Here is a 57,341-nt window from a genome sequence, read left to right on the forward strand (position 1 = left end):
GCTTGAAGCGATGCAGTCACTAAAAACGGGCGAAGTATTGGAAGTGATCACCGATTGCTCGCAGTCGATTAACAACATTCCTAATGACGCAAAGAACCATGGCTATGAAGTTTTAGACATTAGCCAACAGGGCGTCATGCTACGTTATTTGCTTAAGAAATAAGTTAAAAGCTAATTGAAAAAGTAGTTTTTCGTCGATTTAAGAGCAATAAAAAAGGCACTCAATGAGTGCCTTTTTTGCTGACTAGCGTTTCGCGAGTCATTAAAACGTTACTGTGGAAGTTCTGCGTTGTGGTAAACGTTCTGTACGTCGTCACAATCTTCAAGTGCAGCAAGGAACTTCTCAAACTGCTCAATCTCTTCTGGATCGGTGATAGCAGTCATAGTCTGCGGCACGAAAGTAATCTCTTCCATTACATAGTCAGTGTCTTCCGGTAGCTCAGCCGCTAATGCAGTTTTTACTTTGAAGAACTCTGTGTGTGGTGCATAGACACTGATCATACCATCTTCAAGCTCAACGTCTGTTACATCAACGTCAGCCATCATTAGCATTTCAAGGATGGCATCTTCGTCATCGCCAGCAAATACGAATACGGCTTGATGATCGAACATGTGGCCAACAGTGCCTGGGCCACCTAATTTGGCATCGTTTTTAACGAATGCTTGACGAACTTCGGTAAAAGTACGCTTGCCGTTGTCTGTTAGACAGTCAGCAATCACCATACAACCGCCAGGACCAAAACCTTCATAACGTGCAGTTTCGTAGTCTTCGCCACCACCGCCTTTGGCTTTATCAATTGCGCGCTCAATAACATGTGCTGGCACTTGATCTTTCTTAGCCTTGTTAATCATTTGACGAAGTGCAAGGTTGCCATCGGGATCGAAACCACCATTCTTGGCACAAACATAGATCTCTTTTCCGTATCTAGAATAGAGTCTCGTTTTTTGCCCAGCAGTTTTCGCCATGGATTCTTTGCGGTTTTGGTATGCTCTGCCCATCTTGATCTTTCTCACTAAGCTTCAAAAATTGCCAGCAATGTTAGCAGCTTTATCAAAACAAATCAGGTACAGGCCTTTAAAAATGCTAAACGCTGCTAATAATTTCGCTTTATAGCAGTAACTATGTAGCTTAAAGCAGGTTAGTTTAGTGCTTTATCTCGTCTTAGCCGCTGTAGTGCGCTATTGATTAAAGGATTCTATAAGGGTCTCTATAGTTTGCTTGATAAGTAGTGGCGGAGTGCGACCAAAATCATGGAGGGCATAAACAGCATTGAGTGGGCATTGGTGTGTCGGCATCAGTTCAACTAGCGATGATTCTTGCTCAAACACAAAGTCAGGTAATAAGGCTACACCTAAGCCGGCTTTAGCCAGCGAAAGTACCGCAGAGGAAGTGTCAGCATAGCGATTGGCGGTAAAATTTAACTTTAGTGTATTGGTCGCTAGCGTATCGAGTTTGGGCTGCAGGTTATGTTCGATATTTTGCCCTTGCCAAGAATTAGCTATGTAGTCTAGGGCCTGCCATTGCCCATCGGCCAATTGTTGCTTGTATTGCTCAATAAAGGCAGGAGTTGCGCATAACACATCTCGGAATTGGCCAATTTTTCGCTGTATTAAGTTGCTCGAAGTGAGCTTTCCTACTCGAACGGCAATATCAACATCTTGGCCTAACAGGTCGATGCGGCGGTCTTGTACTTGAATGCTTGGCCTTATCATTGGGTTTCCATGACACAATGTAGCGATAGCGGGAGCAATGATGCCATCGACTAAGGCGTGGGGAGAGCTGATTTTTATCGGGCCTGCCAGCTTGTCTGCCGTTTCTCTGGCTTCTTGCCAAGCGAGGGTTGAGATATCCCCTAACTCACGGCAGCGCAGATAGAAATCTTTACCAGCAGGTGTGAGTTGTTGTCTGCGAGTCGTTCTGTGGAGTAGTTGGACGCCAACAGCAAGCTCTAATGCTTTTAGATGATGACTGATAACCGATTTAGACAGTTCGAGCCGATCGGCTGCTGCACTGATAGAGCCACTATCGACTATTTGTTTAAAGATGGCCATATGTCGTAGATGATCCATAGTATTTTACCTGAGCGAGCCTTCTCTATTGTTCTGTTATATTGAACAGTCTTTATGTTTTTGGCTAGGTTATCAATGCTAATTATCGCTGTAAACTGCTTGTCTAGTTTGAATTTAACCTATCACGAAGTGGAGTAAAACAGATGTCACAGCAATTGATTGAAGCGGTAAAACTTGCAAGCGATTTATGGAAAAAAGGCTTTAATACTCAGGATGCTGCTTTGTGCGCTGCGCAATACACTGCCAATGCGCCGATGCTTGCCCGTCCTTTTGGTAAGTTTATAGGCACTGAAGCTATTCAAGCGTTTTGGCAAAACCTTATCGACCAAGGTTATCGCGATGTAGAATATATAGATCCAAAGTTTGATGTTATCGATGAAAAATCTGTCTTGCTGACAACGGCTTGGAAGATGAATAAGGCTCATGGCGTTGTCCATAAAGAGCTGTGGGTATTGCAAGATGATGGCTGTGCTAAGTTAGTTGATGATGAATTTGAAGTGTTAGGTTAGCTGTTACATTTATTATAAATTTACTATCGAATATTTATTAGTGTGGGTCTAGTTCACTTTTGCAACTGACTCACACTTAATTTATTGTCGTTTTCCCAATTTATTTCAAGCAACCCCCTTTTTACCGTATGACACCTGCTTAATTAATCCTTAATCGCAGGCTGTTACTTGTTGTTACTCTTGGTTTTTAATTATTTTATTTTCAATGCTTGCTTTTGTTTTTATTGGTTTTTAATTTGACTTCTGACTTTTTTCTTGATTAATTAAATATTAATTTTTTTATGTATTATTTATGTTTGTTTATTTATTTAATGATTGGGCTTAAATAAATTAATTGTTGGGGAATTAATCACAAAAATAATCAACTACTACTAATAAGGTATTTACGGGGGAGTAAAAGATCACGACTTAATTATAGTTATGGAGTGATGATGAGAAATTTTAATAAATGCAAAGCGGCGCTTATCGTCGCCGCAGCTTTTGGCCTCGCCGCCTGTAGTGACGGTAAAGATGGTAGTGATGGCGAAGATGGTACTAGCCCATTACCACCAGTAGTCGAAGCGACTGAAATCACCAATGTTGAAATGCTGAGCCACACCCTAGAAGAGGGCGCGGTACGTTTTGAGTTTGAAGTTACTAATGAAGAAGGTCTGCTTGTCAGCGGGCTAGAAAAAGTGAGCGCCGAGGTTGCGGAGCTGACAGATAAAGGCATTGCCCGTAGTCGACCTGATTTTGAGGGAACCATTGCTGGTGGCAGTGCCAATGAGGCTACCGAAGGCGCAAGTCTTACCATGACGGAAAGTGGTCGTTATGAGTTTTTAGCACCAATGCCAGCAGTTAATGCGGGGACTGAAGGGATCATTCGAATCGCTGTTGGTGGTGGTGAGAATATCGCTAAATCAAATTATATCGTCGTTGATAAGTCTGAAGGGTTGCACACTACCTCTACCGCAACCTGTCACGGTTGCCACGTCGACTATGCGGCGTCTAAATTAAAACATCCAAGTTACACAGCGATTAATACCGATGGCGAGACTGATCTTGTCGCAGGCTGTATGGTCTGTCACGGCAACGTCGTGCGTGACGATGGCGGCTATGCTCGTAACTCGATGCAGAAGATTGGCCATATTAACCATCAGAAGTTTGAGAAAGATTTCGAGCCCGCTAACTGTTACACCTGTCATGCCGAGCCTATCACTAAGGTCAATAGCATGAGTACCTGTACTGACTGTCACGATGCCGCAGGTGTCGGTTCAACTGCAGTTGCCATGACCTATAGCAGCTTCGATGAATCTGATGATGTGCGCCTATTCCATAAGAAGGTGATGGAAAAAGCTCAAGTTCGAGATGAACACACATCAACTGTATCAGCACCATATATGAACGCTGATAATAGTTATTGTACCGACATCAGTTTATTTAAAGGTGAAGAACAGCTTAACCTTGAGACCCTATTATCTGATGGCACAATCTCTTATGTAGGTGCTTACTTACATGGTTACGACAAGGCTTCGATTGTTGGTCGCGCTGCAAGAACCAGCACCACAAGCTTCGATGCTAACGGTACCGCTGCTATCTGTTTTGCTAGCTTAGATGCAATATTCCCAGAGTTGATGGCAAGTTCCCGCATTACCTTTAACTTTGGCGATGATGCTGGCTACGATGGGGTAACGCTTCACGGGTACTCAGACATGATGTCTGGTGAGTTGTATGAGCGTCGCCATAGCGTCACGGTTGATAGCTGTTCGACTTGTCACAATAACGAAAGCAACTATCACAAGAACGGCAGTTACAGTGATGGTGGTTTAGGTTGTGTGGCATGTCATAACAATGGTCAAGATCGTAGTTCGAAGAACTCTGCACCGGGCTTTGGCCCTATGGTCCACAGCATGCACTGGGGCGTAGGAAGCTCTGCCATTACTGGTGAGCCAAACTCTGCCACTAAGCTTAATGCTGAGAACTGTGTGGCTTGTCACGCCGACGGTATAGATTTAAACGCTATCCCTAACCAGTACATGTTGTCGAAAGCCTTTAACGCTGGGGTTGATGGCGTCGCTTCTAGTCCAATTACCGCTAACTGTTTTGCCTGTCATGACAGTGACCAAGCACTTAACCATATGATTTCAAATGGCGGAGAGCTAAATATACAAGTAGATAAGACAGGTGATTGGTATACCCAAGGCACATCTGAGTCTTGTGCAACGTGTCATGCAGAGGGGCGCTCATACGGAATTGAGAAGTACCACGTGTTTGACCGTAAGGAATAAAAAGTAAGGGCTAGCTTCTCCCTGCAACTAGTTAGCCCATGACTTTTTTGGGCGTGATTTAAGCGCTATTCGAGATAGTTTTCCGCTGATTTTGAATAGCGTTTATCTAACGCCTTTTTTTGTTGTTAATCACTGTTGAATTTAGGACGCTCGATAAAATCAGGTACATCCAACACCTTATCTTGCCAGTTATTGAATAACGCCTGATAGAGAAACTCGATAAATACTCGATAACGCCGGGGTAGGTACACTCGCTGTGGCATACTCATAGTGACTAGGCTTTGTTTCATCGGAAAGTCATTCAGTACTGTTACTAGCTCACCCTTCTCTAGGGCATTGTGAGCAATCACTAATGGTATCGCTGCGATCCCCAAGCCCTCAATCGCCGCCTCTCGCATCAGAGTAATATTGTTGGTTTCGAGTCTCGATTCCGGCTCTATAGTCACCCATTCTTTGCCATTAAACAGCATCCAGTTGCCGTCAATATGGGGAGAACTAATACGGATACATTGATGCTGTCGTAACTGCTCTGGGGTGGTGGGCTCGCCAAATTTATCGAGATAATCTGGGCTGGCCATCAGAATTTTTGGAGTATTGATCAGGGCATAGGTTTGTAATCTATCATCGGTTTCTGCGGTGATCTGAAACAATAGATCAACCCCTTCAGTTATCACATCGACCTGACGATTAGTCAGCTCCGCTTCGATCGTAATATCGGGGTAGAGCGCTAGAAACTGGGCGAAGATCCGCCCAAAATAGAGCTGCCCCATCTCGATAGGACAGACAATTTTTAGGTGACCTTTAATCGTCTGTTGCCTCGCACTGAGCTGATCTTCGGCATTCTTAAGATCCGTTAAGATCCGATTCACACGATGAAAGTAGTCGGCTCCGGCCTCGGTGAGCTTAAGTGCGCGAGTGGTTCTATGCAGTAGTTGTACTCCCGCATCGGCCTCCAGTTCGGCCACCTTACGGCTCACGGTAGCCTTTGTCAGACCTAAGACGTTGGCAGCCCGAGTAAAACTACCTTGCTCGACGACTTGGGCAAACATTTGAATGCGATTGAGATCTATCATTGTTACACCTGTGAAACAGTGGGTAATTTTTTAGCTATCTAATAAATATACAGAGACAGTAGTAAACTATGACTCACTAATCAAGGAGTCATTCATGTCTAAAACTAAGTTATTTTTCGGGATTCCTGTTCTTATTATTGCGTTATTAACCGGCGGTTATTATTGGTGGACCCAAGTACGTAATTTTGAGTCGACAGATAATGCCTATGTCGAATCCGACATCTCTCATATCAGCGTTAAAGTTCCTGGCTATGTGACAGCCACCTTTGTTACCGATAATCAGCATGTCAAAAAAGGCCAATTATTGGCCCAATTGGAAGATAGTCAATACAGGGCTAAGGTCGCGCAAAACCAAGCCGTGCTAGCCAGTGCTAAGGCTAAGCTGCAGACACTCAATGCGCAAGTTGATCTACAACAGGCGCTTATTACTCAGGCGCAAGCTAGTGTGGTTGCGGCAGAAGCCGAGCGAGTGCGTAGTCAGCAGCAACTGACTCGAGCCTCAAAACTGAAGGCGAAGAATTACAGCTCTCAAGACGCAGTGGATGAAGCCCAAGCGGCCTTCGAGTCGGCGACGGCCCATGTAGATGAAATGCATGCGGCATTAGTGGCGAAGCAAAGAGAGCTTAAAGTCTATAACGCACAGTTAGTTGAGGCAGATTCGAGTGTTGAGCAGGCTAGAGCTGGCTTACAGTTAGCACAAATTCAACTGGCAGATACCCAAATTACCGCTCCGTTTACAGGGGTCGTCGGTAAGCGTGGTGCGCAGCAGGGCCAATATGTGCAGCCTGGACAAGCGATTTACAGTCTAGTGCCTGATGAAGCTGTGTGGATCACCGCCAATTTTAAAGAGACCCAAATTGCTAAGATGCATGCAGGGCAGAAGGTAGCGATTGAGTTAGATGCGTTTTCGGGAAAGACATTTTCTGGGGTGATTGACAGCCTCTCTCCAGCTTCGGGAGCTAAATTTAGCCTACTGCCAGCGGAAAATGCCACGGGTAACTTTACTAAGATCGTGCAGCGGATCCCTGTGAGAATTCGCCTAGATGACAATGCCGCCCAAAAGCTTGAGCAGGGCAGGATTGTGCCTGGCCTGAGTGCATTGGTGAAAGTCGATACCGCAAGCGATAGCTTAGAGTCGGCTATTGTAGCCAATAGAGTGCAACTGTAATGTCAGCTAGCCAAGTAGGGAGCGCGATACAGAATCTTGCTATGAGTCAACAGGTTGAGCCCGGTAGTCGCAGAGCTTGGATTGCGGTATTTGGCGGCTTGATTGGCGCCTTTATGGCGATCTTGGATATTCAGATCACCAATGCGTCGATGAAAGAGATCCAAGGCGGTTTAGGTGCCACGCTGGAGGAGGGCTCTTGGATCGCCACTGCCTATTTAGTGGCAGAGATGATCGCTATTCCGCTATCAGGTTGGCTCAGTAAAGGCTTAGACATACGCCGCTATATGCTGTGGAACAGCGCTATTTTCATCTTAGCATCGCTACTTTGCTCGATTGCTTGGAATTTAGAATCGATGATCGTCTTCAGGGCGATGCAGGGGTTCTTTGGTGGCGCTTTAATCCCGATGGCCTTCAGGTTGATTCTAGAATATCTTCCCGACAGCAAACGGGCGGTAGGTATGGCGCTTTTTGGCCTTACCGCCACGTTTGCCCCTTCAATTGGCCCAACTTTAGGTGGCTGGCTTACCGAGCAATTTAGTTGGCACTATCTGTTTTATATCAATGTGCCACCGGGGCTTGTGGTGATGTCGATGCTTGCCTATGGTCTGGTGAAAAAACCAATTAATTGGCCTGAACTCAAGAATGTCGATGTCAGTAGTATTATCACCATGGCATTGGGGATGGGCTGTTTAGAGGTGGTGCTAGAGGAGGGAAATCGTGAGGACTGGTTTGGTTCAGAGTTTATACGTAACCTTGCTATCGTCGCGGCGGTGAATATTGCGCTCTTTGTCTACCTGCAGTTAAAAAGAAAGGCGCCACTGGTTAATTTAAGGCTGCTGGCTAATCGTGATTTTAGCATCTCAACTATCGCTTATTTCTTGTTAGGCTTAGCACTGTTTTCATCCATCTATATGGTGCCGCTATATCTGTCACAGATCCAGGATTACAACTCGTTAGAGATAGGTGAGGTTCTGATGTGGCTGGGCTTTCCACAGCTGCTGATTTTGCCATTCATGCCGATGTTGATGCAGCGTTTCGATAATCGTTATCTCGCGGCATTTGGCTTTTTCATGTTCGGGGTAAGTTATTATATGAACAGCCATATGACTGCCGACTTTGCCGGCCCTCAGCTAATCGCCTCTATGGTGGTACGTGCTATCGGCCAACCATTTATCATGGTGCCAATTGGCATGTTGGCTACGGCTAGGCTGCAAAAGCATGAGAATGCCTCTGCATCGACGGTGTTAAACGTGGTGCGAAACCTAGGTGGCGCGGTGGGAATTGCCATGGTATCGACCCTGATCGATAACTTAGGTCGAGTTCATCTAGCCCAGATGAAAGAAACGTTGCCTGCGGTCAGTCCACTGGCAAATGATTACTTAAGCAGTACAGCAGCGATGTTGCAAGCGGCGGGGTCGAACTCGGTTACCGCGAGTCAGCAAGCATCGGCACTGCTTGGGCAGACCATGCAGCAGCAGGCGATGGTACAAGCCTATAATGACGTGTTCTTCATCATGGCGGGACTACTCATGGTGGCCGTCATTGCAGTGTTGTCGATCCGTAAGCCGATACCACAGCAGGTATAGAAAACTAGTTTCTACCCTTACTTTAATCTATGCAACCGCTGCTTTATGCGGCAGTGGTTGATTTTACGCGACTTTGGCGTAGTTATTCGCTCGGTTTAAATGCTAGACTGCGGCTCTATTGCGTTGTTTTGGAGAGCTTCCTATGCTTTGGAAATCTTTATCTTTTTCTGAACTATCACTAAATGAACTGTACGATCTGCTTAAGCTTAGGGTGGACGTATTTGTTGTTGAGCAAAACTGTGCTTATCCAGAGCTAGACGATAAAGACCGCCATAGCCAAACTCAACATCTACTTGGGCTCAATGAACAGGGGGTGATTCAGGCTTATGCGAGGGTCTTGGCCCCAGGGGTTAGCTATCCTGATGCCAGCGTTGGCCGTGTCATTGTTGCTGAGTCTGCGCGAGGTGGTGGGGTTGCTCATGTATTAATGCAAAAAGCGATAGCGATTTCTACTAAGAAATGGCCTGAGCACAATATTCAGCTAGGTGGTCAGGAACATCTGAAAGGCTTCTACCAGCAGTTAGGTTTTGAACCCGTTTCAGAGATGTATCTTGAGGATGGGATCCCCCATATCGATATGTTGCTAACTTTAAAGAGCTAGCATCGAATAACCGATACAAAAAAAGCGCACTTGAGTGCGCTTTTTTGTTGCTCAATATTTTACTTGCGGAAGTTTCAAGTAAATTATGCCCTTAACTTCACATCGGGTGAGTAGTCAACGTCACCATTTTTACTGATCACAGCCAGAGTCTTATTCTGCATAATAAAGGCTTGCGGTCCTGATGGCAGCTGGCGGACAAACAGCAAGCGGAAGCCAAACTTATGTAGATCATATAGGGCAATCTTCTGCTCAGCACTCATGGCGTCCCAATGAACGTCATGATGGCGTGGAGCCTTTCGCTTCTCTTTAGATTGTAATGCAATTAGCATATTCTTCTCTCTATAGGCAGCGTGTTAATCCAGTAGTGATTAAGTATACAACCGCCGGCTAATATGACTAGTTTTTATCCGGTAAATAATGAGCCAGTTCAATAAACATCTATTTTTGTGAGAAAAAGTGTTCAACTTTTTTTCGTGTGGTTAACGTATTAAGGAGAATGCGGTGCTCAACTATATCGAACCAGTATTTCGTCCGCCATCGGAGTGGAAATCTCTTATTCTGCAGGTAACCAACGGCTGTAGCTGGAATCAGTGTAGCTTTTGCGACATGTATACCCAGCCCCAGAAACGATTTCGAGCACAGAAAGCGGACAAGATAGAGCAAGATCTTATTGAGGTTGCTAACTCGAGTGCACATATATCACGAGTGTTTTTAGCCGATGGCGATGCCATGACACTCCCCTTTGCACGTCTTGAGGCGATCTGCCTATTGATAAAAAAGTATCTGCCCAACGTGACTCGAATAAGCAGTTATTGCCTGCCACGTAACATCAATAATAAGTCCCCTGAGCAGTTGCAACGTTTAAGAGAGCTAGGCCTAAGCTTGCTTTATATTGGCTGTGAGAGTGGCGATGATGAGGTGTTGGGGCGGATCCAAAAAGGGGAGACCTATGCTTCGTCATTAGCAGCACTACAGAAAATAAAAGCCGCTGGCATTAAAGCCTCAGTGATGATCTTAAATGGGTTAGGTGGAGTAGAACTGTCCAAGCAGCATGCCAAGAACTCTGCCAAGCTGATGAATGCCGCGCAGCCTGAATATCTATCGACCTTAGTGGTTACCTTGCCACTCGGGACGCAGAGAATGGACGAGGCTTTTGATGGCGGTTTTCAGCTGCCGGATCAGGCACAACTGTTTGAAGAGATGCATATTTTACTGAGCGAGCTTGAGCTGAATAAAACCGTATTTCGCTCCGATCATGCCTCTAATTACTTGGTGCTAAAAGGCGTACTGGGTAAAGACAAGCAAGCTCTGATTGCTCAGGTAGAAGCAGCAATGAACACGCCGGAGCAAATTCAGTTACGGCAGGAGTGGCAAAGAGGGCTTTAATTGCTGAGAGTTATCTGCGGCGATGACTCTTTTTTTTGCAGGCTAACAATATCCAAGCATTGATCTTTAAACCACTGGATTAATGGGTCTTTGTGTACTCTTGCGTGCCAGTAGAGGGTGCTGTCTAGCTGAGGTAACTCGGTGAGCACAACTCCCTTTAATTGTGCTTGCCACCTAGCAGAATTAAGAACGCGTTGAGGCAAAAAGCCAACGTGCTTTCCTGCAAGCAGTCCTTGTAGCAGCACTAGAAATGAGCCTGTAGCAAAGGTGATTTTACGCTGTAGTTGGTGTTGTAATGCTAGTTGAGTGACCTCGAACTCGACTAAGTTGGAGGCGGAGTACTCCGCTGTATCATAAGCGAAAATGTCTGCCAACGTTGGCTGGGCAATTTGGGCTAAGGGATGCTTGAGGCTATAAGCAGCGCAGTAATTGTCGGTACTGATATGGCGGCCATGAATATTTGCTGGTGGGGTGTCTGTACCTGCGCCAGCGATATCAATATCGCCAGATTCTAGGAGTGAAAAGACATCTCTGGGCTTGTGCACAAACTCAAGCTCTACATTGGGCGCAAAAGCGAGGATCCTGTCTAGCATCATTGGGATCATAGTCTGGGTGAGATCATCCATAAATGCGATGCGGATAACCCCGTGGCTTTCCATTGGATCGAAGGCCGTCTGCGAGATCAGTCGGTCACTCATCTGCAGCCATTCGGTGAGTGAGCGATATAATCTCAGCGCCTTGCTGGTGGCACGAATACCTTGCCCCTGCTTTACAAACAGCGGGTCATCGAACATATTACGCAGCTTTTTTAAGTTTTGGCTCATAGCTGGCTGTGATATGTCGAGTCTGTCTGCACTCTTAGATACGCTTTGCTCTTCAATCAGAATAGCTAGACTCAGTAATAAGTTGAGATCGCACTGTTGAATAATCTTTAAGTCTGTTGGATTCATAAGGCTTGTGCTAAAGGAAAGTGTTTATGAAAAAGCGTGACTAACTGACTTCTAAACCACTGCTGTAGCTCTGGCGCTCGCTGGTGGCGATCCCAGCAAATTTTAAGTTCTAGATTGATGGGCGAGCCGAGCCATTCAAAACCTTTCGTCTCATGCTCTGGTAAAATCTCCATGGCGAAATGAGGCAGTAAGGTAACGGTGTTATTGGTTTGCAGTGCATAAAGCAGCGTGCTTAAAGAGTTAGTTGTCAAAGCGTATGCCGCATCGAGTATATCGAGGTGCTTAAGTGCTTCAATTGACTGTAGCTGATTATGCTCTTGAAATTGATAGCGTAATAGCTTGATAGCATCTTTATGGGCGTGAAGATTTTGTTTGTTGGTCACTTTGTGGGTGACCATTTGCCATGGGGCTATACCTATGGGTTCACTGACAATTGGGCTTGGCACATTATCGTAGAAGCCGATAACTGCATCAACTTGTCCTCGTCTGAGTAACTGAAAACCATTGGCGTTTTGTGAAATATACTCCAGCTCTATTCCAGGCGCTTTTTCGCTCATCAGCTCGATTAACGGGGTGATAATTAGCTGAGCCGTCACATCACTCATAATAAAGCGTATTCTCCCCTGAGCTGTTTTGGGGCTGAAGTGTTCGGCTTCTAAGATGCGAGCGGTTTTATCGAGCAGAGGCGTTAATTCTAATGCAATGGCTTGAGCCTTGTTGGTTAAGGTCATACCGTTGTTGCTCTTAAGCAGTAGGGGATCGTTAAACATAAGGCGTAAGCGTTTTAGCATCTGGCTCATCGCCGATTGTGACAGCCCGAGCTGCTTAGCGGCATTGGAAACATGGGCCTCATTAAGCAGTACCGCAAGGGCCAGCAATAGGTTTAAATCGCAATTTTTCAGTCGTTCAAGATTGAGCTGAGTTAGCATTATGTTACCTAGCCTCCATTAACATGACTATAAATGATAAAAATCAGCTTGAATAGGCTATGTTTACATGAATCAGTGTAAAGCGAGGGGGGAAAGCCATCCTTGGCTTTTTCTATCCCTGTGGTCACCCTTAGTTAAGGGCGACAGATCCTGTGTATGTCCTTAGTGTGAGTAGCAATGACGGTCCTTGCCAGAGCTACTCTCAGCCCCTTAAATCGGTAAGATTTATATGGGATCCTAGCGTATCGTTTCGCCATCCTAGCGGTGTCGGGTCCTTAATAGTGATACAAAACTTTGTTACTGGGCGACTAGCACTTTTTCTTGGCTAGTTAGCGTCACGACGACGCGGCGCTCTAAAGCACGATCTTTACGTAAATTAGCGTGAGCATCTTGCTCGCCAACGGCTTGAGTGTCGATCTTCTTCACTTCTACACCGTGTGAAACTAAGTAAGCTTCTACATGCTGTACGCGTTTTTCAGATAGCTTAAGGTTGTATTGGCTATCACCTTGGTTATCAGATTGACCGTTTAGCAAGATAACGTCTTGCTCTTTGCTCTTTGAAAGCTGAATAACCTGATCTAGCTTAGCCTTGGCAGTGCTAGTTAGCTCTGATGAGTCGAAGCCAAATAGAACGGCTACACTGCTTTTTTCGGTATGAATTTCATACTTAGGCTCAGGCTTTGGCTCTGGACGAGGCATAGGCTTAGTCTGCTTTTCAATAACGGCTGGTAGCACAACGGCTGTCGCTGTCGCAGGCTTCACACCGAAACGGTAAGTTAGCTGTAGACCCACTGTCTGTGCATCCATGTTTGCCGTGTTCCATGCGGTTTCATCGATACCGGCAAAGCGGCGGTACTTAGCTGAGATCGCTAAAGAGTCAGTGATGTTGTAGCCCACACCTGCGCCAAAGTATGCGGCGGTATCGGTAGCACTAACATATTTATTCGCACTCATCTGGTGCGCTAGGTGGTATTGATAAGCACCCGCTTCACCAGTTAAGAACCACTTTTCATTTAGAGGTAGTGTACCCACAGCACCCAGTGTAAATCCGTCGACATCGATAGATTGGCTACCGTCTAGGCCGCCCCACATGTGAGTGTCGTCGTTGGTGCCGAGATCTTGCCAACCCGCTTCGAAGGCCAAGTATTTGTTTAGTTGATAACCCACTAGGGCATTCCAAGCTAAATCGCTGTCATCGCCTAGGTGGCTAGCGGCGTCAACTGACTCATAGTTGCTTTGACCGGCACCAGCACCTATGTACCAAGTGTTATCGATATCGGCTGCATTGGCGTAACCACATGTACTCATTAATGCGAGTGCAATTAGTGTCTTGTTCATCATGTTATCTCCAGTGAGTTTTAATTCGTCTCTCATTTCAATGGAGCGCATTTTGAGGGATTGGCTAAATTAGAGCGATAGAGTAAATGCAATAATGATTATTTGATTTGCTTATGGGTAAGCCGTGACTAAAGGCTGAAAATCACAAAAATACGGGTGTGGTGACTTTTCCCATAAGTAATTTGGATGATGAAAAATAGCAATAGATAGCGGCGCATATGACACCGCTATAGGATTTATTAACTTAAGGCTGCTGAATATGTATCTGCTTAACAGGGCAAGGGATCTCGATATCGGCCTCTTTAAGGGCTTTAAAGAGCGCAGCGTTAGTTTGGTATTTGTCTTGGTAATAACTTTGGGTCGCCACCCAATAGCGAACACCTATCTCAATACCAATACTGTTAAAGTCATTTACGCCCACTTGGGCCTTATCACCCTGATAAACGACTGAGCTGTCACTCAAGACTTTAGCGAGTAAGGTTATGACCTGCTGGGGATCGGCCTGATAACTGATATTTAATTTGGTTTCGACCAGCTTATTGGCAAAAGAGTTATGTAAGATCTCACCGACAATATGTTTATTGGGAATGTTGATCTCTTCACCCTCTTCGTTGGTTAACACCGTCATACCAAGATGAATGTCTTTAACTAAGCCGCCGACACCTTTAACTTCGATGGTATTACCTACTATAAAGGGACGAGTCACAATAATGGTAATTCCGGCAGCATAGTTAGATAGCATTCCCTGCAAGGCTAAACCAGCACCAAGAGAGGCTGCACCGATTGCGGCAACCATAGGAGTGACACTAATACCTAACTTGCCTAAGGCTATCACTGCCACCATCAGTATGATTAAGATACGGACGAAGTTACTGGTAAAATTACTTAGGGTGATATCGATTTCATGCTTTTCGAAAATTCGAGTGACTAGGTTGGCGGCTTTAGAGGCTAGCCACAAACCAATTAAGAAGATGATGATGGCACCAAGAATACTAAAGCTATACTGCACCAAAAATTCAGTTATTGCGGTATAGGCGTTTTGCAGCTGCGCGATCTCTTGGTCTAATCCTTGCTCATTCATTTTTGTATCCTTCTGGCAACCTTTACCGATTAGCTTACTGAAAATACACTAGTTTGTAACTTATATTTTATATGTGTATTGCTAGAGAAGGGGTTTGTTTTGGTGTGCAGACGCTTTGCGTGAAGAGGATCATGATTTGCCGCGAAGTTTACTGTTGGTCTTTAAAGAATAGGTTACTCTTTTTGTTAATACTAATTAGCCGAGTCCAATTATGAGAGCCGTTATTTTTGTTTTATCTAGCCTATTTGCCACGTCGGTTTGGGCAAGCACCTATCAAGTTGGCGACCAAATTATTGATATTAAGTTGCAGGATCAACATGAAGCGCAATATCAGGTCGATAGCAGCACAACTCGGGTTTTATTTAGTCGTAGTATGGACGGCGGAACCGTTATCCAAGAGGCGCTAGAGGCTGAGCCTGAATTGGTGAAAGATAGCGGTCTGATTTATGTGGCGGACATCAGTGGCATGCCATCTTTGATTGCACGTTTTGTCGCTTTACCTCAGTTTAAAAAGTTTCCATATAGAGTGGCGCTGGATAACGAAGGTGAATTAACTAAGCCTTTGCCTGCGCAAAAGGATCAAGCGACCTTGGTTGAGCTTAATAATAACCAGATAACTAAGATTGCCTTCTATGAGACAGCCGATGCGCTGTTAGCAGACTTAAAATAGCATCACCTGCTCTATGAGTGTATAAACACATTTAGAAGATAAAAAAGGGCGCTCAGCGCCCTTTTTATCTTCTAACTGCTTTAAGCCGAGTGCCTCTTCAAAATATCGTAGATCTCTTCTTTTAAATGTAGCTTCTTTAGCTTGAGTTCATGCAGCTCTGAGGTGTAGTCGCTAGCGATGTTTTTCTCCAGATTCTTTATCTCCTCATCGAGTTCGTTATGCTTGTGAAACTTCTTCTGAAAATGGCTATCAGATGTTTTTAGTTGGCTGATAAGTTCTCTGTATTCTGGAAACATGCAGGCGTCCTTTTTAGCGGTTTTTTTGCGGATAGTTCATTTGGTACAGTTTTAAACTACCGCGATTACTCCCTGCTAAATGTGATATCGATCAAATTGTGAGCGATTAGAAATGCACGTTGGAGCAGGAGATGTTTTTGCCGTGATGTCCCATAAATAAGCTTCAGCAATAAGCCCTGAAAACTTGTGTTCCTAGCGCAACGGCTTTGCTTGAGGGAGCTAGCTAAACTGTTGCTAATCTGTAACTTATTTCTTGTCAGCTAGAGTCTAGGAACTTAGTGTTATTGTTGATCAAACCTCACCTTTCATGGCTGGCAGTATGCCTAGTAACTGCTATATTCTAGCTCAGAGTCTAAGTTGATTTAGTAACTAGATTACGACAAATCATTTACTCTTGGCGGGTAAAGTGTGATCGACTTAACCTTTTTAGCGCCAAGACTAGGTTAAAGTCGCTTCAATTAGATTTATAAATTCAAAAATGAAAGGGGTTTTCACGATGTCTGATGTATTTCATTTAGGCTTAACTAAAGAGATGTTAGATGGTGCTAGTTTAGCGATCGTGCCAGGCGATCCTGAGCGCGTTAAGCGTATTGCCGAGTTGATGGAGAATGCGACATTTTTAGCGAGTCACCGTGAATATACCAGCTACTTGGCATATATCGAGGGTAAGCCTGTTGTCGTTTGTTCAACGGGTATTGGTGGTCCATCGACATCGATCGCCATTGAGGAGCTAGCCCAGCTTGGTGTACGTACTTTCCTCCGAGTCGGTACCACTGGTGCGATTCAGTCACATGTGAATGTGGGCGATGTGATTGTGACTCAAGCGTCGGTGCGTTTAGATGGAGCAAGCCTGCACTTTGCGCCGATGGAGTACCCAGCGGTAGCAAACTTTGAATGTACAACGGCTATGGTTGAGGCGAGCCGCGAAGCGGGTCTTGAGCCACATATTGGTATTACAGCTTCATCAGATACCTTCTACCCAGGCCAAGAGCGGTACGATACCGTTTCGGGTCGTGTCACCCGTCAGTTCAAGGGCTCAATGCAAGAGTGGCAAGACTTAGGTGTGCTTAACTACGAGATGGAGTCTTCGACGCTCTTTACCATGTGTGCTTCACAGGGATGGCGCGCAGCATGCGTTGCCGGCGTGATTGTTAATCGTACTCAACAAGAGATCCCAGATGAAGCGACAATGAAGAAAACCGAAGTCAGTGCGGTTTCTATCGTTGTGGCAGCGGCTAAAAAGTTACTTGTATAAACGTTATTTAGGATGGGTCACAATCCCAATAAAAAAGGCGCCGATGGCGCCTTTTTTGTTTACTGTGACCTGTGCTAGAAGTGGTACTTAGCGATCACCGAGTAAGTGTTCTGATCGATACCATCGACACCGTATTTGTTTTTCCAGTAATCATATTCGATACCGACAAATAGCTTGTTTTTCTGATGCTCGCCTAGTACCACCGCACCTAAGTCATACTTAAGTTGTGGGTTGAAGTGGAAGTTAGTCTCGTAAGCTGCGTCATCAGCTGCAAATACCCAGTCAATGAAACCGTCGAAGACGATATTCGAGTTACCGACAGGGAAATCCATTCTAAATGCGGGCGTTAACTGCCAACCATCACTGATGTTATCGCTGCTGATTGCGTGTCGACGATAGGTATTAAGCTGGAAGTAGCTAAAGTATGGGATCTTGATATCCATACCGACACCGTACAGGAAGCTCTTTACTGGGCCTTCACCCTCTTCAAGTGTGAGTGCTAGCGATAGATCGGTTACAGGGCCAAAACCTACTGTTTTACCTAAAATTTTACCAGCACTAAAGCGAGTAGAGATCTCACCATAGGTGGTGTTGTCTTTGCTGACATTTGAGCCGTTAAAGTAAGTCACGTCTTGGAAGGCAAACCAGTCGCCATATTTCCAATCACCAGCGGTTTCAAAGGTTAAGGTTGTCTGTTTTTCTGAAGGCGCGAGGTCGTAGTTTTCACCATATAGCGCAGTGACACTCACATCCCACCAGTTAACCATATTGTCAGCCATTGCCGTTGGGCTGACTAGCAAAGCCAAACAAAGTAATTTTTTGTTCATCGTAAAACCTTTTATTTTTATAGGAGCTTAGGGCGCAGTAAGTTATTAAATAATAAACGTGAGTTTTGCTGGCGGGGAATATAGGCGGAAAGTGAACAATGTTCAAAGGTTTTGTCATTCTTTTTTAGCTTGATAGTATAGGGCGCTTATAAGTTGTTGATAGTTTATCTGTTAGTCTTGGGGCGTGGTGGTTCGCAATTGTTTTTAAATGCGAATTTACCTGCAGATGTGGCGCATTTTTATCGTCGGGAAATTGATGCTCACCCCGTCAAGCTAACAATTCTATTATGTGTAGGGCTCGTTATCTTAACTATTGGTTGACATAATATGTCGCATAAAACCTGTGCAACTGATATAGTCATCTGAGGCTCTTTCATTTCAGGGGGAAATATGGAGTTTTCAAATCCGATAATAATTTGGGCATGTATTGGGGTTATCCTCATGCTGGCGGAGATCATTTTACCGGGTGGTATTGTGATCCTTTTAGGCACAGCTTGCCTTGTTGTTGCAGGTGCCTTGGCTATCGGTTTAGTGGAAGGCATAGTACAAAGCTTAACACTCTGGTTTATTGCCTCAATGGTGTTACTGTTACTCTTTCGTCAAGTCACACAAAAGTTGGTCGGCGGTGATGCTCATGTCGGTAATACCGATGAAGAACTCGACATTTACGGTCAACTAGCAGTCGTCAAACAAACCATAGGTCCGGCGCAAAAGATGGGACGGATTGAATTTCAAGGCTGTGAATGGTCGGCATTGGGAGATGGTAGCGAGATTGCTGCAGGATCTCAGGTTAGGATTATCTGCAGAGATAATATTGCGTTAGTGGTTGAGCCTATCAAGGCTGAAGAGCACTTCGTAGAAAAGTAATTGGTTTAAGTAAGGAAGGGATCTCTATGTTCGCATTTACACTCTTTGTTCTATTTGTCTTTTTTATCCTCTATAAGTTGCTGCTAATTGTGCCTATGCGTGAGGTCAACGTGATTGAACGCTTAGGTAAGTTTCGCACCGTGCTTCAGCCTGGATTTCACTTTTTGATCCCGTTTTTTGATCGGGTAGCCTATAAGCATGAAATTCGTGAGCAGGTGCTCGACGTACCGCCACAAAGCTGTATCTCGAAAGATAATACCCAGCTAGAAGTCGATGGCTTAGTTTACCTCAAGGTCATGGATGGCAAGCTTGCCAGCTACGGTATTGAAGATTATCGCCGCGCGGCGGTAAACCTAGCACAAACCACCATGCGTTCAGAGATAGGTAAGTTAAGTCTAAGTCAGACATTCTCAGAGCGAGATAGCCTCAACGAGTCGATAGTACGAGAAATTGATAAAGCATCGGACCCCTGGGGGATCAAGGTGCTGCGTTATGAGATAAAAAATATCACACCGTCACGTAAGGTGATCCATACCCTAGAGAAGCAGATGGAAGCGGAGCGCAGTAAGCGCGCCGAGATCACGCTGGCCAATGCAGAAAAAGCCGCGATGATTAATCTGTCAGAAGGTGAGCGCCAAGAAGCGATTAATCTCTCTGAAGGTGAGAAACAGCGCCGTATTAACGAGGCGAAAGGTACAGCGCAAGAGATCGCTATTATCGCCCGTGCTAAGGCCGAAGGCATGGAGCTTGTCTCTGCTGCGCTTGCAAAAGAGGGCGGGCATGATGCGATGAATATGCAGCTTAAAGAGCAGTTTATTGCTCAGGTTGGCAAGATCCTCGGTGAGGCGGATGTGTCTGTCGTACCGGCTGAGCTAGCTAAGATTGAAGGTTTCTTTGAAGGTATGGAGCAGGTCTCTCATGCCGTGTCTGCCAATTCAGTGAAGGGAGCACGCTAATGAACATCTCAGGAATCGATACCGACTTAATTGTAATGGCTATCTGGGGCCTAATTTTTGCCATCTTTGTGATTAAGCTGTTTCAGTCTATTCGATTAGTGCCGACAAAATCGGCCTATATCGTTGAACGCTTAGGTAAATATCATTCAACTTTAGACGCGGGCTTTCATGCCTTAGTGCCTTTTGTCGATAAAGTGGCTTATATTCACGATCTCAAAGAGGAGACAATTGATGTCCCTCCACAGGAGTGTTTCTCTTGCGATGAAGTGAATGTTGAAGTCGATGGGGTTATCTATATCTCGGTGGTTGATCCTGTAAAAGCCAGTTACGGCGTTACTGATTACCGCTATGCCGCGATTCAGTTGGCACAAACCACGACACGTAGCGTGATAGGAACCCTAGATCTGGACCGCACCTTCGAAGAGCGCGATGTAATTAGTGCTAAAGTGGTTGAGGTACTAGATCAAGCTGGTGCCTTGTGGGGTATTCGTGTCCATCGCTATGAGATTAAAAATATTACCCCACCGGAAACCGTAAAAAATGCCATGGAGATGCAGGTGAATGCTGAGCGTGAGCGTCGTGCGTTATTGGCAAAGAGTGAGGGTGATAAGCAAAGTAAGATTAATCGCTCTGAGGGTATAAAAGCGGAGACCATCAATCACTCGGAAGGTGAGATGCAGCGCCGAATCAATGAAGCGGAAGGTAAGGGCGAGGAGATCTTAACTATTGCACGAGCCACAGCAGAGTCGATCGAGCGTATGGCCACCGTTATTGCTGCTCCGGGTGGTAAAAACGTGGTGCGCATGCAACTCGGGGCACAGTACCTTAAGCAGCTTGACGGTGTCAGCTCTGGACAGAGTAAGGTGATTCTGCCTGGTAATATGATGGACTTCGATCACTGGATGAATAGCATCGGCTTAGAAGAAGATAAGCAGTAGTCGGTTCGGACAAAGGTGACTCATTATGATGCTAGACCCTTCTTTAGGGTCTAGCATTTTTATAATACCAATCAGTATAAGAAGTTGAGCTGCTTAGAACGTTTTTGGCAAACTAATTCAAGGCGAATAACTGAAAGAATGGCCGCTCCCTTGTGAAGTTGTTCAACGCAGAAGTAGGCTGCCAAAACGCTCCAGAATGGCGAATGTGAGCACTTAATTCTTGTTAGCTTAGGAGGGGCTCGATGGCATTCGATGATAAGTTTAGACTCAGTAGTCACGCAGTTATCTTAAAACAAAGAGTGAGCGAGCCCAGTGTTTTATTACTTAAGGCTAGCTATGGTGACTGTCGCTGGGGGCTACCCGGCGGGGCTTTAGAGCCTGGAGAGACTATTCACGAGGCACTTTTGCGAGAATGCCAAGAGGAGCTAGGTGTGGCCGTTAAGGTGAAATACCTAAGCGGGGTCTATTATCACCGAGCGTACGATTCACAGGCCTTTATCTTTCGGTGTGAACTTAGTGACCAAGACAGTATTAGGCTCAGTGATGAACACAGTGAGTACCGTTTCATGCCGTTATCCGAGCTCCCAAATGTTCAGAAGCAGAGAGTTATCGATTGCTTAGACTACAACGGCGCCGTGGTCAGCCGTAAATTCTAATTGCAGCTTCTGCATGCCTCACATGGCCGTCAGGGGAATAGGGTTGTCTTGAGTCGCAAGATTTTCGTGGATCTCCTTATAGTGAGTGCCAATTTCGAGTAACTCTTCGAAGGGCACAGGCTTACTGATTAGAAAGCCTTGAGCATAATCACACATCATAAAGCTAAGCTCATCTAACTGTTCTTGAGTCTCGACCCCTTCGGCAATCACCCTGATCCCTAGAGCGTGAGCCATCTCGATGGTGGCGATGATCAACTCGTTACTCTTACCGTCTTTGTTCATATCGTTAATAAAGCTGCGATCAATTTTTAGGATCTCAAATGGATAGGTTCTTAGATAGCTTAGTGAGGAATAACCGGTACCAAAGTCATCCATGGAGATACAAAAACCCGCATCACTCAGCTGTTTTAAGGCATCTAAGGTATAGGCGTGACCGCTTAGTAGCACCCCCTCGGTTATTTCAAGCTCCAGATCCTCAGGGCGCATGCCGAATGTGTGCACCAAGTCTGTGATGCTTTGTACTAGGTTTGGATTTCTAAATTGCCTTGGGGAAAGGTTAATGGCGACTCGAAAGTCGTCATTAAACTTGTTTTGCCAAGTGGATGCCGCCTCTAACGCACATTTAAGAATAAAGTCGCCCATCAGTTCAATGACTCCAGTCTGCTCGGCAATAGGAATGAACTCGGCGGGTGATACGTTACCTAGAGTCGGATTATTCCAGCGCAGCAGGGCTTCGGCACCCATGATGCTACCATCTCTGATATCGAGTTGAATTTGAAAGTGAGCCCGGAGTTCACCCCGTTCGAGAGCGCCGTGTATCTGTTCCTCAATTGCTAGGCGGCGTGACACTTCTTTATTCATCGCATGGGTGAAGTAAGAGTAGGTATTTCTACCTATGCTTTTGGTGTGATACATGGCCGAGTCGGCATTTCGTAACAGTTCCGATGGCGTTTCACCATCATTAGGGTAGATGGCGATACCTATGCTGGCGGTCAGTACTAATTGTCGGTTATCGATATAGAAAGGCTTTCTAAACCCGCCAATGAGGTTCTCTGCTAGGGGTTGTGCATCACTGGCACTTGATAGGCCATCTAGCAATATGATGAACTCATCTCCTCCCAAACGGCCAACGGTATCTTCGGCTCTCGTGACATTAAGTAAGCGTTTCGATGCGCTGATAAGGAGCTGATCGCCCGCCTCATGGCCTAAGGAATCATTGATTTTCTTAAAGTCATCGAGATCGAGAAAGATAACCGCTAGCATCTGGCCATTTCTTTCACTGGCTTCGACTAACTGCTCGAGTCTCTTGAGTGCTAAAAAACGGTTGGGTAGGTCGGTTAGGCTATCGTAATGGGCTTGATGGCGAATAAGCGCTTCTGCCTCTCTGCGTTCGCTATTGTCATAAAAAGAGATCACCGCACCAGTTTTGTTGTCCTTTAGTGCTAGAGGTTGTGATTTGTAATCCACAGGAAAGCTACTACCATCGGCTCGCCAAAAAATATCTTCTTTAACCTCTCCATTACCGAGTTGCAGCGTCAATTCAGTAGAAGCGCTGCTTTGATAGATCAGCTCATGTATGTTGAAGCTTAGTAGTTGTTCAGGGCTGGAATATCCGAGTAATTGAGCGCATAGAGGATTGGCAAAAATACACTTTCCTTTATCGTCTATGGCATAAATCGCGACTGCTGCCGACTCAAGCACAGCCTCAAGAAGTGGCTCACTTGTTTGTTCCTCTTTTTGAATCAGGTCTCGTTCGGCTGTGACCCTTCTGTTTTTGCAGAGTTGTTTACGCTTTGCTTTTAATTCGTTTAATGAATGGAGCTTAGTGACATTGGACTGAGTCTTAGGGAGCTGTTCCATATCAAGCGAACTGTCGTCATTCGACAGAGATGGCTGCTGCTGAAAATGCAGCCAAAGACCGCCGAGTAGGGCGATATTTGCCGATAAGAGTAAGGGGATAATAATCTGGATTATAGGGCTTTGTGATGCGGAGCTAAATATCCAAAGCATGCCTAGGATAACGGTCAAAATTGTCATGAGAAGGCAAAGCAGCCATGGATTTATTGTCAATTTATTACTAATTTGCATACATCACATCCAGAGTTTGATAATGAAACTTTATCTCTTTCGACTGAATCGAGTAGGATTAAGGTCGCTGATAAGAGCAGGCTGTTTGTGAGGTTAACTGACAAGGTTTAGGTCTTGGTGCGTAAGCTACGCTGAAGAAAGCTTGTAGGGCTATTTGCTGGGTTATTTGTTGCTTTATTGGATAAGTCATATTTAGTCCTTTAAAAGTTCAGAAATCACATCCATTGATTAACTGCTGGCTATAAGTATAGGACCTAAATTTAAAAATGGTAAATACGCCAAATGTAACAAAACATCAGTTTGAATTATCGCTACTTTTCATTAGTAAATTGGGGTTGGCCTAGAAAACCTTAATTGAAAATGACTGTAATTATGAATGAATAATCGAGTGAAAGATCTAAATATGACTATTGAAAGAATTGAAACTGCTACCCGTATGAGCCGCATTGTTAAGCATAACGGAACCATCTATCTATGCGGTCAGGTGGCTAAGGATGCTGAGCAAGGTATTGCGGAGCAGACCCGTACCATGTTGGAAAAGGTTGATAGCCTACTCGAGCAAGCAGGTAGTGATAGAGAGCATATCCTGTCGGCAACAATTTACATCAAAGATATGCAATATTTTGCCCAGATGAATGAAGTGTGGGATGCATGGGTACCTGCTGGACATGCACCTGCTCGCGCCTGTGTAGAAGCCAAGATGGCTCGTGATGCGCTACTGGTTGAGATCTCTGTGGTTGCAGCAGAAAAAGCTTAACCAAAGTCTTCACTAGACTTCATTACCGAAGTGAAAGCTCACTTCGGTAATGGAGCTTCTCTCTTCTCGCTCTCCCCATTGTGGGAATCCTATCCCCGAGTTAGTCGATTCTGTTATACTGCCCGCCTGATTTTTTGGAGGCAATAATGGACGTATCTTCTTTACTAGACGGCCTAAACGACAAGCAGCGTGAAGCTGTTGGAGCACCACAATCCAGTATGCTGGTTTTAGCGGGTGCAGGTAGCGGCAAAACGCGGGTGTTAACCCATAGAATTGCCTGGTTGATGCAGGTTGAACAGCAAAGCCCTTATGCCATTTTGGCGGTAACCTTTACCAACAAAGCGGCAAAAGAGATGCGTGAGCGTGTAGAAAAAGTGGCTGGTGGCAATATGAGCCGTATGTGGATAGGTACTTTCCACGGTTTAGCACACCGTTTACTACGCACCCATTATAAAGATGCAAATCTGCCTGAAAGCTTCCAGATCTTAGACTCAGACGATCAACTGCGTCTGATCAAACGCATTTTAAAGAGCCTTAACTTGGATGAGAAACAGTATCCTCCAAGACAAGCCCAAGGCTATATCAACGGTAAGAAAGACCTAGGTCTACGCCCATCGCATATCGATGCGGGCGGTTTTCCGATTGAGCAAAATTTACTGAAGATCTACCAGATCTATCAAGACTCCTGCGATCGCGCTGGTCTAGTCGATTTTGCTGAGATCTTACTTAGAGCTCATGAACTATGGCTCAACAAGCCCCATATTTTGGATCACTACCAAGATAGGTTTAAGCACATCTTAGTGGACGAGTTCCAAGATACCAACGCCATCCAATATGCTTGGATCCGCGTGCTTGCAGGCTCAACGGCTAACGTGATGATAGTTGGTGATGACGATCAGTCAATCTACGGCTGGCGCGGCGCTCAGGTGGAGAACCTGCATAAGTTTTTAGCCGATTTCCCAGCTGCGCAAACCATTCGTTTGGAGCAGAACTATCGCTCGAGCGGTAACATTTTGAACGCATCGAACGAGCTGATCGCCAATAACCCAGATCGTATGGGCAAGAAGCTGTGGACCGATGATAAAGACGGTGAACCGATTGGCCTTTACTGTGCCTTCAATGAGATGGATGAGGCGCGCTTTATCGTAGGCCGCATCACCGATTGGCAAGATGAAGGGGGTAAGCTAGAGGACTGCGCTATTCTTTATCGCTCTAACGCCCAGTCACGGGTGTTGGAAGAGGCTTTGCTACATAAAGGTATCGCCTACCGTATATACGGTGGCCTACGCTTCTTCGAACGCCAAGAGATTAAAGACGCCATGGGTTACCTGCGGCTAATCAACAACAAGAATGACGATGCAGCCTTTGAGCGTGTGGTAAATACCCCAACCCGAGGTATTGGCGACCGAACCTTAGAAATTATCCGCACCACTGCGCGCCAGCAGGAGATGACGCTCTGGGAAGCGAGTCTTCGTTTACTTGAGGAGAAGGTCCTTGCTGGACGCGCTGCGAACGCTGTGCGTGGCTTTATGGATTTGATTGTGGCGATGCGTATGGATACCGATGAGCAGTCACTGCATCGCATGACAGACCACGTGATTCAAACCTCTGGCCTAAAAGCCATGTATGAAGCGGAGAAAAGTGAAAAAGCGCGTGCTCGTGTAGAAAACTTAGAAGAGTTGGTAACAGCAGCCCGAAGCTTTGTGATGCCTGAAGATCTAGAAGATATGGGCGAACTCAATGCATTTTTGTCTCATGCAGCATTAGAAGCCGGTGAGGGACAGGCTGACGAGTTTACTGACGCAGTGCAACTAATGACGCTGCACTCGGCTAAAGGTCTTGAATTCCCGATGGTATTTATGGCTGGTGTTGAGGAGGGGTTATTCCCAAGCCAGATGGCAATTGATGAAGGTGACCGCCTCGATGAGGAACGTCGTCTCTGCTATGTGGGTATGACCCGAGCCATGCAAAAGCTGTATATCACCTATGCTGAATCACGTCGTATTTATGGTCGTGAAAGTTTTGCAAGGCCATCGCGTTTTGTTAAGGAGATCCCTGAGCAATATGTGCAAGAGATCCGCATGCGCACTCAAGTTTCAGCGCCAGCAGTAAGCAGTCGCTTTAGTAAGCAAGATGATAGCTTTAATGATTCAGGCTTTAAGATTGGTCAACGTGTTATGCACCCTAAATTTGGTGAGGGCACGGTGACTAACTATGAAGGTAGTGGCGCACAGGCACGTATTCAGGTTAACTTTTTCGATGTGGGCAGTAAGTGGTTAGTGATCGCTTACGCACGCCTGGAGTCGTTATAGCCGTTACGGTTTACTATGGCTGAGCTAAGACTCAGCCTTATTTTTAGCCGATAAAACCTGCACTGATTTTATTTATCTCAATACTGGTTGAATACTGTTACAGCTCAGTCATAATGCGGTTACAAAATTAAAGGCCGAAGACGTTGTAGGAGAGCCTAATATATGAATTTTAGGGATAAACTTGACGTTTATATGCGACTCGCGCGTATGGACCGTCCCATTGGTACCTTGTTGCTATTATGGCCTTGTTTGATGGCCTTAACCTTTGCTGCAGCTGGCTTACCGGATCTTAAAGTCTTTATCATCTTTGTTGTCGGAGTGGTGGTGATGCGAGCCTGTGGCTGCATCATCAATGACTATGCCGATAGGGATCTCGACTCCCATGTAGAGCGTACTAAAGCTAGGCCGTTAGCCAGTGGTGAGATCTCCAGTAAAGAAGCCTTACTGCTATTTGTCGTTATGGCGCTATTTGCCTTTGGCCTAGTGCTGCTGCTTAACCCACTGGTCGTTAAACTCTCTGTTGTTGGGATCATTCTTACCATTATCTACCCTTTCACCAAGCGCTATACCAATATGCCACAGATGTTTCTCGGCACGGTATGGAGTTGGTCTATCCCTATGGCTTACGCGGCACAAACGGGGACGGTTCCAGCTGAGGCGTGGTGGTTATTTGCCGCTAACTGGTGTTGGACGGTGGCTTACGACACCATGTATGCCATGGTAGACAGAGACGATGACCTAAAAGTTGGCATCAAGTCGACCGCTATTCTGTTTGGTCGTTATGACAGACATATCATCGGGGCTTTTCAACTTGCGGCACTGAGCTGTTTTATTATCGCGGGGCTGGTGGCTGGTCGAGGCGAGATCTACGCCTTAGGTATTGCGGCCTTTATAGGCTTTGGCCTGTACCAACAAAAGCTGATCCATGGGCGGGAACGTGCGCCATGTTTTACTGCTTTTCTTAATAATAACTGGGCTGGCATGGTGTTATTTGCCGCACTGACGCTGGATTATTTAGTGTTAGCTTAGTCCCTCTGCTTAACACAAGAAACGCCTCTCACTAGAGGCGTTTTTTTATGCTTGATATCCATAGATATTCAATCTGCCAGTATCCTATCTGCGCTCAAGCGTACTTTCGTATACCTGCGCACCGAAGATCTCTGACTATACTTATCACTAAGACTTTAAAGGTTCACAGCAGGACATTAAGTATCTGCGATGCTCGGATAACTAAGCTGAGACAGAGGCCGTTAATCTGAGCTTATTGAGCTGAGACCGTTACGCTTAACTGTCTCAATTAGTGCCGTTAGGAGCATTCCTTCGGTCATGCTATCTAAAGTCACAAATGGATTTGATGACGATGGAGGGAATAATGTCGACTTGGGTGACTGCTTATGAGGCCGGACAGTGGGCGGAATATGAATTAGGCTTACTGCTTATTGCGGTTTTTATCTTACTTATTTGGTTGCTGGTTTGTCGCTTTAAGTCGCAAGGCCTTTTACGTTGGAGTCTGGCCATCGTTAGCAGTGTTACGTTAATGGGCTTATGTTTAACCAGTCGAGTCGATGCCCTGCAAATCAGCTCCTTACTGACGACGGGAAAGAATATTGAGGTGCTTAATGGTGAGTACCGCTATGGCGAGTATCACTTTCCCCATAGCTCTCGCTATGGCATTGATTTTCGCGAAATCCATATCGGAGAGCGGATCCTAAAGCTCTATCACAGCGGGTACTTGAAGCACAGTCGTTGCTATCGCAATTTCTATAATAGCAATCAATTTAGTGACAACATTGAGCTGCGGCTATATATCTATTGGTACGAGTATGAGCTGAGCCATAAGAGTGCGAGAGTTCGGCTCAAGACACCCTGTATCCTAAAGATTGAGCAGCGCAATATCGGTTAAATATGGCCTACTGGCTAACCCCCAGCTCGTGATTAAACAACCAGTCAATACCATGAATGGCCGAAGTAGCGAAGGCGGTAGCGTGATGAGCCTCATTAATAATTAGTAGTTTGCTGTTTAAATCGGGGTTATTCACTTCAAGATTGTTCAGTAACGCCTTAAAGTGCTGGGCATCGGCCACCATATCGTGATCTGAGTCCCCGCCTTCGCCGTTATGCTCTAGTGCACCGATGCCGATAAAGACATTGGCATCGATCTCCTTAAGTGAATTGATATTTTTTGCAAACTGGGTCAGAAAGTGTCGCTCTTGCCACCAAAGAGAGGGGCTGCCTAACAGATAGTTGCGGAACAGCTCGGGTTGCTTTAGCAGGATGTAAGCGCCAAACAGGCCGCCTAAAGAGTTACCGACATAGGTTCGTTGGCTGGGATCAACGCGAAAGTTCTGCTCCATATAGGGGATGATTCCATCTCGCAAGAAGCGCATGTGTCGTTCGGCACCACCTGTGACCTTCTTCCAGCTGCTATCTACACTAGGCGTATAGTCTCTAACGCGGCTGTGATCACTCCTAAGGCCAAGCTCCCAAGAGATCCCGACTATGATAGCTGGCTGCATCTGTTTTGAGTTCATAGGGAAACGAGTGACACCGGACATGATCTGGAAGGTATACATGGCATCGGTGAGGTAGATGACCGGATATTGCCTGTCTCTATTCTCTGAGGCTTTATAGCCTTTAGGCAGCTTGATATAGAGCTTATAGGTGCGCTCTTTATCATTAATTTGCACTGTATGACTACGGGGAATGCTAAAAGGGGTGGTTAAGTGTGCCGTGGCTTCAATGCTACGGTTATTCGCGTATGCAGGTATTGTGGCGAGCAGTACCAAGCTGGTTAGCAGTAAGCCAAGAAGTAGGGTCTTATTACGTAAGGTGAACATCTCAGTCTGCCAAATGTGAGTCATGACCTCAGTTTAGCGTTTTTTTTGTACAAAAGCTGCTGAAATAGATGGCTATTATGATGATTATTGGTGTAAGCCGAGCGGCATATCTGCAAGTTAGATCGGGTAAAGAGAAGCAGAGCACATCGACTCTGCTTATTTTGGCTAAAGCTTAGGCTTTGACTAGTTTCTCAAGATCCGCTGGGCGGTAGTAAACCGACTTGAGCACCTTGCCTTGGCGAACCACTTTACCTGCCATCTCAACGTCTTTAGCGCACTTAGCTATGATGAAGTCGCCCTTGGTGCTACCGACAATTTCTACTCCTTGTTTGGCGTAAAAGGCGATGGTTTCTTCAAGTTCTTGCTCATTACGACACACCTTACTCATGTTACTCGAGTGGACTTCATCCCAACAGGTAACGAAGTCAATTTCACGGTTCTTGGCAACGTGCAGCAGTAGATCGATAACATAGCTGATCTCAAGTCTATCGCTGACTTGCGTTGCACCCAGATGAACCAAGCGTCCCATCAATACGTACACAGAGTCGACGATGGCATCGGCCTGTTCTACACGACTGTCAGCTTCGGCTAGTTCAGTGAGTTCTTCGATAGCGAGCGATGTGTGCAGTGTATCGGCTTTATCATCCAGCGTGCTGATATCCTCAATCGGCAGATCGAAAGTCATGCGGAACTCTCGAATGTCGCGATAGAGGTGATCGTATAGTGGCTGATCTAAAGCTGATAATTTCATCGGTAATATGCCTTTGCTGCTAATGTGAATAATCAGGCGACATATTAAAGAAGTGATTGCTTAAATGAAAGCATATGGAGGCTAGTTATAAGCTCTTACAAGCAGGAAAATAGAGTTAAGTTGCAAGGCCTGAGTTAATCAATGCTGGATTGCGTGGTGCTACGTAGATGTAAAGCTACTTCGTCTTGGAGCCCTTGGATGAGTTCCTGTGTGTGCTGGTGAGGCACATCTAACTCAAGCCAGCCGTCAGTCCCCATGATTGAAAATTGATTGATAGCGATTATTTGGCCTTGGCGGATCTCTCCTTCGAGCTTAATGATACCAATGCTGGTGTTTAACCTACTGATGCTAAATTTTTGCATAAAGAGTTGTCGCTCACTTATTTCTCTCATTAAACCTATCTGTATCTGTTTTTAATTAATTTTGCAAAATTGTTGGTTTTTTAACTTGTTGTTCATCTTGCGGTGAATTTTTATTAATCCCAATCATGTTCCTTAAAAATGTTATTTCTCTGCATGCTTAACCGTTATACGCCGTTTTTGTTGAATTGCTAGGCTTGCTTGTCACATTTGTATCTGCTGTTGGCTCTTCATCACGGGGCTCTGCGCTAGACGGTGTTGTTAATTTTATGTAAGGATGTGGTTCCAGCCTAAGCACGTTAGCTTATTTTTTTAGAGATAAAACGATTTTGTTTTAGAGAGTTAATTTTAGAAAGAGTGCTTAGGTCATAAGAATAAGAAAAGGATGTAATATGAGCTCAAATAATGATCTTCAACAGTCAGAATCCGTGACAATGGATCCGCTACGAGACAACAAGCATTCCGCTCCCACTTTGCTCGATGCACTCTTACCTATTGTCGCCTTGGTGATAATGCTCACCGCCGCCGTTTATCTATTTTCCTCCGACAGTTCCTATGGCGCTAACCAAATAGCCTTGATTATGGCTGGCTGTATAGGCCTATTGATAGGTTGGAAAAATGGTTATAGCTGGGCGGAGATGGAGCAGGGCATAGTGCGCAGCATAGGAGTTGCCACCGGGGCGTTACTGATTCTATTTACCGTCGGTTCACTTATTGGAACTTGGATCCTGGCTGGTACAGTGCCGACCATGATCTATTACGGTATGTTGGTGTTAAACCCCGAATACTTTTACGCGGCATGTTGCCTGCTGTGCGCTGTTGTTGCCATCAGTATCGGTAGTTCGTGGACCGTTGCGGGCACCTTAGGTATCGCCTTAGTTGGTGTGGCATCTGCGATGGGGCTCAGCGTGGAGATCACCGCCGGTGCGATTATTAGTGGTGCCTATTTTGGTGACAAGATGTCGCCCATGTCAGATACCACCAACTTGGCTCCAGCCGTTGCCGGAACCGATATTTTTAGCCACATTCGCCATATGGTTTGGACTACCACACCCAGTATCATCATCGCGATGATCTGCTTTTTGCTATTAGGTTTTAATGCTCAGGCAGGCATAGAGAGTAATGACTTTGAGATGACACTCTCTTTGATCCAGACTCAATTTAACCCCGGTATTCATCTGTTGTTACCGCTACTGGTGGTGTTCATTTTAGCTTGGCGAAAAGTCCCCGCATTTCCCACCGTCATCATTGGTACTATCGCGGGTGCGGTTTGTGCGGCGTTATTCCAGTTTGATAATGTGGTCAAGTTTGCCAGTGACGATACCTTAATGCCGGTCGTCGCATTGGTAAAAGGTATTTGGGTGGCGATGTTTAATGGCTATAGCGCCAGTACCGGTGATGAGGTGTTAGACAGTCTGCTGAGTCGTGGCGGAATGAGCAGTATGATCAACACTGTGTGGCTGATCCTTTGTGCCATGACATTTGGTGGCATCATGGAGGTCACAGGATTATTAAAACGTATTTTGCAGAGTGTTTTGGGATTGGTGAAGTCTAGCGGTAGCCTGATGATCACCACTATAGCCAGCTGCATCGGTGCCAACCTCATCACCGCCGATCAATTTATCGCAATTGTGCTGCCAGGGCGTATGCTTAAGGTGGAGTATGCTAAGCGTGGGTTAGCGCCAGTTAACTTAAGCCGTACCCTAGAGGATTCGGCGACTATCACCAGCCCACTTATACCATGGAACACCTGTGGCGCGTATATGGCCAGTACCTTAGGGGTTGCGACAGTCGCTTACCTGCCATACGCCTTCTTCAACTTAGTGTGTCCGCTGATCAGCGCAGCTTATGCTCATTACGACTTTAAGATAGAGCGATTGACCCCAGAGGCGGAGCAAGCTCTGGCTTAATTGTTGTCTATCGGCCAAAAAAAGCGCCTTGTCGTTTGGGATACGACAAGGCGATGGCATAGCCTAAGATCACCATGGAGAGGTGAAGTTACCCACCGAGGTGGGCGTTTAGCGAGGAAAACAATGTTCAAATCACTTTAGGATCTAGAGCCTAGAGCACTCGCATACTCGTTTCGAGGACGCTTCGCGGCTAGAACGGACTCCGTCATGCTATACAGTCAAAAGACGGCATAAATGCCGACCTACACAGGGCTTTGCTCCTGCCTTTCCGTCTCAGCCCCTATCGGCAGTATCGTCTTAGCTTGATCCTAGGAGCTAAAACCTAGAACCTAGAACCTAGAACCTAGGCTTAACGATGCGCATACTTAGCTGTGAGCTTCTCAAGATACGGCTGCACTTCTTTGTCACCCCAATCAAGGTAACCACGTAGGAAGCCAACTAGGTTGCCTGAGCCGTCAAATACGTAGGTGGCTGGTACCACATCTGCTGGCATCACCTGATCGATAGTTTTCTTTGGATCTAACCAAGTTTGGTAATGACCAAGCTCATGGCGCTCTAGAAAGGCCTGCACCTTGTCACTCTCTTCATCGATAGAGATAGGCACAACAACCAAGTCGTTATTTTTGTTCACCTGACGGATATTTTCCATCTGTGGGATCTCTTTAATACAAGGTGCACACCAAGTCGCCCACAGGTTCACCAATACTAATTTGCCCTTAAATTGCTTGAGGTTTATCTGGCCACCTTGAGTGTCGGTAAAGGTCACATCAGGCACTTCGCGAGCGGACTGCATCTCGATAAATCGCGACATGATCAGCGGCTTTTCAATCGCTTTACCTGTGTTGTAGACCTTTTTCGTGACCACTTGGGCTTGTGCTGGCATAAGTAAAGACGAGAAAACCAGTAAGCAGCTGAGTAAATGTGTTTTATTCATAGGTATTACCATTAGTATCTTGATGTTTACGTTGTTCTCGGATCAATACGGCTGCGATGGCAACAATACCGAGAAGCAGAAGAATGGGGCCAAACCATAGCAGGGCGGTAGCTGCCGAAAAGCTAGGTTGATATCTGATTTTTTCGCCATAGCGCTGCACCAGAAAATCGATGATCTCAGCCTTAGACTCACCTTGCTCTAGCATCAAAAAGATCTGTCCTTTTAGCTCACTGGCGATAGGCGCGCCTGAGTCAAATAGGTTCTGATTGACCGACATTGGGCAGCGTAGCTCATGGGCAATCTCAAAACCCAAGTCACGAATTTGATCTGGGGTGTAATGGATTTTATCTGATGCCGCCTGTGCAGAGATACTGATACAAAGCAAGATGGCTAGGCCTGCCAGTAAGCCTGCTAGCGTAGATGTGTATGCTTTGCTCATGCTAGCTCCTTAGCGTCGAGTGTATTGACTGTATCTGTGTACTGCATTGCTTGCGAGCTCGCCTGTGTACGGCCTAGGCTATAAAGACCCGAGAAAGCGGCGATACTGCCACCGAACATCATCATTAAGCCACCAATCCAGATCCAGCAAGCTAAAGGTTTGTGACTAATCCGCACTAGGTACTCAGTCTCGCTAAGCTGCTGACCGCTAGAGACATACAGATCGCGGAGCAAATTACGCATGATACCCGCTTGAGTCGTCTCCATAGCGTTAGTCTTAAAGGTTTGGCGCTGGGGCGTGATATAGCCGATGAAGTTGTCATTACTATCGGTGACACGAATATTGGCCTGAATAGCGGTATAACTAGTGGCATCAACATCGACGGTATCTTCATAGACAAAGGTGTAGCCTGCCACGACCTTACCTTGACCGGGCCCCATTCTAAGCAGCTCTTGAGACTCAAAGTTAGACACAGCGGTCGCACCAATAATACTTATCGCTACACCTAAATGAGCTATCAGCATGGCTCCTTTCTTAGCAATCTTCGTAGTGCCTTGCGAACGTAAGCTAAACACTAAGTAGCCAAGGGTGAGGAATATCCAGCTTGCAGCCGTGGCACCAATAAATACCCAAGGGTTAAAACCGTCGCGGGTTTGCAGCGCAAAGAGAATACCTATAGCGGCTGCGGCGGCAAATAGAAACAGTAAGGGCTTTAGCGACTTAAGTGATTGCTTCCGCCATTTGAGTAAAGGGGCGGCACCCATTAATAACACGGCGATAAAGGTTAACGGCACAAACATACTATTAAAGTAAGGTGCACCAACTGAAAGCGTCCCAAGATTTAATAGCTCGAATAGCAAGGGGTAAAAGGTGCCCAGTAGCACCGAAATCGCCGCCACTACTAATACGATATTACCTAGCAGAATCAAGCTGTCGCGGGAGACGAGCGCAAAGTCTGACTTTGATTTGATTAAGTTCGCTTTGAGGGCAAACAGGGTCAGTGCCCCACAAACAAAGACGCCTAAAAGGAACAGAATTGACATACCGCGAGTCGGGTCAGACGCAAAGGCGTGCACCGACTGCACAATGCCAGAACGCACCAAGAAGGTACCTAACAAGCTTAAGGAGAAGGCTAGCAGGCATAGCAATAACGTGGTGACTTTAAAGCTGCTGCGATGCTGGCTGAGTACCACGCTGTGCAGCAGTGCCGTTGCCACTAGCCAAGGGATAAATGAGGCGTTTTCAACGGGATCCCAGAACCACCATCCACCCCAGCCAAGTTCGTTATAGGCCCACCATGAACCAAAGGCATTACCACCGGTTAGAAATACCCACGCCATCAATACCCAAGGGCGTAGATAGCTAGCATGTTGCTGGGTAAACTTGCCGCCAAGCAGCGCGGCAATGGCTGCCGCGAAGGTGATCGTCAAGCCGACGTAGCCGAGGAACAACATAGGCGGATGGAAGATAAGACCTATGTCTTGCAAAATAGGGTTAAGGTCGCGCCCTTCAATGGGGAAGTTGGGCAGCAAGCGGGCAAATGGATTCGAGGTAAACAGCATGAACAGGTTAAAGCCGGCAATCACAAACGCCAATATAGCAATCATGCGTCCAATAAATAACGGATCCTGATAGCGTGATGAGAATACAATTAAGCAGCCCCAAATCGCGATTGCGACCACCCAAAATAGCATAGAGCCTTCATGGCTGCCCCAGACCGCCGCTACCTTATACAAAGTGGCTAACTGAGTGTTGGAGTGGTTGGCAACATAAGCCACCGAGAAGTCGTTGACAAGAAACGATATCAATAGACATAAAATAGCGGCACTAATGGTGACCGTCATTAACGCAGTGAGCGGCTTTACATAGCTAAACAGATAACTATTTTTAGTATAAGAAGCATAGAGCGGAATAAATGACAGCATTAAGGCTGCCACCGTACTAATAATTAGAAAAATAAGTCCGAGTTCTGGAATCATCTTATTAAATTCTCTATGTTCTAAGAAAATGTTGTGTAAATATAATTTACTTTTAAACCTTGGTGATTATTTGGCTTTATAAATAACTGCGCATTAAGTGATCGGTCAATAAAGTTGTTATCAATTAACACTCTTTTAAATTATCTTTATTTTTAGCCATTCTATTTAAGCCGAGTCTTACTCGTTTGGCTTAGGGTAGGTTATATTAGTGAAGTGTTTTGTGACCTCTCTAGCCTTTATCAAACCCCATCTCTAATCTGATATTTTTTCATATGTAAACAGCGTTTTTTTAGAAGCTTTTAGATATCAAAAAAAACAATTACAAGTGAAAAACCTGTGCTGTACACTGTTGTAAGTTTTTGTTTTAGCTTTATTTTTAGCGATTTTTTACTATCTGTATTTTCCTAGATCTCATTTTTTGCGGTGACGCATATTTTTCGCAAAAAAGATGTGGAAAATAGCCTCAACTCAATTGTTAAGTGGTTCAGCTAAACAAGAGAGTGCCTTAGTTGAATGATGATGAAAATACTATAACTAGGTTATAACTAGGAGTGATGATGAAAAGTTGGAAACTTAAAGCAGCCGCAAGTGTGCTGTTTTGTTTCGGCGCTGTTGGTGCTGCAAATGCCGCTGGTGGCAAGTACAATAGCGTTCCTGAAATGGGTGAGTCTGCTAAAAATGCAATTGCAAACTATGCAGGTACTGAAAGAGTGACAGGTGTTAAATCACTGCACGATTATATTGTTCAAGAAGATGAGCTATTTGATTTCTTATTTCAAAACCATCCAATGTTCAAATATCAAGAGGAAGGCAACTTAATTGGTGATTACCATATTAGTGACCGTGGTGAAGAATATTTAGATACTGGCGGAAGCCAGGCATACAGTAAGCGTGTGGGTCGCCCAAGCGCGGTTCAGTACCGTTTAGGTGCTAAATCGACATTGGATTTCCCAAACAACTTCGTAGGTCCAGAGAAGTGTGGTGAGTGTCACGCGACTCAGTTCGAGAAATGGCAACGTTCGCGTCACGCAAACGTAGTTCGTTTCCCAAGCGAAATTACAGATAAAGAAGTTCCAAACGGCGACTTGAACGCAAAACTATACGGTAGTGATGCTTCTATGCTACCAGATGGTATTCGTGCTAACGACGTATACGCAATCATCGGTACGCCACGTACTAAGTATGGTTTCTTAGACTCATGGCTAGTTCGTGGTACTTACCACGTGCGTGACGGTCTACTATCTGAAGGCACAGGTAAGATGGTTGCCGGTGCTAACCAGTTCTCTCGTGGTTGGGCTGAATGGCTAACACCAGAGATGGCTAAGAAGATTAACAAGGCTATCCCTGAGTTCCCAACAACGCTAGAAGAATTTGGCGGTACAGGTTCTCACCAGTGGGGTATGACCTCATACGGTGCTAAGTACGAGAAAGAGATGCTATTCCAACCTGGTAGCTCTTACTGTGAAATGTGTCATACCTACAAGTTTGACTTCCAAAACAAGCAAGAGTTCTTCGATGCACTTGGCGATGCTAAGAAGCTTCAAGAGCACACTATCTCTAAGGGTATCTCTTGTGAAGAGTGTCATGGCGCGGGCGGTCACTTAGATGGCGGTACTGGCGGCATGCAGTCTAACTGTGAACGTTGTCACCAGCGCTTCTTCTTCGTTGATGAGCTAGCAGATACTGAACAGGCACAAGAGAAGATGGAATACGCATTCGGCGTATACATGAAGTCTGCTTGTCCATCTTGTGGTACTGAAGGTTCACAGATGTTTGCTTCTGCTCACTACGAGAAAGGCATGCGTTGTACTACCTGTCACGATCCACACGAAGTGACTGATGGCGACTTCCTATCTGGTTTCTCTAAGCCAATGTTGAAGAAAGACTGTGTTGACTGTCACGAAGCGCAAGCAATGATCGCTGACAACACGGACACGCACAGCAACCAAACTTGTCAAAGCTGTCACATGCCTAACATGGGTAGCTGTGAAAACTTCGCTGCGATTCAGTTCCCAGACAACGCAGGTTTCGATGCCGTACGTCGTTCACACATGTGGAAGATCGATATCGACCCAGAGCGTAAGACTCTGAACCCACCTGCTGGTCAGCCACGTGATTCAGGCGTTAAAGGCTGGACTGTTGCTAAGAACGAAGAAGGTCACAACTACTTAGACTTAATGTGGTCATGTGCTCGTACAGCTATCTCTGACAAAGACGTTGTGGATAACAAGGGTTGTCACAGCCCATTCCAGTCTGAACTAGAAACTGGCATGCACTACAACGACCAGCTAGAGATCTACGGCGAAGTGATGAAGATGCAAACACCAGTTAAAGAGGTGTACGCACAAGTTGAACAAGCTCTTGAGCGCATCGATACGCTACTAGAAGTGACTAAGCTGTCTACTGCAGACAAGACTGAAGTCCTAATGCTAGCTGAGAAAGCACAAGAAACTATCGATCTAATCAAGAAAGATGGTTCATGGGGTGTTCATGGCTTCCGTTACAGCCAGAAGCGTCTAGACGCAGCCCTAACTTATGTTACCCAAGCTCAGAACATTCTAGACGGTGTTGGTTACAGCGCTAAAAAGATGTAATTGAGTTAATACCTGCCTCAACCTAGGTGCGCTTAGGTTGAGGTAACTAAGAGAGAAACTATGAATAGAGTACTGGGAAGTGTCGTTTTCACCGTCTTTTTGTCAATGCTATCGGCGGGGAGTTATGCCGGTGGTGGTCAAGAGATGGGCCCTGCTAAATATTATGATGAGCCGTTAAATACAATCACCATGATGGAAGCAGAAACCTTAGTGGGCAAAGAGGGAGTCTACTTCTTCGATGTCAACACATTGGAATTATGGGCAGAAGGATTCATTCCAGGCGCTGTTTATTTCAACGTAAAAAATTGGAAAGACTTGCTGCCGAAAAACAAAGACGCACAGATGATTTTCTACTGCGCAAACCGTCTTTGTAATGCCAGTGAAATTGCTGCTCGACACGTGATGAAGCTGGGGTATACCCAAGTTCGTCAGATGCCTGATGGGATCTATGGATGGCGTTTATCGAATCGAGTAACAGAAAAGCCATAACGGATTATGTAAATTTATTTTTTAGTGAGATTGATTGTATGAAAAAGCTTAAAAAGAGTGTATTGGCCGTTGTGTCTTGTCTAACCATGTCAGTATCAGTGGCGTGTTTTGCTAATAGCGACCTGACTACTGACGTTGAAAAGGAATCGTACAGTATTGGTGCTTCATTTGGTCATCATATTTCTAGTCAGATTTATGGCCAAACTCAGCTAGGCGCTGAAGTGAATATGGATGTGCTGGTTGGTGGTTTGCTCGATGCTTTAAAGGACGAAACCAAAATGTCTAAAGAAGAGATCGTGACCTACCTGAACCAACGTGCTGAAACGCTAAATGCGGCTAGGCAGGTCAAGTTAGATGCACTGACAGCTAAAAACTTAGCTGCAGGTGAAGCTTTCATGGCTGAAAACCGCAAAAACAGTCAAGTAAAGCAGACGGAGTCTGGTTTGCAATATGAAGTGCTAACTATGGGTGAAGGCAAGATGCCACAGGGCAATGATGTTGTCACCGTGCACTACAAAGGCAGCTTGATTGATGGCACAGAGTTTGACAGCACTTACGACCGTAACGAACCGAACCGTTTCTCATTAGTTACCGTTATTGAAGGCTGGCAAGAAGGTCTTGCCTTAATGCCGGAAGGGTCAAAATTTAAGTTAACAGTTCCGCCTGCACTTGCATACGGTGAACGTGTTGTTGGCATGATTCAACCTCAATCTACTTTGGTATTTGAAGTGGAATTGGTCAAAGTTGAAGAGCCTGGTGAGAACTCTCACGGCATGGGTCTAAGTGGCATGGGTATGGGCGGCATGATGGGCGGCATGATGGGCGCCAATCCACACAAATAAATTTGATATTAATTATTGATATAGAGTCAAAATGAATACCTTGCTTATAAGTATCTCAATTATTTTATTTTGTTCGTCGGCATTTCTTTTTTGCCATCATTTTAGATATGGCACCAAGATCCAAGACTTGCAGAATGAGATTGGGAACAGTTTTGACTCTAATAGTTGCATCGCCGCAAATGATGTGAACTCAAACAATAATTACCCTTTTGGATTCATTAGCTTATTTCTAATTAGCGTTTCTGTTTTTCTCTATCTGACGTTAGGCAGATATCAAGACTTGGACTCGGCCATGGCTGACTACAATGTCGATTATCTGCTGGTTGCCGATATAAACAAGGGGCAGAAACTCGCCGAAAAGAATCCTGATGATCCACTGGTGTTATTAGGCTTAGCCCAATCGTATATCGATGGTGGCTTATATAAAGATGCGATCGAAACCTTAGATCAATTGCTGGTGATTAACAGCGAGAACACTGAGGCCTTAGGGTTAAAAGCATCATCCATGTACTACCGAGATGGTCGGGTAATCAACATGGACACCTCTTTAGTGATCGCGAGGGCGCTAACTCTGCATCACGAAGAGCTCAATACCCGCTTACTCATCGCCAATGATGCATACCTCAATGGTAACTACCAGAAGGCGATAGATAACTGGAATATTGTGTTAACCAATAAGGTTCAAGTGTTTAATCGTGACGCTATTAATTTTGCAATTGAAAAGTCTAAGCAAAAACTCACGCAAGTTGGTTTCGACTAACTCATTAACGCCTAAATAGACGCTAGAAAAATATTAAATTAAAAAAATAACGTGTCGGTTTAATACCGATAATCGGAGGATGCTGTGAGTGAAAATATAGAGAGACGGAGGTTCCTTAAAGGTCTAGGAGCCAGCTCTTTGATATTGGCACCGCTTGGGTGTAGCTCGGTCAAAGACAAGGAAGATACCAACAAGCCGCACTATGTAATGGTTTTCGACCAAAACAAATGTGTTGGTTGTGGCGAGTGTAAGGAGGCCTGTAACAAGGCTAACCACTTGCCAGAAGGTAAATCTCGCCTGTTAATGGAAGAGCAATCAAGCGCCGTTGAAGGTCAACCTTGTCCACACTGCGGTAAAACAACTGACTGTGGTTGTCAGCGTAAGTTTGTGCGTGTTTCATGTCAGCAATGTAAGAATGCTCCTTGCGTAACAGTTTGCCCAACAGGCGCTGCACATCGCGATGAGAAGACTGGCATTGTGACTATGGATGCTGCGAAATGTGCTGGTTGTAAATACTGTATCGGTGCTTGCCCTTACGATGCACGTTTTATCAATAAAGAAACTGACGTAGCCGACAACTGTGACTTCTGCCTAAACAGCAAGCTTGCTATTGGCGAGTTACCAGCTTGTGTTCAGCAGTGCCGTTACGACGCGTTGATCTTTGGCGATGCAAACGATCCAACTTCATATGTGAGTAAGCTATTAGCAGTTAAGGACTCGGTACGTATTAAGCCGGGCTTCGGTACTGAACCTAGCCTGCGTTACATCCCTATTGTGAAGCTAGGAGTATAGTCATGGACGGTAATATTGAATTTACAATGGGCCTTTCACAAGGCATCGCTTGGCCTTGGCCGATTGCGGTTTACCTGTTCTTTGCTGGTATCTCTGGTGGTGCACTAGCGGTAGCGCTGTTCATTCGTTTTTATAAAAAGCAAACTGAAAACACGCCTTTCCTTAAGGCGGCGTCTTTAGTTTCATTAGTGACGATTGCACTGGGTATGATCTGTCTAGTTCTAGACTTAACAAACCCACTGTTCTTCTGGCGAATCTTGGTGTTCTACAACCTAAACTCAGTGATGTCTGTGGGTGTTATCGCCCTGTCTGCATACATTCCTTTGGTAGCGTTGGTGACACTGTTCGCACTAGAAGAAGAGATCAAAGCATACAAGTCGTTGCATTTCTTGTTGCCAATTATCGACAAGTTACGCGGTATTCGCTCGCCATCTGAAAAGCTAGTACTGGTACTTGCTATGTCAGTGTGTGCTTACACCGGCTTCTTGATCTCTGCGTTAATTCGCTTCCCTATTATCAATACCTCAGTATTGCCTGCGCTATTTGTTGCGTCAGGTTTATCTGCCGGTGCTGCAGCTGCAAAAATGATTGCAGTATCAGTATTTAAAGAAGACCTACACAGCAAAGATATGCATACATTACACGGCCTAGAGTGGCCAGTAATGGCGGCAGAAGCCCTGTTCCTATTCATGATTATCATGTCTTTGGCAACAGGCAATGCAGGTGCACAAGCTGCATTCGCTGGGTTCCATACCGGTGTTTGGGCCAATGTGTTCTGGATAGGTGTTGTGGGTATTGGTTTTGTTGGTCCACTACTGCTTAACTTCGCCACCGGTAAAGCGTTCAGCCATTCGGCTAAAGCGTTTTTCATGTCTGGTATGTGTGCAGTAGTTGGCATGATGTGCCTGCGTTTATTCATCATTTACGCTGGTCAGTTAAATGCCATCTAGTTGGAGTTATCGATAAGCTATTAACGCCCCCTAAGTTAACAGAACTGTCGATTAGTCCAATGTGTAAAAGTAGTGAGTCTGCGGTGACTCCTCCCCAATCGCTGAGGTTATGCCTTAGCGGTGGAGTGACCAAAGACTCAATACTAATAGTGCTAGCAAGGTTTAATTGTGGTGTTGAGGCATAGGTTCGTTAAGGGCTTTCCCTATGGGCGCTTGATGAACTATTCGCTTTAGCTTTATAGCAATTAATTGCGCTAGCTGTGAGTAAGCTTGCCCTTCGAGTGTCGCCCCTGCAAGGCTATCGAAGGGCTAGCCTGAAAGCATAGTGGAACTTGGAGAGAAAATGAAAAAGCTAATCTGTTTGTTATTCCTTTTACCTTTGCTCGGAGCATGCGGCGACAGCAATACCGATGCCAAGCAATACACGGCTGAGGCCATTCATGAACATGACCGTTGCCACCTGTGCGGCATGATGATCACCAAGTATCCAGGTCCTAAAGGGCAAGTACACCTAAAAGGGCAGAGTGTCGTGCCTAAGTTCTGCTCGACTCGCGACATGTTTAACTTCGCGCTGCAGCCAGAAAACAAACGTCAAATTGAGGCGCTATTTGTCCATGACGTCGCTGCGACAGATTGGGAGCATCCAAAAGATGAAGCTTTCACCGAGGCCACTCAGGCTTGGTATGTCTACGGTACGATTAAAAAAGCCGTGATGGGGCCTGCGGTTGCTAGCTTTAAGAATCAAGAAGATGCGGTTAAATTTGCCGAAGAGTTTGGCGGCGCCGTATTACCTTATGAAAAGATTGATATTGCCCTGTTAGCAGGTGAACAGTAAGTCGTTACTTACTTTTGTCGCATACTAAAGTATGAAGAAACTCATGATTAATCTTAGTTCAGAGCAGGTGCAGAACAGTTTGATAAAGGCGGCGAAACAGCTCTGTCTTAGCACTTGCTTCTGTCTGTTTATTTGCCCGATTGCCATCGCTGAGAGCTACTCGGTGGCTAACGCTGAAGGCCTTAAGCAGCAACTTAAGAGCGTAAAAGCGGGTGATACACTCACCTTGAAAGCGGGAGTATATTCGGGCCATTTTGCCATCCATCAGCCTATTACCCTAACGGGGGAAAAAGGCGCGATTATTGATGCAGGCGGTATCGGGAGCGCGATTACCGTTTATGTATCAGATGTGACCATTTCTAAGCTACAGATCCAAAACTGGGGTGGCGACCTCTATGAACTTGACTCCGGCATATTGTTGCAAGATAAGGCAGACCGAGTGCGTATTGAGTCTAGCCGTCTTAGTGGTAGTGGCTTTGGTATTTATGCAGAGAATTCAAGCCATATCAGGGTTGTAAACAATATTATCTCAGGTAATCCAGAGCTGTATAAGCTTGATCGGGGAGACGGTGTTTACCTTAAAGGCGTTGACGCCCCTGTTGTGCACGACAACCAAATTTCACATGTTAGAGATGGTGTTTATCTTGAAACTAGCACCAACAGTCTCGTGTTTGATAACCGCTTTCACTCTGCACAGTATGGTATTCACTACATGTATACCAAGCACGATGAAGCCTATGGCAATCAGGTGGATAACGTCGATGGTGGTTACGCCATCATGAGCTCAGAGTTTGTCAATCTTCATCAAAATCAGGCTTCCAATACCTTAGATTTTGGCGTGCTACTTAATATCAGTAACCACTGTATCGTCAGTAATAACCGCCTGTCGCTGGGCCATAATCCTCAGGGAACCGCAGAGCTCGGCAATGAGGGCAAAGGGATTTTTATCTACGGCGCCCGCGATAATGAAGTGAGTTATAACCTGTTTGCTACTAGTGATATCGGCATCTACATGGCCATGGGCGGTGAGAAGAATAAGATTTACGGCAATCAGTTTGTTAATAACAAGACCCAAGTGAAATACGTGGGCGACTCTCTTTTGGAGTGGAGTCATCAAGGCCGTGGCAATTACTGGAGCGGCCATATGGGTTGGGATGCAAACCATGACGGTATCGCCGATAAACCTTATCGACCTAACGATAACCTAGATAAACTTTTTTGGCTCTATCCCGAGGCACGCTTCTTGATGAACAGCCCTGTGGTTGCGCTGCTTCGTTGGGTGCAAGGACAGTTTGAATTCGGTCCCGCTACCGGGATTGTCGATAGCTTTCCGCTGCTAAGCATGGACAGCGTCGATGGGGGGCGCCTTCGATGAACGCTGCGACCCAAATCCCTGGGGGTAATCATGAGAATACAATGTCAGAACTCGCAATACAGCTAACCGATGTTAGCCTTAAATATAACGATTTTACCGCACTCGATGGTGTCAGCTTTGACGTTGAGGCGGGTCAGACATTAGCCTTGCTCGGTCACAATGGTGCCGGCAAGTCTAGCCTGATTAAAATCATCTTAGGTTTGATCCAGCCAACAAGGGGCTCGGTGAATATATTGGGGCAGAACGCTCAGGCCAGTCAGGCTCGCAATAGTGTGTGTCTCGGTTACCTGCCTGAAGATGCAAGTTTCTACGACAAGCTGACAGGGTATGAAGTGTTACGCTATTTTGCGGCGTTGAAAGGCGTGAGCCAGCAGCGTGTCGCGTCACTTATCGAAGAGTTTGGTCTCGAATATGCCCAGCATCGACAGCTAAAAACCTATTCTAAAGGGATGAAGCAGCGACTAGGGGTGGCCCAAGCGATTTTGTCAGAGCCTAAGGTGCTGTTACTTGATGAGCCTACCGTCGGGCTAGATCCTCAGGCATCTCAGTTCCTCTACGGTAAAATTAATCAGTTAAAGCAGGCGGGCTGCGCTGTGGTGATCTCAACTCATGAGCTGTCTCTGGCTGAGTCCCATCTGGATCGCGCCTTGATCATGGCTAAAGGTAAGCGTCTCGCCCTAGGCTCCTGCGCTGAGTTGAGAAGTGCCTGCACGCTTAAGACCTGTATCGATTTCAGTGAACTTAGTGAGCGGGTGAAGAGCAATGCTTATCTGCAACAGTTTTACCAAGATGGCTTGTTACAGATCGCTACCTCACAAAAGAGTGAAGTGGTTCAGCACCTAGTTACTCAATGCCAAGTATTTGATTTTGAAATTAAAGAGCCAAGGCTCGAAGATATTTACCACGATTTAATGGGGCAAACTTTACGCTCCTCGGTTGAGCAGTCATAGAATGCAGATGAATAGACTTAAATCCCCGATTTTGATTATTGCCTATAAAGAGATCTGTGATAGCTCTCGTAATCGTTGGCTTACCTTTATGGGAAGTATTTTTCTACTGCTCTCTTTGAGTGTTAGCTTCGCCGGCAGTGCGGTGACGGGTAGCCTGTATCTACCAGAGCTTGATAGTCTAATGAGCAGCCTATCCACCATCTCGGTGTTTATCATTCCGCTGGCGGCGATTTTGCTGTGCTACGACAGTTTTGTAGGCGAGGAAGAAGCGGGCACCTTACTGTTACTACTGTCGTACCCATTGACGCGATCACAGATTATCTTCGGTAAGCTACTCGGCCACATCACTGTGATGTTAACCGCAACAGGTGTAGCCTTTGGATTGACGGCGGCGCTACTGCTACTCGTTGGGGAGCAGTACGATGGTGGCGAATTAGTGGCGGCATTTATGCAGTTCGTGCTTAGCAGTAACTTGTTGGCTCTTACCTTTATTCTGTTGAGTTACATTGTCAGCTTAAAATGCACCGAGAAAGCTAAGGCGATCGGTTGTTTATTGCTGCTGTGGTTTCTGTTTGTGCTGATCTATGATCTGTTGCTTCTGACCTTGTTGGTATCAGATTTCTCCTTCGCCAATCAATTCTTGATTAATATTCTGATCGCCATGAGTCCGACGGATCTCTATCGTGCGATCAATCTAGTGGCAATAGAGGGAGAAGGGGCCACAGGCAGCTTGGCGATGATAGCGACCACAGATTGGGGCTTATCGGCGATGTACGGCTTATTCCTATTATGGATAACCTCTTTGACGTTTATCTCACATCGAATTTTTAAGCGTAAGCCGCTTTGAACCAGCCGAGATAAACTCGTTACGAGGGCTGAAAATGTTCTACAACTAAATGAGTAATATCACTAAATTCTAAATCTGTGAACACTGGCGATGATTGGCCGCGCAATGGCGGCCGTTTTGGGCCAATAATCACATTCTACTTAAGCACTTAGTTGTAAAATTTAAACATTCATAAACCAGTTGCGCATAATAAGTAGTCGAGGTTAGTTGTGTTAAAAATCACTCCTTATTTGGAGTTAGATACAGAAGCTCACCAGTTGGTTGATCATGTGAGTGGTAAGAAGGTGGTGTTAACCTTCTCCGAGTCGGCAGTACTGCATCGTCTTCTGCTATCTTCTAAGCCGGTTTGCTCCAAAGAGGAGCTACTTAGTGCAGGATGGCCCGATCGCGTTGTTGCTGTGACCTCACTCACTCAGTGCATTAGCACCTTGCGTAAGAAGCTTGACGCTTACCGTGAGGTACAACTAAAAACCATCGCTCGCCGTGGTTATCAGTTGCATATCTCGACTCAATCCCATGTAAAGATGTTAGCGGTTAATGACGCCGAATCGATGCGCGCCGCGATTGTCGATGTATCACTGTTGGTTAAAATTTCCGGTATCGTCATCGCATTGATGCTAATCGTACTCGCTTGGTATTGCAGTGATTACCATAAGGCTAAACAGAACCTCGCGCGTTGGGATAGCAATGAGCAATTTGAACTACAAGTTGGCGGTTTAAAGGGCGATGCTCAACTGCTGTATAAGGACGATGCCCCGCACCTACACCCCTTTATGTGGGAAAAGCATCTTATACCGGATACTAGCTTCTTAAGTTGCCATGATGATTTCAATGCCTTTGCTGCAACCGATGGTGTTAACTACTCGATGGCGCTTTGCCCTGGTACAGATAAACAGCAATGTGCGGGTAAGGGATTGATTAACTTGACCTCGGTGGATTCAGAACCTGCAGAGCTTAATCTGCAAGAGTTTGTCGATCTTTCCAGTGCCATGGAGCAGCGCATTCGTTATAACCGAGTGATGCTGCCAGAGAGTACTAATACCAATGGCGAATTGCTTGAGCACAATTATCAGGCTGATGTGTATTTCCCTGTAAAGGGTGAACTGCTGATCCGTGCCGATATCAACATGTCGCTGATCTATGACTCGTCAGACACCGGTGAATTTCATTCATCGACCTGTATTACCGACCAAGACTGTCTAACTACACCGATTAAGTACAAGACCCGGGGTAAGTTCAAGCAGTACTCGGGGACGATAGGCGGTTTAGAAGCGGATATTTTTAAAGTGAATATTGAGCAGAAAGACTTGATTAAGCCGGATAAGCTCAATGACTCGGCGGTACGTTTTTATCGTGATTTACGCAAGCGTGATATTCAAGATGAAGAAGTGTATTACATTCGAATTCACCAAGATCACAAAACTGCGGTTTGGATTACCCCGCTTTTTGGGCAAGTTACGGCTTGGTACCATTATGAGAGGTTCGATATTTAGGTCGATATCTGGGCTCATATCGAGCTGAGCTGAGTTGTTAGACTGCGTCTAACGGTTAATATCATGGGACTGCCTCCCACTTTGAAAGCCCACATAACCGTGGGCTTTTTTGTACCCTTGGTTTTGCTGTGTCGCTCCACAGTGGAGCTTTGTCGATATGTGCAATCAAGCTGCGCTTGATGAAGAGCGTGGTTTAGCCACTTATCTGGCCGAGCCAGAACCATCATTGATGATGGTTCTACGTCATTTTCATTTCCGTATTACGGCAACTTCGATGGGGAATGGTATTTTATGTGAGGCCAGCATTCCACCGCGGTTATCGCCAAATTAGTTGCTATAAAAAGTACATAATGCTGTATAAATAATACCCTTTTTGTTTTTGTGTTGCCCTTTAAAACAATGAGTTATGATAGGTTCTTCGTCTTATCAAGGCGCACTGATAATAATGTTATTGCTGCTAATCAGTAAGTTGTTAGTGCAACAGGAGTTACACATTGACTACTAATGAAAGTGTTCAGTTTCATATGCGTTTCGTTACTGAAAAACACCAAGAATTGATAAAAACACTTGATGAGCTAGTGGTAGCACTTGTTGGAGAGAATCTTGAGGGAAAAAAGAGCAAGGGAAACCAAGCTTTAACTAAAGCAAATGACCTAAAAGCATCAATTTCTAAACAAGACTCACCTCAATGGTTACCTAGCTTAATTCAAGGGCTTCAATACTTCCAAGGGACGCATTGGAAGCAAGCTCAGCTAATGGAGCATTTGATTAAGAACATAAATCAGATCAAAAGCCATAAATGGGTTTTTGAAAACCCAAGTGAAACTGCATTTGATTTTGATTCAATATTTGAACATTACAAAGCAGAAAGTCGTTTACCTGAGTTATTTAATGACATAGTTAGAATTTTAGAAGAAATTCAAGTTAGTGGTGAGCTGGATAGCTTAGTGATGATTAAAGGTTTAGGTAAAGTAATCGCGACCCTGAAGAAAAATAAAGATGGTTCCTATTTTTCCATAAATGGTGCTTGGGAGTTTTTAATTACTTTTCTCCAAAATTACATGTGGGGAGAGTTATCAAAGATTCCTGTGTTAGGTACAGCTATGGAAGCTCTAGAGAAAACGATAAAAGAAACTAATGAAGAAATGTTTAAAGTACATGCCAATGTTCAAACTGAAATGGAAAATGTCGTCGAGTCAGAAATAAAAGGGCTTAAAAATAAATCTTCTTTTAAGTTCTTAGCTTACGACAAGACTGGAGCTCAACTTTCGGCACCTAAAGCTTTTTCCGTAAGTGATAGTGTGTAGGAAGGCTGGGGATTCGTCAGAGTAAGAGTAAGAGTAAGATAATTACTTTGGACTTATCTTGCATATAAAGCTTACAGAAAACAGCAATTCCCCATCGGAGCTGCAGAGGTCATTGAAGACAAATCGCGTGAGCGAGGCATGGATGCCGAGGTAGCCTCAGGTGAACTAGGGATAGCGAATGTGAGGCGATAGTAAGAAACCATCACAGACACCCATCGTTAATGCTGTGTGTTCAGTCAAGGCCACTAATCTAAAGGCGCAATAAAATGTGTGGAAAGCAAAATAAAGTAGATGAGCTTGAACGTGAGTTAAAAGCAAGCCGCATGAGAGAGGCTAAGCTACTTAAGACGCTAGCAGAAACCTTAAATTATCAAAGCCAAGCTGCTTGGAAGCCATGGAAAATGATGATGATTCCGGTTTGTATCTTTGCCTTAGCACTTGTAGTTGCCTTAGTAAGATAACAGCCCAACACGGCTAGCCATAGACACCCACAATAAACGGCATGTTTTGTAGTGCCTCTTACTCAGCTTTAGTTATTGCTGAAGTAGGAGGTGGTTATGCCCGTAAAAGTAAAAGTGGGGTCATAAAAGTGGGGTCAGAGTCAGCCCGCATAAAAGTGGGGTCAGAGTCAGCCCGAGTACGATGGGCTTACTCAACACTCAAAACGAGCAGAAAACACCTAATTCCCCATCGAAGTTGCCGAAGTACGCAGATAACTCTTTATTGCAAATAATGCCGTGGAACCATCATGGATGATGGTTCAGGCTCGGCGGGACATGCCTGTTCTCTGGCATCCATGCCATCACGGCATTTGTGAATCCATTCACATCAGATGCCCCATCGGAAGCGTTAGGCGATTTTTATTGGAGTATGAGGCCCGTATCTAATGCATGTAACTTCGTCGGGGGCGGCAGGGGACTCTTTGTGAAAGAAATGGCCAAGAGGGGATTGCTGTTGATCCCCTCTTGGCCGAGTGTGAGCTGGAAGCTCACGACTTTAATTGTTAGACGAAGTCTAACTATAAGGTATAAGGTCAAGCATCGCTTGATTGCTCAAACGCAAAGTTGTTAGACGTAGTCTAACTGGAAAAAGCAATTAATGATTAACCAAGAATATTACGTTTGGACAGAAGACTGTCAGTTTGGCTTACTTGATGCAGCTAATGAATTTACAGAAACCGTTCAAAATAAAAGAGAATTGCTGTCTGTCGATGAGGCTTTAGCGTACAGGATAACGACTCAAGGTGACTGTGATCTCATACCTGATGTCTACTACTCACCTAAGTATCTGCTGAGTGAAAAACTGTACGCTTTGTTGCGTCCATTTGACTTAGACTACGTGCAATTTATACCTGCCAAGATTGACCAGAAACCTGAAAAATTTTACCTGTTAAAAGTCATCAACTTTATTTCACTCATTGATGATAAAAAGTCAAAAGTGACTATAAGAAGAGGCAGTATCAAAGGCGTTGATAGATTCTTACTGTCAAATGAGTTGGCCAATATCAATCTAAGCGATAGGTTGATGTTTAAAGTCGGCCATAGTCCGGTAACTGTGGTGCACAAATCAATAGTCGATACGTTAATGGCGCAGAATCTTCAAGGTGTGCGTTTTATTCCAGTAACAGCTTGGAGCGCTTGGGCGGGCACAAGATAAGTGTTCACGACCTTTTTAAAGCTAAGCTCGAAGCAGTAACACTGAACTGTGACACCAGCGCATATCCCATCATTTTGATTCGCATTTTTCTGCGCGGGGGAGTACTCTTCTTTCCCGCTATCTATTTGTTTTCTTATTCTATTCCACCGCCAAGGACGTTGTATGGCTCAGTTTGATAAGCATGTCTCTATCGTTGTCGATCCCTGTTCTCCCGCAAGCATTACCAATGCGCTAGCCGAATATCGGCAGCGAATTAGCGATGGTTCTGCATTTCGCTTGACCATGAACCTGTTGCTCAATGTGCAGTTTGTTAAGGCCGATGGCTCGACGCTCGGTTTAGATGATGCTGGCGCTAATCGTCCTTTGCTAGAGCAGGCGCTTAATACATGCCGTTTTGACGAGCAACACAGCTATATTACAGAGCCAGTGTTGTTCGGCGCGGCGCTGAAATTCCCTGAGCTGCTGCCAGAGGTGGTTGCAACCCTTGAGGCTCTAGTTGCCTTCTCTCGCAGCCGTAACGATTCTAACGATCTCTGGCTAGATGATTACAATGTCTTCGCAGTTGAGGGCTTGTATATGCTGATAGCGACTGACAACAGCTATAGCTGGATGCTCACGCAATTTTTGGTGCCTTACTGGGATACGCAAACCATGACGGCTCCGCTTTGCTTACTGAGCGACTTAGTCGGTAAGCATGGCTGGAGCCGCGATCTGATTAAAGCTTATGTCTGGTGCGACGGCGCTGAAGTGCGGCGTTATTTTTATGAAGACATCAACTACGATGCGGTGCAAGCTGACTTGCTATCGCACTTGCAATCCCATGCAGATGACTATTTATATTTTAAAAGCGAGTTAGTGGCACGGCTGCAATCCACCCCCATTTTGCAGACTGCGGATGAGTCGAGCTCACTTGCGCAGATGCTAGTTGAATATTACAGCACTATGGGCGCGTGGCCAGTGGGGTGTGAGCGCTGGCAGCTTGAAGATGAGCCTGATGAATGGATCGAGCGAGTCAAGCGGCAGCTAATTTGTGGCCTCAAAGTTGAAGATGAAGTGATTGCCTTAGCAGCAACACTGACAGAAACTCGTGATGAGTCCGACTTTTTTACGCTAGCTGAAGCGCAGCGTGATGGGGAGGATAGTTACCAAGCCTGGAGAGAGCCAGAAGAGGTCGAGGCAGAAACCTCTTTAGTAATTGAGCAAGTGCCTGCTGTTGACCCGGAACCTGAAGCGCCTGCTATTGAGTGGGATGAAGCAATGGGGCGTAGGATCTTTTCCTGCCTAAACCCAAGAACCGATTTAATTACCCAAAGTCGACTTGAACGCCTTAACGATGAGCTTGGCTATCGTGATGGCCAAGAGATTATTGAGGCGTTACCATTTATGCCGCTGCATTTAGGGAGCAGTACTTATTTAGCCCTGCGACTGCACCAAGAGCCAAGCGATGATGAGGTCACGGTTATTGGTCAGTGGTTTGAACAACACTTAAGTAAACTGCTTAGTGATTTTGTGCTTAAGTTTTGCAGGGTTGCCGATGACGATAATGAGGCTCTGCGCCAGTGGCTTTGTGGTTTAGAGCCCGATGTTGAGCAAGACCCAGCTGCCGACTTTGACGCCAAAATGATTGAGCTAGTGCGTAACGGTTTGGCAAAAGATGGTGGTAAGTCAGGGCCTGAAATTAGCGCGAAACAAGCAGCGTACTGGAACTTGTTTACTCATGATGCTGGTCAACGCTGCATGTTAACGATTTTGCTGCTGCAAAGTGCAAGCCGGTTAACGCAATGCCGTGTCTCGGAGCGACTCACTTCATCTAGCCCAGTTGTTTTGCTTGCTAAACGTTATTGGCAGCTGTGGTTAGCAATCGCGCCGCAGCGAGCGATTAACCGCATCATCAAGTTTAAAGCCAATTATGGCTTGTATGCGGCAATTGATGATCAAGATACAGTGGCATCGCTATTTGATTTATTGCAGCAATTTGGCGTCAGCGAGCCTATGCTGGAAGCATTCACATTAATGGCAGATCAGCAAGTTGCCGATTATAGCCCGGCCAATGCTCGATTTGCTCAGCGTTACGCTGCCAAAGTTGAGCAATATGCAGCTGTCGATACCACTGACACCAGCATGATTGGACGCCAGCAACTCAAGCAATTCGAGGCCTTATTACACCAGCTTGAGTATTGTCGTGAAGATCAAGTTTTAAAATTCTTCCAACACCTTAGAGCATTCAATTCAGAGCTTGAGTTACCCATAATACCTATGTTTGAGCTGGCTCTATTTAATACCTTAAAAGAAGGCTTTGAGGACGATACAGCGCAAAACTTGTATGACAAAATAATGGCTTATCTTATCAGCGGTGAGGGCTTAGAGGCCTTAAGTCCCCAGGCGTTAAATAAACCAAAGCTGCAGGGCTGGAATCCTTACCCTATGTATCGCAGTAAGGTGGGACCAGCAGACTTTGTCTGGCTGTTACCGCCGGAAATGGCCCAGCGTTTGGTTCTGTTTTTAGCGCAACTTGGTAAACGAGGTTTACATTGGTTGGAGCGTTCTTCAATGGAAGAGGCGTATGTGGCTAGTCGTATGCAAGTGGGTGAGATCACCATGGCCGAGCGCTGGCATCACCCTGAAGTTGGTAATGAGCGTCACGGTGACAGTGACATACGCGATGCGCTCGATGTGGCTAAGCAAAACTGGGCACTTAATTGGCTCGACAAAGCGGGCGTACCTGAGGCTGCATTAGTGTATTTTGCGGTGCATGAGGGTTATGAGCAGCAGCAATTTGTTTGCAGGTTGGCCACTGAAAATCGCTTGCCAGATTTGCAAGATTGGTTAACTGCCAATGAACGGGTGCAATTACTGGAGATGCTAGCTGATATTGAGTCGTTGCCAGAGCCTAGCAAGCAAAGCTTTTTACAGGACTGCTCCAGTGCTGTTAAGCAGTTAGCGAGTAAACTATTTGCTAGCCGAAACTAACCTTTAGTTAAACAAGCTGGCGTTAGTGCTGTTTTATGATCGTAATTTAAAACAGTAATAGCGCCAGTCATCCACTGTCATCTTCCTCGAACAAACTTCCGCAACATTTCATCATATACATCTTAAGCATATTGGGTGTTTTAGCTTAACTAGCTTGAGCTATTTGCAAGCCCGCTTAGGCAGTCTTAATAAGTTTTAATATGTTTTAAGTTTAATAACTGAACAAGTTGACTGATTATCTACGAAACTTAACTGACTTATTTTGTGTGCCATATGATGAAAAGAGCCTCCAATACCCGCCCCATATGCTCAGCTATTTACTCTTGTAGTTGCTTGTTGTCGATTGTCTGCATACACACGACGGTAGCAAGCGAAACCTCTGATCTCGCACAACAAGAGGTTCATGCCTCAGACCTGAAGCAGTCACAATCACTTGGTTTTTACCTTGGTGCTAAAGCCGGCGCAGCGTCTTATGTGGATACGTGCATCACCAAGGGAATATCGTGTTCAGATACCACCTTTGGCTATGGCCTTTTTGGTGGCTATACATTTGATCAGTTGTTTAGTGTTGAGCTGTCTGTTAACGATTATGGCTCTCCTCAAGCTAAGGGGGCGATATCACCGGAGTTTATGTCTAATGTCGACGTTAAAGTACGTGGTGCAGAGGTAGGCATTAGGTTCGCCTTACCTAAATTATGGCATCTTGCGCCATATTTTCGTGTTGGCACCCATTACATCGATTCTGAACAAACATTGCATAGCCAAGATGGAACGAGTCATTCGGGCTATAACGGCTGGCGTCCGAGTTTAGCGTTGGGAATGACTTACCCTTTGGCTAAGCGCTGGAACTTACAACTTGAGTATCAGTATGTTGACGATATTGGTAATAAGGCGACCATGGACTCTGATTTAGGCTTTCTTTCCTTAGGGCTGAGTTATCGTTTTGGTCAGCCAAGCTGGGCACGTCCAGCCGAGCAACAAGTGAGAGAAGAGCTAGTGAGAGAAGAGAATGTTGGTACTGAACTCAATCTAATAGATGACACCCACGTATCTACAGCATCAGTCGATGAGCCAGCTCTAGTTGAAGAAAGGTATTTCAAATATCTGCAGCAATTTGATTATAACAGTGACACTTTAAATGCACCTCAGAGCCTAACTCAATGGGTATCGTACTTACCTAATGAGCCAGCAGATATCGTCATCATAGGTCACACCGACAGTATAGGTAGCAACGAGTATAATCAGCAGTTATCAGATCGCCGAGCGAATGCTGTGGCCAAAGTGATAACTAAAGCGTTTGAGCAAGGTAATAAGGTAATTAACAGCATCAAGATTCAAGGTATGGGAGAGCATGCTCCTGTTGATACTAATCAAATTTCAGGTGGTCGCGCAAATAATCGTCGTGTAGAGATCTCTATCGATTACAGCGAAGTAGAAAGCTCAAACTAGCGCCACAATAGCAGTTGATTCGCGAGAGTGTGAGCTGTTGTTTAATTAAATACCATAGTAGGGGGGAGAATGTCGGAGTTTCGGGCATGGAGGTTAGAAGCTTGGATAGAAAATTGGCGATTAACCAAAAAAGAATATTGTCTCAGCGCGGGTTTCATAACAACCAATGCAAGCACAAAAAACTGCAAAGCCGCTTTTGTTGTGCATATTCACGCGGGAGTTGGTATTGACTGAAAAATCCTATAATGAACTTTTGAAAAACGTAGTGAGTTCTGCGCTGCTTCATCTCTATTTAACGGCGGATGAAAGTTCGCGTTTTATTCCAATGGCACAACGTAACAGCTTGCTGGTTCGCTATTTAAAGCCAAAACTAAAGTTACCTTCATACCGGCGTATAAAAAATGAGTTGAGAAAGTTAGTCGCTATTGGGCGCTCTGAAAATGAAAGTCTAGAGAGCAAGTTGAATGAGTTGAATCAATTGTATGTGCAAAGAGAGTCAACCCCTAATGATGCAGATAAACTATTTAATTTGCTCGAATTACTGAGAAGCGAGCACGGGTTAGGTAGCCGTTTTGTATTTGAGTCAGAGCGCAGAGTGGCTGGTTTTATCTATTTACTACAAGAGCATGTTGTTTTTGCATTTGGTAATTCAGGCCGTCAGTTATCACCTATTTCATTATTTCTAGAATCAGAAAAAGCAATAGGGTTGGTTGATATTATCAATCAGACCAAGCTGTTTAAGGCTGAAATGAAGCAATTTAATCGAGACTTGAAGCAAGGGCATATTATATTGCACCCCTTTGCTTGTGTTGACTAAAAATAAAGTGTTAACGATATCTGTAACGATAGAAGGTGTGCAAATCGGTTGAAGCTAATACAGCTAAAGCAGCCAGTTGCTCGCTTTCTCCAGTGTTTTTTAGCAGCTGTTCTTGTTCCTGCTGTTTGAGCTTCTAATGTTTTTGTTTCAAGTATTGTTGCTTAAAATGATTATTACTCTTTGTACTCTTTGTACTCTTTGTACTCTTTGTGCTCCATATTGCCTTTTAAAAGCGATTTCAGGTCAATATGCTTTTTACCAAGGGCTATAGTTGGGCTTTCTATCGCACCACCTATTTCCCAGTGTTAATTGGCTTACACTTAAATGTATTTCATACCTGCATGTTCTTCACATTAAATTTTACGCGATTAATGCGTTTAAACTCTGGGCTCTACATTAAAGTCACTTTGAGCGACAAAGAGTCTCTGTAAAATAGTCTAACCGGTGGATTTGCTAGGTTATATCGAATTTTTCAAGTTCCTGCTTTAATTGTCGTTGCTCCATATGCCACTCAATTCCCCGTCTAGTTGCACACCTTTTAGAAGCCTGTGGACTTGGAGCTTTTGGCTTCGGCTTATGAGGGCTGAGGGTTTGATAGTTGCTACGAATGTTATGATCAGTTGTATTCTTGTTCGTTTGGGCTGTTGGCATGGTGATGTCCTTATTAACCTGTATGTTCGCCTAATTTTTTTGTGTTCTTGTGGAGTTGATACTTTCGATATTTAGCGTAGTTCCTTTAGTTTTTCTCAGTATGTAATGAGGAGAGGTTCTCTACTTTATAGTCTCTGTTGATCAGCGGACCTATTTAACGGAGTCCTGTGCACAGCGCGATAGAATAGTTACTGTAGAAAATGGCAACATAAGATGTATCTTTTAAATAAATCGAATTTATCTACTTATTTTCAAGGTGAATTAATAAACAATTTTGTCATTATGACTCTTTAAATAAAACGCCCCATAAGCTGCCGAAGGTATAGGACAAAACAGCTTATGGGGGAAGCAGTCGCTTCTAGTTGGTCTAATGGTTTAGTACTATTCTTTAAGACCCACTTGCAAACTTACACGCAAGTACAACCGAGGGGTGCCTTTTATTATCAGATAGAGCCGTACTGAATAGTAAGTCCGACTCGATAGGCTCAGTACATAACTTAGCGACTAAAAAGCGATTGGATCAACCTTTGTCGGGTTAAGAAAAATTAAAAAACGATTAAGGAGTTTAATATGAGTTTATGCTGTCTCCAGTGCTGCAGATTTTTTTGTTTTTTAAAGTTGACACTTTTATGGTTAAAGCTGTTGGCGAAGTTAAGTTACTTAATCTTTATATTAAAATAATATCTTTTAATTCTTACGGATGTCTGCTGGAGGAGTTTTTTTAAATTGTTGATTATTCGGTTAAAGATAATCACTTCTGGCTTTAGCATCTACA

Annotated in this window: 54 protein-coding genes (1 of these 54 only partly in view); 36 read left to right on the top strand and 18 right to left on the bottom strand. The window is 45.1% G+C overall.

What is annotated here, in order from left to right; all coding sequences use genetic code 11:
- On the top strand, window positions 1-163 hold the 3' portion of the coding sequence (gene yedF / locus K5Q92_RS04285; RefSeq protein WP_220767818.1) for a sulfurtransferase-like selenium metabolism protein YedF. The gene continues 74 nt to the left of window position 1, outside the view; the window shows 163 of its 237 coding nt (coding positions 75-237); its start codon lies off the left edge, out of view; it ends in the stop codon at window positions 161-163.
- A 107-nt stretch (window positions 164-270) separates the two neighbouring features.
- Here yedF and K5Q92_RS04290 read toward each other — a convergent pair whose 3' ends face one another.
- Together K5Q92_RS04290 and K5Q92_RS04295 are read right to left on the bottom strand one after the other, a co-directional pair.
- On the bottom strand, window positions 271-999 hold the full coding sequence (locus K5Q92_RS04290) for a YebC/PmpR family DNA-binding transcriptional regulator (protein ID WP_220767819.1): 729 nt from the start codon (window positions 997-999) through the stop codon (window positions 271-273).
- A gap of 180 nt (window positions 1,000-1,179) precedes the next feature.
- Window positions 1,180-2,070 carry a LysR family transcriptional regulator gene (locus K5Q92_RS04295; RefSeq protein WP_220767820.1) on the bottom strand — a complete coding sequence of 297 codons (891 nt, stop codon included), beginning with the start codon at window positions 2,068-2,070 and terminating at the stop codon, window positions 1,180-1,182.
- A 143-nt stretch (window positions 2,071-2,213) separates the two neighbouring features.
- Between K5Q92_RS04295 and K5Q92_RS04300 the strand changes: the two genes are divergently transcribed.
- Window positions 2,214-2,579: an isochorismatase gene (locus K5Q92_RS04300; RefSeq protein WP_220767821.1), complete on the top strand. Its 366-nt coding sequence runs from the start codon at window positions 2,214-2,216 to the stop codon at window positions 2,577-2,579.
- A 431-nt stretch (window positions 2,580-3,010) separates the two neighbouring features.
- Entirely contained in the window at window positions 3,011-4,846 is a 1,836-nt protein-coding gene (locus K5Q92_RS04305; protein ID WP_220767822.1) for a hypothetical protein, read from the top strand.
- A gap of 125 nt (window positions 4,847-4,971) precedes the next feature.
- On the opposite strand, the gene K5Q92_RS04310 is transcribed toward K5Q92_RS04305, so the two are convergent.
- A complete protein-coding gene (locus tag K5Q92_RS04310; protein ID WP_220767823.1) occupies window positions 4,972-5,919 on the bottom strand; it encodes a LysR family transcriptional regulator in 948 nt (315 codons plus the stop codon).
- A 94-nt stretch (window positions 5,920-6,013) separates the two neighbouring features.
- Here K5Q92_RS04310 and K5Q92_RS04315 point away from each other — a divergent pair, with 94 nt between their 5' ends.
- The 3 genes from K5Q92_RS04315 (at window position 6,014) to K5Q92_RS04325 (ending at window position 9,274) form a co-directional block, all read left to right on the top strand.
- Window positions 6,014-7,087, top strand: coding sequence for an HlyD family secretion protein (locus tag K5Q92_RS04315; protein WP_220767824.1), 1,074 nt, complete (start codon window positions 6,014-6,016; stop codon window positions 7,085-7,087).
- Window positions 7,087-8,673: a DHA2 family efflux MFS transporter permease subunit gene (locus tag K5Q92_RS04320; protein ID WP_220767825.1), complete on the top strand. Its 1,587-nt coding sequence runs from the start codon at window positions 7,087-7,089 to the stop codon at window positions 8,671-8,673. The genes K5Q92_RS04315 and K5Q92_RS04320 overlap by 1 nt, the downstream gene beginning before the upstream one ends.
- 142 nt (window positions 8,674-8,815) lie before the next feature.
- Window positions 8,816-9,274: a GNAT family N-acetyltransferase gene (locus K5Q92_RS04325; RefSeq protein WP_220767826.1), complete on the top strand. Its 459-nt coding sequence runs from the start codon at window positions 8,816-8,818 to the stop codon at window positions 9,272-9,274.
- 83 nt (window positions 9,275-9,357) lie between these two features.
- Here K5Q92_RS04325 and K5Q92_RS04330 read toward each other — a convergent pair whose 3' ends face one another.
- Window positions 9,358-9,603 carry a hypothetical protein gene (locus K5Q92_RS04330; RefSeq protein ID WP_220767827.1) on the bottom strand — a complete coding sequence of 82 codons (246 nt, stop codon included), beginning with the start codon at window positions 9,601-9,603 and terminating at the stop codon, window positions 9,358-9,360.
- 172 nt (window positions 9,604-9,775) lie between these two features.
- Between K5Q92_RS04330 and K5Q92_RS04335 the strand changes: the two genes are divergently transcribed.
- The gene (locus tag K5Q92_RS04335) at window positions 9,776-10,660 is read left to right on the top strand and encodes a radical SAM protein (RefSeq protein WP_220767828.1); all 885 of its coding nucleotides are present in this window, start codon (window positions 9,776-9,778) and stop codon (window positions 10,658-10,660) included.
- Here the strand turns inward: K5Q92_RS04335 and K5Q92_RS04340 are convergent.
- The 4 genes from K5Q92_RS04340 to K5Q92_RS04355 form a co-directional block, all read right to left on the bottom strand.
- Complete coding sequence (locus tag K5Q92_RS04340; protein WP_220767829.1) at window positions 10,657-11,610, bottom strand: LysR family transcriptional regulator; 954 nt, start codon at window positions 11,608-11,610, stop codon at window positions 10,657-10,659. The genes K5Q92_RS04335 and K5Q92_RS04340 overlap by 4 nt on opposite strands.
- The gene (locus K5Q92_RS04345; RefSeq protein ID WP_220767830.1) at window positions 11,607-12,539 is read right to left on the bottom strand and encodes a LysR family transcriptional regulator; all 933 of its coding nucleotides are present in this window, start codon (window positions 12,537-12,539) and stop codon (window positions 11,607-11,609) included. The genes K5Q92_RS04340 and K5Q92_RS04345 overlap by 4 nt, the downstream gene beginning before the upstream one ends.
- A gap of 297 nt (window positions 12,540-12,836) precedes the next feature.
- The gene (locus K5Q92_RS04350) at window positions 12,837-13,880 is read right to left on the bottom strand and encodes an outer membrane beta-barrel protein (RefSeq protein ID WP_220767831.1); all 1,044 of its coding nucleotides are present in this window, start codon (window positions 13,878-13,880) and stop codon (window positions 12,837-12,839) included.
- Between the two features lie 241 nt (window positions 13,881-14,121).
- Window positions 14,122-14,958: a mechanosensitive ion channel family protein gene (locus tag K5Q92_RS04355; protein ID WP_220767832.1), complete on the bottom strand. Its 837-nt coding sequence runs from the start codon at window positions 14,956-14,958 to the stop codon at window positions 14,122-14,124.
- 211 nt (window positions 14,959-15,169) lie between these two features.
- On the opposite strand from K5Q92_RS04355, the gene K5Q92_RS04360 reads away from it, so the two are divergent.
- Complete coding sequence (locus tag K5Q92_RS04360) at window positions 15,170-15,628, top strand: hypothetical protein (protein ID WP_220767833.1); 459 nt, start codon at window positions 15,170-15,172, stop codon at window positions 15,626-15,628.
- Window positions 15,629-15,708: 80 nt separating this feature from the next.
- Here K5Q92_RS04360 and K5Q92_RS04365 read toward each other — a convergent pair whose 3' ends face one another.
- The gene (locus K5Q92_RS04365; protein ID WP_220767834.1) at window positions 15,709-15,924 is read right to left on the bottom strand and encodes a YdcH family protein; all 216 of its coding nucleotides are present in this window, start codon (window positions 15,922-15,924) and stop codon (window positions 15,709-15,711) included.
- A gap of 496 nt (window positions 15,925-16,420) precedes the next feature.
- Between K5Q92_RS04365 and udp the strand changes: the two genes are divergently transcribed.
- On the top strand, window positions 16,421-17,179 hold the full coding sequence (udp, locus tag K5Q92_RS04370; RefSeq protein ID WP_220767835.1) for a uridine phosphorylase: 759 nt from the start codon (window positions 16,421-16,423) through the stop codon (window positions 17,177-17,179).
- Window positions 17,180-17,253: 74 nt separating this feature from the next.
- On the opposite strand, the gene K5Q92_RS04375 is transcribed toward udp, so the two are convergent.
- Window positions 17,254-18,006 carry an outer membrane protein OmpK gene (locus K5Q92_RS04375; RefSeq protein ID WP_220767836.1) on the bottom strand — a complete coding sequence of 251 codons (753 nt, stop codon included), beginning with the start codon at window positions 18,004-18,006 and terminating at the stop codon, window positions 17,254-17,256.
- Window positions 18,007-18,396: 390 nt separating this feature from the next.
- On the opposite strand from K5Q92_RS04375, the gene K5Q92_RS04380 reads away from it, so the two are divergent.
- From K5Q92_RS04380 to K5Q92_RS04395, 4 genes are all read left to right on the top strand, one after another.
- Window positions 18,397-18,873: an NfeD family protein gene (locus K5Q92_RS04380; protein WP_220767837.1), complete on the top strand. Its 477-nt coding sequence runs from the start codon at window positions 18,397-18,399 to the stop codon at window positions 18,871-18,873.
- Window positions 18,874-18,899: 26 nt separating this feature from the next.
- Complete coding sequence (locus tag K5Q92_RS04385) at window positions 18,900-19,829, top strand: slipin family protein (protein WP_220767838.1); 930 nt, start codon at window positions 18,900-18,902, stop codon at window positions 19,827-19,829.
- Complete coding sequence (locus K5Q92_RS04390; protein WP_220767839.1) at window positions 19,829-20,767, top strand: SPFH domain-containing protein; 939 nt, start codon at window positions 19,829-19,831, stop codon at window positions 20,765-20,767. The genes K5Q92_RS04385 and K5Q92_RS04390 overlap by 1 nt, the downstream gene beginning before the upstream one ends.
- A gap of 242 nt (window positions 20,768-21,009) precedes the next feature.
- Window positions 21,010-21,423 (top strand): NUDIX hydrolase, encoded by a 414-nt coding sequence (locus tag K5Q92_RS04395; protein WP_220767840.1) that lies wholly within the window; start codon window positions 21,010-21,012, stop codon window positions 21,421-21,423.
- Between the two features lie 18 nt (window positions 21,424-21,441).
- Here K5Q92_RS04395 and K5Q92_RS04400 read toward each other — a convergent pair whose 3' ends face one another.
- Complete coding sequence (locus K5Q92_RS04400; protein ID WP_259649486.1) at window positions 21,442-23,460, bottom strand: bifunctional diguanylate cyclase/phosphodiesterase; 2,019 nt, start codon at window positions 23,458-23,460, stop codon at window positions 21,442-21,444.
- A gap of 454 nt (window positions 23,461-23,914) precedes the next feature.
- Here K5Q92_RS04400 and K5Q92_RS04405 point away from each other — a divergent pair, with 454 nt between their 5' ends.
- The 4 genes from K5Q92_RS04405 to K5Q92_RS04420 all read left to right on the top strand — a co-directional run bounded on the left by K5Q92_RS04405 (window position 23,915) and on the right by K5Q92_RS04420 (window position 28,483).
- Window positions 23,915-24,268: a RidA family protein gene (locus tag K5Q92_RS04405; RefSeq protein ID WP_220767842.1), complete on the top strand. Its 354-nt coding sequence runs from the start codon at window positions 23,915-23,917 to the stop codon at window positions 24,266-24,268.
- A 146-nt stretch (window positions 24,269-24,414) separates the two neighbouring features.
- Window positions 24,415-26,580: a DNA helicase II gene (uvrD, locus tag K5Q92_RS04410; RefSeq protein ID WP_220767843.1), complete on the top strand. Its 2,166-nt coding sequence runs from the start codon at window positions 24,415-24,417 to the stop codon at window positions 26,578-26,580.
- A 162-nt stretch (window positions 26,581-26,742) separates the two neighbouring features.
- Window positions 26,743-27,609 carry a 4-hydroxybenzoate octaprenyltransferase gene (gene ubiA / locus K5Q92_RS04415; RefSeq protein ID WP_220767844.1) on the top strand — a complete coding sequence of 289 codons (867 nt, stop codon included), beginning with the start codon at window positions 26,743-26,745 and terminating at the stop codon, window positions 27,607-27,609.
- Between the two features lie 343 nt (window positions 27,610-27,952).
- Window positions 27,953-28,483 (top strand): hypothetical protein, encoded by a 531-nt coding sequence (locus tag K5Q92_RS04420; RefSeq protein WP_220767845.1) that lies wholly within the window; start codon window positions 27,953-27,955, stop codon window positions 28,481-28,483.
- 7 nt (window positions 28,484-28,490) lie between these two features.
- On the opposite strand, the gene K5Q92_RS04425 is transcribed toward K5Q92_RS04420, so the two are convergent.
- The 3 genes from K5Q92_RS04425 to K5Q92_RS04435 all read right to left on the bottom strand — a co-directional run bounded on the left by K5Q92_RS04425 (window position 28,491) and on the right by K5Q92_RS04435 (window position 30,560).
- On the bottom strand, window positions 28,491-29,441 hold the full coding sequence (locus tag K5Q92_RS04425; protein WP_259649487.1) for an alpha/beta hydrolase: 951 nt from the start codon (window positions 29,439-29,441) through the stop codon (window positions 28,491-28,493).
- 148 nt (window positions 29,442-29,589) lie between these two features.
- On the bottom strand, window positions 29,590-30,168 hold the full coding sequence (locus K5Q92_RS04430) for a nucleoside triphosphate pyrophosphohydrolase family protein (protein WP_220767846.1): 579 nt from the start codon (window positions 30,166-30,168) through the stop codon (window positions 29,590-29,592).
- A 134-nt stretch (window positions 30,169-30,302) separates the two neighbouring features.
- Window positions 30,303-30,560: a hypothetical protein gene (locus tag K5Q92_RS04435; protein WP_220767847.1), complete on the bottom strand. Its 258-nt coding sequence runs from the start codon at window positions 30,558-30,560 to the stop codon at window positions 30,303-30,305.
- Window positions 30,561-30,919: 359 nt separating this feature from the next.
- On the opposite strand from K5Q92_RS04435, the gene nhaC reads away from it, so the two are divergent.
- Entirely contained in the window at window positions 30,920-32,437 is a 1,518-nt protein-coding gene (nhaC, locus tag K5Q92_RS04440; protein ID WP_220767848.1) for a Na+/H+ antiporter NhaC, read from the top strand.
- Between the two features lie 349 nt (window positions 32,438-32,786).
- Here the strand turns inward: nhaC and K5Q92_RS04445 are convergent, their stop codons facing one another.
- The 3 genes from K5Q92_RS04445 to K5Q92_RS04455 are packed head-to-tail and all read right to left on the bottom strand — an operon-like array spanning window position 32,787 to window position 35,789.
- Window positions 32,787-33,371, bottom strand: a complete 585-nt coding sequence (locus K5Q92_RS04445) for a TlpA disulfide reductase family protein (protein WP_220767849.1) — start codon at window positions 33,369-33,371, stop codon at window positions 32,787-32,789.
- Window positions 33,364-33,810: a cytochrome c-type biogenesis protein gene (locus K5Q92_RS04450; RefSeq protein ID WP_220767850.1), complete on the bottom strand. Its 447-nt coding sequence runs from the start codon at window positions 33,808-33,810 to the stop codon at window positions 33,364-33,366. The genes K5Q92_RS04445 and K5Q92_RS04450 overlap by 8 nt, the downstream gene beginning before the upstream one ends.
- The gene (locus K5Q92_RS04455; protein WP_220767851.1) at window positions 33,807-35,789 is read right to left on the bottom strand and encodes a heme lyase CcmF/NrfE family subunit; all 1,983 of its coding nucleotides are present in this window, start codon (window positions 35,787-35,789) and stop codon (window positions 33,807-33,809) included. Before K5Q92_RS04455 ends, K5Q92_RS04450 begins: the two co-directional genes overlap by 4 nt.
- A gap of 557 nt (window positions 35,790-36,346) precedes the next feature.
- Here K5Q92_RS04455 and K5Q92_RS04460 point away from each other — a divergent pair.
- The 18 genes from K5Q92_RS04460 to K5Q92_RS04545 all read left to right on the top strand — a co-directional run bounded on the left by K5Q92_RS04460 (window position 36,347) and on the right by K5Q92_RS04545 (window position 55,915).
- Window positions 36,347-38,383: a multiheme c-type cytochrome gene (locus tag K5Q92_RS04460; RefSeq protein ID WP_220767852.1), complete on the top strand. Its 2,037-nt coding sequence runs from the start codon at window positions 36,347-36,349 to the stop codon at window positions 38,381-38,383.
- A gap of 60 nt (window positions 38,384-38,443) precedes the next feature.
- Window positions 38,444-38,872 carry a rhodanese-like domain-containing protein gene (locus K5Q92_RS04465; protein ID WP_220767853.1) on the top strand — a complete coding sequence of 143 codons (429 nt, stop codon included), beginning with the start codon at window positions 38,444-38,446 and terminating at the stop codon, window positions 38,870-38,872.
- 38 nt (window positions 38,873-38,910) lie between these two features.
- A complete protein-coding gene (locus K5Q92_RS04470; protein WP_220767854.1) occupies window positions 38,911-39,714 on the top strand; it encodes an FKBP-type peptidyl-prolyl cis-trans isomerase in 804 nt (267 codons plus the stop codon).
- 292 nt (window positions 39,715-40,006) lie between these two features.
- The gene (locus tag K5Q92_RS24190; protein ID WP_259649488.1) at window positions 40,007-40,474 is read left to right on the top strand and encodes a tetratricopeptide repeat protein; all 468 of its coding nucleotides are present in this window, start codon (window positions 40,007-40,009) and stop codon (window positions 40,472-40,474) included.
- Window positions 40,475-40,558: 84 nt separating this feature from the next.
- Window positions 40,559-41,266 carry a 4Fe-4S dicluster domain-containing protein gene (locus K5Q92_RS04480; RefSeq protein ID WP_220767856.1) on the top strand — a complete coding sequence of 236 codons (708 nt, stop codon included), beginning with the start codon at window positions 40,559-40,561 and terminating at the stop codon, window positions 41,264-41,266.
- Between the two features lie 2 nt (window positions 41,267-41,268).
- Entirely contained in the window at window positions 41,269-42,216 is a 948-nt protein-coding gene (nrfD, locus tag K5Q92_RS04485) for an NrfD/PsrC family molybdoenzyme membrane anchor subunit (RefSeq protein WP_220767857.1), read from the top strand.
- Window positions 42,217-42,559: 343 nt separating this feature from the next.
- The gene (locus K5Q92_RS04490) at window positions 42,560-43,051 is read left to right on the top strand and encodes a nitrous oxide reductase accessory protein NosL (protein ID WP_220767858.1); all 492 of its coding nucleotides are present in this window, start codon (window positions 42,560-42,562) and stop codon (window positions 43,049-43,051) included.
- A gap of 31 nt (window positions 43,052-43,082) precedes the next feature.
- Entirely contained in the window at window positions 43,083-44,426 is a 1,344-nt protein-coding gene (gene nosD / locus K5Q92_RS04495; protein WP_220767859.1) for a nitrous oxide reductase family maturation protein NosD, read from the top strand.
- 41 nt (window positions 44,427-44,467) lie between these two features.
- Window positions 44,468-45,376 (top strand): ABC transporter ATP-binding protein, encoded by a 909-nt coding sequence (locus K5Q92_RS04500; RefSeq protein ID WP_259649490.1) that lies wholly within the window; start codon window positions 44,468-44,470, stop codon window positions 45,374-45,376.
- Between the two features lies 1 nt (window position 45,377).
- Window positions 45,378-46,223, top strand: a complete 846-nt coding sequence (locus K5Q92_RS04505; RefSeq protein ID WP_220767861.1) for an ABC transporter permease — start codon at window positions 45,378-45,380, stop codon at window positions 46,221-46,223.
- A 209-nt stretch (window positions 46,224-46,432) separates the two neighbouring features.
- Window positions 46,433-47,716 (top strand): winged helix-turn-helix domain-containing protein, encoded by a 1,284-nt coding sequence (locus K5Q92_RS04510; protein ID WP_220767862.1) that lies wholly within the window; start codon window positions 46,433-46,435, stop codon window positions 47,714-47,716.
- A 157-nt stretch (window positions 47,717-47,873) separates the two neighbouring features.
- Window positions 47,874-48,047, top strand: a complete 174-nt coding sequence (locus tag K5Q92_RS04515) for a hypothetical protein (protein ID WP_220767863.1) — start codon at window positions 47,874-47,876, stop codon at window positions 48,045-48,047.
- A 163-nt stretch (window positions 48,048-48,210) separates the two neighbouring features.
- Window positions 48,211-49,023, top strand: coding sequence for a hypothetical protein (locus tag K5Q92_RS04520; RefSeq protein WP_259649491.1), 813 nt, complete (start codon window positions 48,211-48,213; stop codon window positions 49,021-49,023).
- Window positions 49,024-49,289: 266 nt separating this feature from the next.
- Window positions 49,290-49,484, top strand: a complete 195-nt coding sequence (locus tag K5Q92_RS04525; RefSeq protein ID WP_220767864.1) for a hypothetical protein — start codon at window positions 49,290-49,292, stop codon at window positions 49,482-49,484.
- 637 nt (window positions 49,485-50,121) lie between these two features.
- Window positions 50,122-50,679, top strand: a complete 558-nt coding sequence (locus K5Q92_RS04530) for an imm11 family protein (RefSeq protein WP_220767865.1) — start codon at window positions 50,122-50,124, stop codon at window positions 50,677-50,679.
- 162 nt (window positions 50,680-50,841) lie between these two features.
- The gene (locus K5Q92_RS04535; protein ID WP_220767866.1) at window positions 50,842-53,649 is read left to right on the top strand and encodes a hypothetical protein; all 2,808 of its coding nucleotides are present in this window, start codon (window positions 50,842-50,844) and stop codon (window positions 53,647-53,649) included.
- 273 nt (window positions 53,650-53,922) lie between these two features.
- Entirely contained in the window at window positions 53,923-55,098 is a 1,176-nt protein-coding gene (locus tag K5Q92_RS04540; protein WP_220767867.1) for an outer membrane beta-barrel protein, read from the top strand.
- Window positions 55,099-55,324: 226 nt separating this feature from the next.
- Entirely contained in the window at window positions 55,325-55,915 is a 591-nt protein-coding gene (locus tag K5Q92_RS04545; RefSeq protein ID WP_220767868.1) for a DUF2913 family protein, read from the top strand.
- Between the two features lie 453 nt (window positions 55,916-56,368).
- Here the strand turns inward: K5Q92_RS04545 and K5Q92_RS24520 are convergent, their stop codons facing one another.
- A complete protein-coding gene (locus K5Q92_RS24520) occupies window positions 56,369-56,566 on the bottom strand; it encodes a PA3496 family putative envelope integrity protein (RefSeq protein WP_374758438.1) in 198 nt (65 codons plus the stop codon).
- Between the last annotated feature and the right edge of the window lie 775 nt (window positions 56,567-57,341).

The organism is Shewanella sp. MBTL60-007, from assembly GCF_019654915.1.
In the GTDB taxonomy this organism is placed as follows: domain Bacteria; phylum Pseudomonadota; class Gammaproteobacteria; order Enterobacterales; family Shewanellaceae; genus Shewanella.

What these genes read in the sequence shown, in the direction of transcription:
- K5Q92_RS04290 (WP_220767819.1), bottom strand. Translation starts at nt 999, where the DNA reads ATGGGCAGAGCATACCAAAACCGCAAAGAATCCATGGCGAAAACTGCT.
- K5Q92_RS04295 (WP_220767820.1), bottom strand. Translation starts at nt 2,070, where the DNA reads ATGGATCATCTACGACATATGGCCATCTTTAAACAAATAGTCGATAGT.
- K5Q92_RS04300 (WP_220767821.1), top strand. Translation starts at nt 2,214, where the DNA reads ATGTCACAGCAATTGATTGAAGCGGTAAAACTTGCAAGCGATTTATGG.
- K5Q92_RS04305 (WP_220767822.1), top strand. Translation starts at nt 3,011, where the DNA reads ATGAGAAATTTTAATAAATGCAAAGCGGCGCTTATCGTCGCCGCAGCT.
- K5Q92_RS04310 (WP_220767823.1), bottom strand. Translation starts at nt 5,919, where the DNA reads ATGATAGATCTCAATCGCATTCAAATGTTTGCCCAAGTCGTCGAGCAA.
- K5Q92_RS04315 (WP_220767824.1), top strand. Translation starts at nt 6,014, where the DNA reads ATGTCTAAAACTAAGTTATTTTTCGGGATTCCTGTTCTTATTATTGCG.
- K5Q92_RS04320 (WP_220767825.1), top strand. Translation starts at nt 7,087, where the DNA reads ATGTCAGCTAGCCAAGTAGGGAGCGCGATACAGAATCTTGCTATGAGT.
- K5Q92_RS04325 (WP_220767826.1), top strand. Translation starts at nt 8,816, where the DNA reads ATGCTTTGGAAATCTTTATCTTTTTCTGAACTATCACTAAATGAACTG.
- K5Q92_RS04330 (WP_220767827.1), bottom strand. Translation starts at nt 9,603, where the DNA reads ATGCTAATTGCATTACAATCTAAAGAGAAGCGAAAGGCTCCACGCCAT.
- K5Q92_RS04340 (WP_220767829.1), bottom strand. Translation starts at nt 11,610, where the DNA reads ATGAATCCAACAGACTTAAAGATTATTCAACAGTGCGATCTCAACTTA.
- K5Q92_RS04345 (WP_220767830.1), bottom strand. Translation starts at nt 12,539, where the DNA reads ATGCTAACTCAGCTCAATCTTGAACGACTGAAAAATTGCGATTTAAAC.
- K5Q92_RS04350 (WP_220767831.1), bottom strand. Translation starts at nt 13,880, where the DNA reads ATGATGAACAAGACACTAATTGCACTCGCATTAATGAGTACATGTGGT.
- K5Q92_RS04355 (WP_220767832.1), bottom strand. Translation starts at nt 14,958, where the DNA reads ATGAATGAGCAAGGATTAGACCAAGAGATCGCGCAGCTGCAAAACGCC.
- K5Q92_RS04360 (WP_220767833.1), top strand. Translation starts at nt 15,170, where the DNA reads ATGAGAGCCGTTATTTTTGTTTTATCTAGCCTATTTGCCACGTCGGTT.
- K5Q92_RS04365 (WP_220767834.1), bottom strand. Translation starts at nt 15,924, where the DNA reads ATGTTTCCAGAATACAGAGAACTTATCAGCCAACTAAAAACATCTGAT.
- udp (WP_220767835.1), top strand. Translation starts at nt 16,421, where the DNA reads ATGTCTGATGTATTTCATTTAGGCTTAACTAAAGAGATGTTAGATGGT.
- K5Q92_RS04375 (WP_220767836.1), bottom strand. Translation starts at nt 18,006, where the DNA reads ATGAACAAAAAATTACTTTGTTTGGCTTTGCTAGTCAGCCCAACGGCA.
- K5Q92_RS04380 (WP_220767837.1), top strand. Translation starts at nt 18,397, where the DNA reads ATGGAGTTTTCAAATCCGATAATAATTTGGGCATGTATTGGGGTTATC.
- K5Q92_RS04385 (WP_220767838.1), top strand. Translation starts at nt 18,900, where the DNA reads ATGTTCGCATTTACACTCTTTGTTCTATTTGTCTTTTTTATCCTCTAT.
- K5Q92_RS04390 (WP_220767839.1), top strand. Translation starts at nt 19,829, where the DNA reads ATGAACATCTCAGGAATCGATACCGACTTAATTGTAATGGCTATCTGG.
- K5Q92_RS04395 (WP_220767840.1), top strand. Translation starts at nt 21,010, where the DNA reads ATGGCATTCGATGATAAGTTTAGACTCAGTAGTCACGCAGTTATCTTA.
- K5Q92_RS04400 (WP_259649486.1), bottom strand. Translation starts at nt 23,460, where the DNA reads ATGACAATTTTGACCGTTATCCTAGGCATGCTTTGGATATTTAGCTCC.
- K5Q92_RS04405 (WP_220767842.1), top strand. Translation starts at nt 23,915, where the DNA reads ATGACTATTGAAAGAATTGAAACTGCTACCCGTATGAGCCGCATTGTT.
- uvrD (WP_220767843.1), top strand. Translation starts at nt 24,415, where the DNA reads ATGGACGTATCTTCTTTACTAGACGGCCTAAACGACAAGCAGCGTGAA.
- ubiA (WP_220767844.1), top strand. Translation starts at nt 26,743, where the DNA reads ATGAATTTTAGGGATAAACTTGACGTTTATATGCGACTCGCGCGTATG.
- K5Q92_RS04420 (WP_220767845.1), top strand. Translation starts at nt 27,953, where the DNA reads ATGTCGACTTGGGTGACTGCTTATGAGGCCGGACAGTGGGCGGAATAT.
- K5Q92_RS04425 (WP_259649487.1), bottom strand. Translation starts at nt 29,441, where the DNA reads ATGACTCACATTTGGCAGACTGAGATGTTCACCTTACGTAATAAGACC.
- K5Q92_RS04430 (WP_220767846.1), bottom strand. Translation starts at nt 30,168, where the DNA reads ATGAAATTATCAGCTTTAGATCAGCCACTATACGATCACCTCTATCGC.
- K5Q92_RS04435 (WP_220767847.1), bottom strand. Translation starts at nt 30,560, where the DNA reads ATGAGAGAAATAAGTGAGCGACAACTCTTTATGCAAAAATTTAGCATC.
- nhaC (WP_220767848.1), top strand. Translation starts at nt 30,920, where the DNA reads ATGAGCTCAAATAATGATCTTCAACAGTCAGAATCCGTGACAATGGAT.
- K5Q92_RS04445 (WP_220767849.1), bottom strand. Translation starts at nt 33,371, where the DNA reads ATGAATAAAACACATTTACTCAGCTGCTTACTGGTTTTCTCGTCTTTA.
- K5Q92_RS04450 (WP_220767850.1), bottom strand. Translation starts at nt 33,810, where the DNA reads ATGAGCAAAGCATACACATCTACGCTAGCAGGCTTACTGGCAGGCCTA.
- K5Q92_RS04455 (WP_220767851.1), bottom strand. Translation starts at nt 35,789, where the DNA reads ATGATTCCAGAACTCGGACTTATTTTTCTAATTATTAGTACGGTGGCA.
- K5Q92_RS04460 (WP_220767852.1), top strand. Translation starts at nt 36,347, where the DNA reads ATGAAAAGTTGGAAACTTAAAGCAGCCGCAAGTGTGCTGTTTTGTTTC.
- K5Q92_RS04465 (WP_220767853.1), top strand. Translation starts at nt 38,444, where the DNA reads ATGAATAGAGTACTGGGAAGTGTCGTTTTCACCGTCTTTTTGTCAATG.
- K5Q92_RS04470 (WP_220767854.1), top strand. Translation starts at nt 38,911, where the DNA reads ATGAAAAAGCTTAAAAAGAGTGTATTGGCCGTTGTGTCTTGTCTAACC.
- K5Q92_RS24190 (WP_259649488.1), top strand. Translation starts at nt 40,007, where the DNA reads ATGGCTGACTACAATGTCGATTATCTGCTGGTTGCCGATATAAACAAG.
- nrfD (WP_220767857.1), top strand. Translation starts at nt 41,269, where the DNA reads ATGGACGGTAATATTGAATTTACAATGGGCCTTTCACAAGGCATCGCT.
- K5Q92_RS04490 (WP_220767858.1), top strand. Translation starts at nt 42,560, where the DNA reads ATGAAAAAGCTAATCTGTTTGTTATTCCTTTTACCTTTGCTCGGAGCA.
- nosD (WP_220767859.1), top strand. Translation starts at nt 43,083, where the DNA reads ATGAAGAAACTCATGATTAATCTTAGTTCAGAGCAGGTGCAGAACAGT.
- K5Q92_RS04500 (WP_259649490.1), top strand. Translation starts at nt 44,468, where the DNA reads ATGTCAGAACTCGCAATACAGCTAACCGATGTTAGCCTTAAATATAAC.
- K5Q92_RS04505 (WP_220767861.1), top strand. Translation starts at nt 45,378, where the DNA reads ATGCAGATGAATAGACTTAAATCCCCGATTTTGATTATTGCCTATAAA.
- K5Q92_RS04515 (WP_220767863.1), top strand. Translation starts at nt 47,874, where the DNA reads ATGTGCAATCAAGCTGCGCTTGATGAAGAGCGTGGTTTAGCCACTTAT.
- K5Q92_RS04525 (WP_220767864.1), top strand. Translation starts at nt 49,290, where the DNA reads ATGTGTGGAAAGCAAAATAAAGTAGATGAGCTTGAACGTGAGTTAAAA.
- K5Q92_RS04530 (WP_220767865.1), top strand. Translation starts at nt 50,122, where the DNA reads ATGATTAACCAAGAATATTACGTTTGGACAGAAGACTGTCAGTTTGGC.
- K5Q92_RS04535 (WP_220767866.1), top strand. Translation starts at nt 50,842, where the DNA reads ATGGCTCAGTTTGATAAGCATGTCTCTATCGTTGTCGATCCCTGTTCT.
- K5Q92_RS04540 (WP_220767867.1), top strand. Translation starts at nt 53,923, where the DNA reads ATGATGAAAAGAGCCTCCAATACCCGCCCCATATGCTCAGCTATTTAC.
- K5Q92_RS24520 (WP_374758438.1), bottom strand. Translation starts at nt 56,566, where the DNA reads ATGCCAACAGCCCAAACGAACAAGAATACAACTGATCATAACATTCGT.